47 protein-coding genes and 1 pseudogene (1 of these 48 running past the window's edge) are annotated in these 57,671 nt (G+C 48.0%); 17 read left to right on the plus strand and 31 right to left on the minus strand.

What is annotated here, in order from left to right:
• Window positions 1-304: 304 nt before the first annotated feature.
• The gene (locus tag IC229_RS28030) at window positions 305-625 is read right to left on the minus strand and encodes a hypothetical protein (protein ID WP_190891166.1); all 321 of its coding nucleotides are present in this window, start codon (window positions 623-625) and stop codon (window positions 305-307) included.
• A 345-nt stretch (window positions 626-970) separates the two neighbouring features.
• Here IC229_RS28030 and IC229_RS28035 point away from each other — a divergent pair, with 345 nt between their 5' ends.
• From IC229_RS28035 to IC229_RS36185, 7 genes and pseudogenes are all read left to right on the plus strand, one after another.
• Window positions 971-1,510: a hypothetical protein gene (locus tag IC229_RS28035; RefSeq protein ID WP_190891168.1), complete on the plus strand. Its 540-nt coding sequence runs from the start codon at window positions 971-973 to the stop codon at window positions 1,508-1,510.
• Between the two features lie 341 nt (window positions 1,511-1,851).
• Entirely contained in the window at window positions 1,852-2,427 is a 576-nt protein-coding gene (locus IC229_RS28040) for a carboxymuconolactone decarboxylase family protein (RefSeq protein ID WP_190891170.1), read from the plus strand.
• Between the two features lie 155 nt (window positions 2,428-2,582).
• On the plus strand, window positions 2,583-5,300 hold the full coding sequence (locus IC229_RS28045) for a TonB-dependent receptor (RefSeq protein WP_223834230.1): 2,718 nt from the start codon (window positions 2,583-2,585) through the stop codon (window positions 5,298-5,300).
• Between the two features lie 15 nt (window positions 5,301-5,315).
• A complete protein-coding gene (locus IC229_RS28050; protein ID WP_223834231.1) occupies window positions 5,316-6,620 on the plus strand; it encodes an MFS transporter in 1,305 nt (434 codons plus the stop codon).
• Window positions 6,621-6,697: 77 nt separating this feature from the next.
• Window positions 6,698-7,252, plus strand: coding sequence for a carboxymuconolactone decarboxylase family protein (locus tag IC229_RS28055; RefSeq protein ID WP_190891174.1), 555 nt, complete (start codon window positions 6,698-6,700; stop codon window positions 7,250-7,252).
• Window positions 7,253-7,266: 14 nt separating this feature from the next.
• The gene (locus IC229_RS28060; protein ID WP_190891176.1) at window positions 7,267-7,842 is read left to right on the plus strand and encodes a carboxymuconolactone decarboxylase family protein; all 576 of its coding nucleotides are present in this window, start codon (window positions 7,267-7,269) and stop codon (window positions 7,840-7,842) included.
• 131 nt (window positions 7,843-7,973) lie between these two features.
• A pseudogene (locus IC229_RS36185) lies at window positions 7,974-8,168 on the plus strand (hypothetical protein); the annotation flags it as partial.
• A gap of 96 nt (window positions 8,169-8,264) precedes the next feature.
• Here the strand turns inward: IC229_RS36185 and IC229_RS28065 are convergent.
• From IC229_RS28065 to IC229_RS28085, 5 genes are all read right to left on the minus strand, one after another.
• Window positions 8,265-8,573 (minus strand): hypothetical protein, encoded by a 309-nt coding sequence (locus tag IC229_RS28065; protein ID WP_190891178.1) that lies wholly within the window; start codon window positions 8,571-8,573, stop codon window positions 8,265-8,267.
• 248 nt (window positions 8,574-8,821) lie between these two features.
• Window positions 8,822-10,030 (minus strand): MraY family glycosyltransferase, encoded by a 1,209-nt coding sequence (locus IC229_RS28070; protein WP_190891179.1) that lies wholly within the window; start codon window positions 10,028-10,030, stop codon window positions 8,822-8,824.
• Between the two features lie 165 nt (window positions 10,031-10,195).
• On the minus strand, window positions 10,196-10,966 hold the full coding sequence (locus IC229_RS28075; RefSeq protein WP_190891181.1) for a glycosyltransferase family 2 protein: 771 nt from the start codon (window positions 10,964-10,966) through the stop codon (window positions 10,196-10,198).
• Window positions 10,963-11,619 (minus strand): WcaF family extracellular polysaccharide biosynthesis acetyltransferase, encoded by a 657-nt coding sequence (locus tag IC229_RS28080; protein WP_190891183.1) that lies wholly within the window; start codon window positions 11,617-11,619, stop codon window positions 10,963-10,965. The genes IC229_RS28075 and IC229_RS28080 overlap by 4 nt, the downstream gene beginning before the upstream one ends.
• Complete coding sequence (locus IC229_RS28085) at window positions 11,570-12,502, minus strand: glycosyltransferase family 2 protein (protein WP_190891185.1); 933 nt, start codon at window positions 12,500-12,502, stop codon at window positions 11,570-11,572. Before IC229_RS28085 ends, IC229_RS28080 begins: the two co-directional genes overlap by 50 nt.
• A gap of 138 nt (window positions 12,503-12,640) precedes the next feature.
• Here IC229_RS28085 and IC229_RS28090 point away from each other — a divergent pair, with 138 nt between their 5' ends.
• From IC229_RS28090 to IC229_RS28100, 3 genes are all read left to right on the plus strand, one after another.
• On the plus strand, window positions 12,641-14,623 hold the full coding sequence (locus tag IC229_RS28090) for a sialate O-acetylesterase (RefSeq protein ID WP_190891187.1): 1,983 nt from the start codon (window positions 12,641-12,643) through the stop codon (window positions 14,621-14,623).
• A 61-nt stretch (window positions 14,624-14,684) separates the two neighbouring features.
• Window positions 14,685-15,449 carry a methionyl-tRNA formyltransferase gene (locus IC229_RS28095; RefSeq protein WP_190891189.1) on the plus strand — a complete coding sequence of 255 codons (765 nt, stop codon included), beginning with the start codon at window positions 14,685-14,687 and terminating at the stop codon, window positions 15,447-15,449.
• Window positions 15,450-15,554: 105 nt separating this feature from the next.
• A complete protein-coding gene (locus IC229_RS28100) occupies window positions 15,555-16,409 on the plus strand; it encodes a polysaccharide deacetylase family protein (RefSeq protein WP_190891190.1) in 855 nt (284 codons plus the stop codon).
• 106 nt (window positions 16,410-16,515) lie between these two features.
• Here IC229_RS28100 and IC229_RS28105 read toward each other — a convergent pair whose 3' ends face one another.
• Together IC229_RS28105 and IC229_RS28110 are read right to left on the minus strand one after the other, a co-directional pair.
• Window positions 16,516-17,664 carry a glycosyltransferase gene (locus tag IC229_RS28105; protein ID WP_190891192.1) on the minus strand — a complete coding sequence of 383 codons (1,149 nt, stop codon included), beginning with the start codon at window positions 17,662-17,664 and terminating at the stop codon, window positions 16,516-16,518.
• 20 nt (window positions 17,665-17,684) lie between these two features.
• Entirely contained in the window at window positions 17,685-18,854 is a 1,170-nt protein-coding gene (locus tag IC229_RS28110) for a glycosyltransferase family 4 protein (protein ID WP_190891194.1), read from the minus strand.
• Window positions 18,855-18,983: 129 nt separating this feature from the next.
• Between IC229_RS28110 and IC229_RS28115 the strand changes: the two genes are divergently transcribed.
• A complete protein-coding gene (locus IC229_RS28115; RefSeq protein ID WP_190891196.1) occupies window positions 18,984-20,087 on the plus strand; it encodes an acyltransferase family protein in 1,104 nt (367 codons plus the stop codon).
• Between the two features lie 9 nt (window positions 20,088-20,096).
• Here IC229_RS28115 and IC229_RS28120 read toward each other — a convergent pair whose 3' ends face one another.
• From IC229_RS28120 to IC229_RS28195, 16 genes are all read right to left on the minus strand, one after another.
• Window positions 20,097-21,482, minus strand: a complete 1,386-nt coding sequence (locus IC229_RS28120) for a hypothetical protein (RefSeq protein ID WP_190891197.1) — start codon at window positions 21,480-21,482, stop codon at window positions 20,097-20,099.
• A gap of 6 nt (window positions 21,483-21,488) precedes the next feature.
• On the minus strand, window positions 21,489-22,598 hold the full coding sequence (locus IC229_RS28125) for a glycosyltransferase family 4 protein (protein WP_190891199.1): 1,110 nt from the start codon (window positions 22,596-22,598) through the stop codon (window positions 21,489-21,491).
• Window positions 22,599-22,710: 112 nt separating this feature from the next.
• Complete coding sequence (locus IC229_RS28130) at window positions 22,711-23,733, minus strand: hypothetical protein (protein ID WP_190891201.1); 1,023 nt, start codon at window positions 23,731-23,733, stop codon at window positions 22,711-22,713.
• A gap of 242 nt (window positions 23,734-23,975) precedes the next feature.
• On the minus strand, window positions 23,976-24,998 hold the full coding sequence (locus IC229_RS28135) for a glycosyltransferase (protein WP_190891202.1): 1,023 nt from the start codon (window positions 24,996-24,998) through the stop codon (window positions 23,976-23,978).
• Between the two features lie 9 nt (window positions 24,999-25,007).
• A complete protein-coding gene (locus IC229_RS28140) occupies window positions 25,008-25,835 on the minus strand; it encodes a DUF5672 family protein (RefSeq protein WP_190891204.1) in 828 nt (275 codons plus the stop codon).
• Window positions 25,836-25,947: 112 nt separating this feature from the next.
• Entirely contained in the window at window positions 25,948-26,949 is a 1,002-nt protein-coding gene (locus IC229_RS28145; RefSeq protein ID WP_190891205.1) for a glycosyltransferase family protein, read from the minus strand.
• Window positions 26,950-28,194 (minus strand): glycosyltransferase family 4 protein, encoded by a 1,245-nt coding sequence (locus IC229_RS28150; protein ID WP_190891207.1) that lies wholly within the window; start codon window positions 28,192-28,194, stop codon window positions 26,950-26,952.
• A 141-nt stretch (window positions 28,195-28,335) separates the two neighbouring features.
• The gene (locus IC229_RS28155) at window positions 28,336-29,529 is read right to left on the minus strand and encodes a glycosyltransferase family 4 protein (protein WP_190891208.1); all 1,194 of its coding nucleotides are present in this window, start codon (window positions 29,527-29,529) and stop codon (window positions 28,336-28,338) included.
• Entirely contained in the window at window positions 29,529-30,182 is a 654-nt protein-coding gene (locus IC229_RS28160) for an acetyltransferase (RefSeq protein WP_190891210.1), read from the minus strand. Before IC229_RS28160 ends, IC229_RS28155 begins: the two co-directional genes overlap by 1 nt.
• A gap of 113 nt (window positions 30,183-30,295) precedes the next feature.
• Complete coding sequence (locus tag IC229_RS28165; protein ID WP_190891212.1) at window positions 30,296-31,000, minus strand: WbqC family protein; 705 nt, start codon at window positions 30,998-31,000, stop codon at window positions 30,296-30,298.
• 16 nt (window positions 31,001-31,016) lie between these two features.
• Complete coding sequence (locus tag IC229_RS28170; RefSeq protein ID WP_190891214.1) at window positions 31,017-33,083, minus strand: ArnT family glycosyltransferase; 2,067 nt, start codon at window positions 33,081-33,083, stop codon at window positions 31,017-31,019.
• Window positions 33,084-33,159: 76 nt separating this feature from the next.
• Complete coding sequence (locus IC229_RS28175; RefSeq protein ID WP_190891216.1) at window positions 33,160-34,263, minus strand: DegT/DnrJ/EryC1/StrS family aminotransferase; 1,104 nt, start codon at window positions 34,261-34,263, stop codon at window positions 33,160-33,162.
• A 59-nt stretch (window positions 34,264-34,322) separates the two neighbouring features.
• A complete protein-coding gene (locus IC229_RS28180) occupies window positions 34,323-35,603 on the minus strand; it encodes an ABC transporter ATP-binding protein (protein WP_190891218.1) in 1,281 nt (426 codons plus the stop codon).
• Window positions 35,604-35,685: 82 nt separating this feature from the next.
• Window positions 35,686-36,525, minus strand: coding sequence for an ABC transporter permease (locus IC229_RS28185; RefSeq protein ID WP_190891220.1), 840 nt, complete (start codon window positions 36,523-36,525; stop codon window positions 35,686-35,688).
• A 94-nt stretch (window positions 36,526-36,619) separates the two neighbouring features.
• Window positions 36,620-37,738 (minus strand): GumC domain-containing protein, encoded by a 1,119-nt coding sequence (locus IC229_RS28190; protein WP_190891222.1) that lies wholly within the window; start codon window positions 37,736-37,738, stop codon window positions 36,620-36,622.
• A gap of 17 nt (window positions 37,739-37,755) precedes the next feature.
• Entirely contained in the window at window positions 37,756-40,284 is a 2,529-nt protein-coding gene (locus tag IC229_RS28195; RefSeq protein WP_190891224.1) for a polysaccharide biosynthesis/export family protein, read from the minus strand.
• A gap of 251 nt (window positions 40,285-40,535) precedes the next feature.
• Between IC229_RS28195 and IC229_RS28200 the strand changes: the two genes are divergently transcribed.
• The 4 genes from IC229_RS28200 (at window position 40,536) to pheA (ending at window position 48,710) form a co-directional block, all read left to right on the plus strand.
• Window positions 40,536-42,431, plus strand: a complete 1,896-nt coding sequence (locus IC229_RS28200; protein ID WP_190891226.1) for a DNA topoisomerase IV subunit B — start codon at window positions 40,536-40,538, stop codon at window positions 42,429-42,431.
• Window positions 42,432-42,761: 330 nt separating this feature from the next.
• The gene (locus tag IC229_RS28205) at window positions 42,762-45,947 is read left to right on the plus strand and encodes a SusC/RagA family TonB-linked outer membrane protein (RefSeq protein WP_190891227.1); all 3,186 of its coding nucleotides are present in this window, start codon (window positions 42,762-42,764) and stop codon (window positions 45,945-45,947) included.
• 17 nt (window positions 45,948-45,964) lie between these two features.
• A complete protein-coding gene (locus IC229_RS28210) occupies window positions 45,965-47,443 on the plus strand; it encodes a RagB/SusD family nutrient uptake outer membrane protein (RefSeq protein WP_190891229.1) in 1,479 nt (492 codons plus the stop codon).
• A 193-nt stretch (window positions 47,444-47,636) separates the two neighbouring features.
• Window positions 47,637-48,710, plus strand: coding sequence for a prephenate dehydratase (gene pheA, locus IC229_RS28215; RefSeq protein ID WP_190891231.1), 1,074 nt, complete (start codon window positions 47,637-47,639; stop codon window positions 48,708-48,710).
• An 11-nt stretch (window positions 48,711-48,721) separates the two neighbouring features.
• On the opposite strand, the gene IC229_RS28220 is transcribed toward pheA, so the two are convergent.
• Window positions 48,722-49,300 carry a Uma2 family endonuclease gene (locus IC229_RS28220; RefSeq protein ID WP_190891233.1) on the minus strand — a complete coding sequence of 193 codons (579 nt, stop codon included), beginning with the start codon at window positions 49,298-49,300 and terminating at the stop codon, window positions 48,722-48,724.
• A 77-nt stretch (window positions 49,301-49,377) separates the two neighbouring features.
• On the opposite strand from IC229_RS28220, the gene IC229_RS28225 reads away from it, so the two are divergent.
• On the plus strand, window positions 49,378-50,070 hold the full coding sequence (locus IC229_RS28225; protein ID WP_190891235.1) for a sulfite oxidase-like oxidoreductase: 693 nt from the start codon (window positions 49,378-49,380) through the stop codon (window positions 50,068-50,070).
• A gap of 120 nt (window positions 50,071-50,190) precedes the next feature.
• Here IC229_RS28225 and IC229_RS28230 read toward each other — a convergent pair whose 3' ends face one another.
• The 6 genes from IC229_RS28230 to IC229_RS28255 all read right to left on the minus strand — a co-directional run bounded on the left by IC229_RS28230 (window position 50,191) and on the right by IC229_RS28255 (window position 57,336).
• The gene (locus IC229_RS28230; protein WP_223834232.1) at window positions 50,191-51,216 is read right to left on the minus strand and encodes a glycerophosphodiester phosphodiesterase family protein; all 1,026 of its coding nucleotides are present in this window, start codon (window positions 51,214-51,216) and stop codon (window positions 50,191-50,193) included.
• Window positions 51,217-51,240: 24 nt separating this feature from the next.
• A complete protein-coding gene (locus IC229_RS28235) occupies window positions 51,241-51,813 on the minus strand; it encodes a D-sedoheptulose-7-phosphate isomerase (protein ID WP_190891237.1) in 573 nt (190 codons plus the stop codon).
• 66 nt (window positions 51,814-51,879) lie between these two features.
• Window positions 51,880-52,812 (minus strand): ROK family protein, encoded by a 933-nt coding sequence (locus IC229_RS28240; RefSeq protein WP_190891239.1) that lies wholly within the window; start codon window positions 52,810-52,812, stop codon window positions 51,880-51,882.
• Window positions 52,813-52,900: 88 nt separating this feature from the next.
• Entirely contained in the window at window positions 52,901-54,511 is a 1,611-nt protein-coding gene (locus tag IC229_RS28245) for a hypothetical protein (protein WP_190891240.1), read from the minus strand.
• 197 nt (window positions 54,512-54,708) lie between these two features.
• Complete coding sequence (locus tag IC229_RS28250; RefSeq protein ID WP_190891242.1) at window positions 54,709-55,581, minus strand: carbon-nitrogen hydrolase; 873 nt, start codon at window positions 55,579-55,581, stop codon at window positions 54,709-54,711.
• Window positions 55,582-55,671: 90 nt separating this feature from the next.
• Window positions 55,672-57,336: an SBBP repeat-containing protein gene (locus tag IC229_RS28255; protein WP_190891244.1), complete on the minus strand. Its 1,665-nt coding sequence runs from the start codon at window positions 57,334-57,336 to the stop codon at window positions 55,672-55,674.
• A gap of 202 nt (window positions 57,337-57,538) precedes the next feature.
• On the opposite strand from IC229_RS28255, the gene IC229_RS28260 reads away from it, so the two are divergent.
• Window positions 57,539-57,671, plus strand: partial view of a Gfo/Idh/MocA family protein gene (locus IC229_RS28260; RefSeq protein WP_190891245.1) — the 5' end (the start) only. It continues 962 nt past the right edge of the window; the window shows 133 of its 1,095 coding nt (coding positions 1-133); the start codon lies at window positions 57,539-57,541; the stop codon falls past the right edge of the window.

Genomic DNA, 57,671 nt, shown 5'->3' on the forward strand with positions numbered 1-57,671 from the left:
TTTGGCTGAGGCTTTGCCTTTATGTACTTTGGCCAGCAATTCAGCCCGTTCGTGGGGCATCAGATTGAGTCGGAATGCAGTCATAGCAATGAGGGCATGAAAACTCAAAAGCCAAAATACCTGCCAGGCTAACCTTTAAGCACCACTAGTGATATTTTCGTATTTCCTAGACTGCTACGAAAGCTAGGCTATGTCACATTAAATGCCCGAATTATAAAGCACCCTCCGTCTCAGATAGGAGCGCTTGATGTTAACCGACCGATTAAATTCCTACACGTTGGCAATACTCGTCATAATTCCACTCCTAATTTAAAGAGCGTACAAAAGCCTCTCTAATAAGGTTATCTAAGTCGGGCTCAAAGCGGAGTAAGTTTTCACGCCATTCTGCTGTATAGGCGGCATACGGATCTAATCCACTTTCTGCTTGCCAGCGCATTTGTCTACCCAATTCTGTCCGATAATTTGTTTTCTCCTCATGGGTCTTTTCTGCGTATCCCCGAGCGATTTCGGTACGCTTAGAACGAAAGTAAGCTTGCGCCCTTTGTTCATAATCCATGAACTCTTGCTTTGAGAGTTTCATCTCCTCCTCATAAGTCAAGATTTTATAATTGTCGCTATTACCCATTATTGATTGTTGTATAATCTGCTGTATGCTAGCCAAAGTACGAAACTTCAGGCTAATACCGTTTCAGGAAACTGTTAGATTTGATTCTGAGACAAAACCAGGATTTACCAATAACCTTTGTTACTAAAAAACGAGATATTTCAAAGAGTGGCGGGGCGAGCTAAGCATGAATCGCTCCTAACTGAGACGAAGTATTCGCTTCTGAAATGAGGGATTACGGGATGGTAAATTAGACCAATATATCATGAGTTTACTAGAGAGAAATATAGAGTAGTGACCCACAAAAGCCTAGCTTTGTTTAGAATTTAGCACTATTATTGGAAAAATTTTCCCTGTAGCATTAGTGTGAAGAAGGCGATATCGATTGGTTTATTTGGCTTACTCCTGCATCACATTCTGGCGTATGTGCTGGTAGGTGTAGGTGTGTGGTGGCAGGCTGAACACGATCTTTCGCAACGACTACAGGTATACCGCTCTGTCGATAGTATTGTTGAGTTCCAGATTCCGCTTAAAGACAAACCTGATGCCAATTCGATCACTCGCACTACGTCGGATGGATTTACGTATCGAGGGCAGTATTATTCGGTAGTGAGTATGAATATTCAGGGTGATACGTTGTATATCGCCGGACTTCAAACGGACAGTAATTCGTTCTGGCAGAGCGATTTGTTATCGTTTATGCAAAAGCACGTAACTGGCACGAGCGACTCCCCTAAGAAAGCCAATACGTTGCTGAAATTTTTACTGAAAGAGTATTCTCCTACTCCACGCGTTGCCTTCTGTTTCCATTCGCCCAGTTGGCATAACGACATTCGGATTCCCGAAAAACCGTTCCTGCTTCATCAACTAGCCTTGCGGATTTCATCGCCACCACCCGAAGTCTGACGCGGATTTCCTGTTCGTTTTGTGCTACCCGAATCAGTCGCTAAATGGCGTCAGAACGTATTGTCGTAACTGTATTTGTAACGACAGATTCACTATGACACACAAACTGCTGCCGTAGTTAGTTGTTTCGCCGTACTTGCCTGATAACGAACAGTACTCCCATTTGCCAAATTCCAATTTTCTGTTCGAGACGAACGATTTCAGAAATCGCTCTGGCTGTTTGCTGTGCGCTATACTGGTGCCTGGAAAGAACGTACCATCCATTATTGACAACGAACTTATTAGTCATTAATCGCTACCAGACGTAGCAGCCTGTGACTAACTCAACAACGCATTACATCATGCCACATATTCCTTTACCGGAACATTTGCCGGGTATTACGGGCTTGCTCGAATACCGGCTCGATACGGCTATGCCGATTCGGGAACTGACCCAATTATTACTACGTGGTGAATCGACACTGACGCAGGGCGAACGCGAATTAATTGCCGCTCTGGTGTCGTCGCGCAACAAGACCAACTTTTGCAATGCCGCCCATACGAAAGCTGCCGATTTGCTGCTGGGTGAAGACCAAACAGCTGCTGCGGTAAAGGCCGACATCGAAACGGCTCCGGTGAGCGAGAAGATGAAAGCACTGCTGCAAATTGCCGCTCAGACCCAGAAATCCGGTCGTGCTGTTACCTCAGAAGCCGTTGCCCGTGCTCATGCCGCTGGTGCCACCGACCGCGAAATTCATGATACGGTATTGATTGCGGCTCTGTTTTGTCTGTACAACAAATACGTAGATGGCATGGCTACCGTAACGCCTACAGATCCGGCCTACTACGACACGCTGGGCGACCGTATTGTGAACCGGGGTTATAACCGTCCACCGGGAGGCCATCCAGTACCGAAAACCGTAACAACTAACTCATAATCAAATTTCTACGTAGCACCCTGGTCTTTTCTGACACGTTCATTACGTTCTGGGAAGGCCTTAAGTTGCGTATACATCACTAAGCATTTCAACTCATGAATATAAAGAAGCACACCTTGCTTTACGCATGGTTTTGGCTCATTAGTACCCTAACAATGGCTCAGTCGGTAAACGTTACCGGGTCGGTCATGGACCCCGTTACGCACAAACCACTCGTTGGAGCGGCCATTACTGTAAAAGGTCAAACGTCGGGCACTGTTACGGACAACAATGGTAAATTCAGCCTTCCGACAAATCGAAAAGGGCCGCTTACGCTACGTATCTCGATGGTTGGCTTTGAGCCGCAAACGGTTTCCATAACCGATTCCTCCCAACCGCTAATGATTCACCTTAACCCGTCTACCAGCGAATTGGATGAAGTAGTTGTAGGTGCGTCCCGCGTCGAGGAACGCTTAGTCAGAGCGCCGGTGACGATTGAGAAAATGGACGCCCGAACCATTCGCGAAACTCCATCTGCTACGTTCTACGAGGGAATTAATAACCTTAAGGGCGTCGATATGGTGACGAGCGGCCTGACGTATCGGCAAATTAACACAAGGGGTTTTGCCAGTACGGGAAACAGCCGCTTTCTGCAACTCATCGACGGTGTAGATAACCAGCCTGCCGGATTCGGATTTTCGGTAGGGAATATGTTCGGCCTGAGCGATTTAGATGCTGAAAGTGTGGAACTCGTACCCGGTGCGGCTTCGGCGCTGTATGGGCCAGCGGCTTTCAATGGCGCGTTGCTGATGACCAGTAAAGACCCGTTTACGTATCAGGGCTTGAGTGTCCAGGCTAAAGTGGGTGTGAATCACCTCGGCGATCCGAATACAGGAGCAGCCATCTATAACGATCATGCTATTCGTTACGCCAAAGCGTTCAATAACAAATTTGCTTTTAAGTTGAATGCTTCCTATATGTGGGGGCTCGACTGGTTTGCCACTGATTATACCGATGTAAACCAATCTACCCCGTCTGAGCAGCGTGGTGCACAAAACCCAGCCAGAAACGCACTTAACATTTATGGAGATGAAGTAGTCAGAACACTAACAGGACCAGGTCAAGTGTCGCGAACGGGGTACATAGAGAAAGATTTGACGGATTACAACGTGTATAGCCTGAAACTAAACGGTGCGCTTCATTACCGAATTACGCCAAAACTGGAAGCTATTTACTCGTATAACTTTGCCAAAGGAACCGCCAATTACACGGGTTCTAACCGATTCTCTGTCAATGGCTTTTCGCTCATTCAACACCGAGTGGAGTTACGGGGGAAACAGTTTTTCGTGCGCTGGTATAGCAACGCTGAAGACTCGCACGATTCCTTTAATACACGGTCGTTGGGGCAACAGATCAACCGGACGTGGGTACGTGACCTGAATGGCAACGTAGTAACACCCGATAAAGCCGATGATACGTGGTTCGCCCGGTACACGGCTGCCTATGGTGGCACTATTCCGAATGTGAGCGGTAATGATCAAACAGCCGCCCGCAACTTCGCCGATCAGGGACGATTGCTTCCCGGTACGGCCGAATACGAAGCCCAAAAACAACGGTTAATAACTGTTCAGGGGCTGGCCGGTGCGGGTATTCTGAGCCAGACCAGCATGTGGCACGCCGACGGGCAATACAACCTGACGTCGGCGCTCAACAACGTAGCAGAAGTGCTGGTTGGCGGAAATTACCGGCAGTATAGCCTGTTTACCAACGGTACGTTATTCGACGATAAGGGCGGGCGGATTCTTTATTACGAATACGGTGCGTTTGCCCAAATCAGTAAATCGCTGCTGGCTGACAAACTAAAATTAACGGTTTCGGGGCGGTACGATAAAAACCAGAACTTCGCCGGTTATTTTACGCCACGTGCTTCTGCCGTGTTTTCAGCCACCGATCGGCATCATTTCCGGGCGAGCTACCAGACGGGTTTCCGAAATCCAACTCCTTCCGATCAGTTCATCAAACTCAATGTGGGGCCCATCACAATTTTGGGTGGAGCGCCCAGCAACAGCGCGGGTATGAACGTGTATGAAAATTCGTATACAGCGGCCAGTGTGAATCAGTTTGGAGCCGGTTTTGGAGCCGATGTGAACAAGGTGGGACCACAACAGGCGGTGATGAACAATAAAGACAAATTGCAGAAATCGAACGTACCCTACATTGCGCCCGAACGGGTCAATAGCTTTGAAATCGGTTATCGGGGTATTCTCAGCAGCAACCTGTCGGTCGATGCAAACTACTATTATGGCGTTTACAATAACTTCATTCTCAATACAGTTGTGCTACGTCCGCAAAGTCCGGTACTTGGGTCAGATGGTAAGCCTAATCCGGCAGCCGCGCAGGATATTCTGAGTGGTCGGGTACAGGCGTTCCAGCTTTATAGTAACGCCCCCGACAAAGTATCGGCACAGGGCGCAACGCTCGGTCTAATGTATCGTACATCAGGCGGTTACCAGATCGGTGCCAACGGTACGTGGTCGTCATTCGATATACGTAACGCCGATCCTAATAACATAGCGGCTTTCAATACACCCCGTCTCAAGTCGAACGTAACGATCGGTCACCGCAACATCGCGCCGAATATTGGTTTCAACGTAGCGTGGCACTGGCAGGAAAGCTTCGACTGGGTAGGGTCGTTCAACGCGCTTATTCCCGGACGTGTACCGGCCTATCACTTGCTCGATGCGCAGGTTAACTACCGGATACCGTCAATTAAAACAGTACTGAAACTCGGCGCTAACAACGTAACGAATCAGTACGTAGTGCAGTCATACGGCTCTCCAGCAGTGGGTGGACTTTACTACGTATCGCTGGTGTTTGATCAGGGACTTAAATAATGAGCGAAAAAGTGAATGAACGAAAGACCGGGCTGGCGCATCAGCGAAACTATCCGACAGTCGCTCATCCACTCTTTCACGCTCTCACTCTTTCGCTATATGGAAACAACTATAACCAAACCAGAAACGCTACGTGCCGACTGGATCGCCTTTAGTTTGTGCTCACTCTCGTATTTGCTGGGCGGCACGGCTTCTACGCTCATGGCTACGTTCCTGCCGGTCGCCATACCGGAGTTACTCGGTAAATCGGTTTCCGAAACGCAATTGGGCGATGTAGGAGCCTATATCAGTGCTGCTTTCTTGTACGGCTGGATGGCTGGTGGGCTCCTGTTCGGGATGGTTGGCGATCGGATAGGCCGGACGCGGGCGGTCGCGTTCGTTACGTTCCTATACGGTGTGGCTATGCTGTTCACGGTTTTTGCGCCCAACTGGCCGATGCTGCTCCTCTATCGGTTCCTGACGGGGGCAGGAGTTGGCGGAGTGTTACTGCTCACGACGGTGTATCTGTCGGAAATATGGCCCGAAAAAAGCCGTCCAGTGGTGCTGGGTATCCTGGCCGTTATGTTTCCGGTGGGCATTGTGGCTACCGGTGGCCTTAACGCGGGATTGGTTCCCTGGCGGCAGGCGTTCTGGCTGGGCCTGATTCCCGTTGTGGTAGCGATTCTGATGATTTTTCGTCTGCCCGAATCGGCCAATTGGGCGCGTTTACGACAGCAACCGCAGTCCGGAAAAGCTTGGTCTCCTACCGACCAGGCCAATCTTCTAACGGGCGTATTAATCTTCGGTACGGTACTGATTGGGTTGTGGGGTACGTTTTCCTGGATTCCGACCTGGGTGCAATCGCTGCTGCCAGCCGGTCAGGCGGGCGGAAAAGAGCGAGGGTTGACCATGATGCTGCTTGGTATGGGTGGCATTATTGGCGGCATGTTATCGGGTGTGCTGATTGGGAAGCTCGGTTCGCGTAAAACGCTTTTGTTAACCTTTGCGGGCTGTGCGGGCGGCTGTGCGCTGCTGTTTCTGTCGAACCGGCAGTTTTCGCCGATTATATATGCCGAAACCGCGCTCGTAGCTTTGTTTTTTGGAATTAGTCAGGGTGCGTTGTCGAGCATTATTCCCGAGTTATTCCCGGTTCGAATTCGTGCGACGGCAGTTGGCATCAGCTTCAATATTGGCCGTTTTTTTACGGCTACAGCGGTGTTTTTTGTCGGTACGATGGTCGCTGGATTAGGTGGTTTCGGTAATGCGTTACTGGTGTTTTCCGTAGCATTCCTGATCGCCGGGTTCGCTGTTTTTGTCCGATACAGACCCGCTTCTCATTAATTAGAGTCCAACGTAGTATTGGATAATTGACGCTACGTTATCAAATTAATCGTTTGTTCTAAATCAGAGAACCACCAATGCCACATATTCAACTTAATAACGATGCGCCGGGCATTCGTAGCCTGGTTATTTACCGACCCGATACAGGGAAGCCACTTTATGAACTCGCGCAGGCGTTGCTTCGCGCTGGTTCACCCGATAGTACGCTTTCTGATGCTGAGCGCGAATTGATTGCCGCGTTTGTGTCGAACCAGAACTGCACGGATTTTTGTCGAAATAGCCACGCAGCCGCATCACGCTATCTTTTTGGCGAACAGGCATCTATCGTTGATCAGACGCTACAAAACCCAGAAACAGCACCGATTTCGACTAAACTTCGCACCTTGCTCACGATTGCCGAGCGCGTTACTGCCGATGCCCGCACCGTAACAGACGACGTAGTAGCGACTGCGCGAGCGGAAGGCGCTACCGATGGGGATATTCACGACACGGTACTGATTGCGGCTTCCTTTTCGATGTACAACCGCTACGTTGATGGGCTGGCAACGCTTGCTTCCGACGACCCGACCGACTACGTAGCGATGGGCGAGCGCATGGGAACGCTGGGATACGTAGTACCTAAACCGAACTAATCAAAACTGACAGTATGCCACATATTGATTTTGTGCCCGGACTACCGGGTATTCGCGGACCCATGGCGTTCAGCCCAGAAACGGCCCGTCCACTTAATGAACTCGTCAACGTACTGCTACGTTCCAATGCGAACCATCCTGACTCAACGCTCAGCGCAGGCGAACGGGAATTGATTGGTACGTTCGTATCAGCCCGCAACGACTGCTTTTTCTGCCAGACCATTCATGGGGCCGTAGCCAGTCATCACCTGGGCGATACCGACTGGTCGCTGGTGCAATCGGTGAAACAGGATTATGCAAATGCTGCTATTTCGGATAAATTAAAAGCATTATTAGCCGTTGCGGGGAGTGTGCAGCAGGGCGGTAAGCACGTAACAGCCGAGCAGATTGAAAAAGCCCGGTCCGAAGGCGCTACCGACCGCGACATTCACGACACGGTGTTGATTGCGGCAGCGTTCTGCATGTTCAACCGGTACGTAGATGGCTTAGATACGTGGGCACCAGATAGTTCGGACTTATACCGCTACCGGGCGCAGAAAGTTGCCGAGTACGGCTACACGCACGAAGATCATTATATGCCACCCGCGTGATCCTGTAGCCCGCATCACTAGAACATAGATTTTAAGGATATCCGTAACGATCATAAAAATCTATGTTCTAGTGGTAAAAACTTTCCTAGTGTGATGAAACGTCCTTTTGTAAAACGGTCTTAGCCCGCTAACGGCTACGTATCGACAACGCCAACCAGTGGAGTGATAAAGTATTCTCTCCCACGTATCAGCTAAAGTCACTGGCATAAGTGGAGCAGCATATTCAGCAGCATGGTCATTTGCCAGACGTTCCCTCAGCGGATGAGATAGTGAAAGAAGGAGTGGACTTAATGAAGATGCATGCGCTGCTGTTGCAGAAAGTAGAGGTACAGTATTGAACAACAGAAACGAGCGGATCGCCAATAGAAGGAGAAGGTTGACTACCACGTAGTCAACCTTTTTTAGTATTGAGCAATGGCCAATTACCGATTGCGAATTGGAATACCTGATACGTTCGTTTCGAACGAAACCAGCAACAGATTCAGGCAGGCGTAAAAGAGTGCCGGTACTGCCGGAACGGCCGCTAATAAAACAGCCGATACATGAAAAGTATAAGTGAAGAGCCAGTAACTGCCTATAATGACACTATATGGCGTTATAATCAGCCCAAACCATCCTAAAATAAAAAACGGGTCGAAAGAAGGGCTGGTTGCCACTGCTCGAAAGAAAAAATAAACGGCCGCCAGAAACGTAATAATATCAATACCCCAGAAAAACCAAAGAAGTGCCATAGCCAACGGTTACCCGAAATGGGCTGTTAAGTGATTAGGTGAAACAAAATTAACTTCACCGAACCACGCTGCCCATGACTACTTTATAACTGGAGAATCTGGCTTGATAAGTAGTCGATTTCCCAAACTAATTGGTGCTACGTTACCCAAGGAATAAAGAGCGAAAGCGTGAATGAGCGAATAGCCTGGTGGAAGTGTTCTGCCGAATGCTATTCGCTCATTCACGCTTTCGCTCTTTATTTTTGCACCTAGAGGTATTCAACGATACGTTTCCCGGAGATGCCTTTCTGAAACTCCCGACGTAGTACAACCCGACGATGACGGGGGTGAGTACCTACGTATTTGATACGTAACTTAAGAGTGAAACTGACCAACATGTAGCAACCGAACAATCCCCCCAGAATAACTACAGACATCGTATTGGAGATATTGCGGTGCAATAGCAGGAACAGTACCGTGTTAAACAGCGATACGCCACACAATATAGTAGTAGCTGCAGCGTGCGATAAACCACTGTCAAGCAGGATGTGGTGCATATGATTCCGGTCGGCGTAGAAAGGCGATTTACCTGACAGAATGCGCACCAGAAAGACTCGCAACGTATCGAAAATAGGTACAATCAGAATCACGATGGCAATGATAGGGGCATTAAAGAACGCCGTTGGCTCATACCGGTAAGATGCATTCAGGCTTACGAAACGGACCGCAAAAAAAGCCAGCATGAAGCCAATAATCAGGGAGCCAGTGTTACCCATGAAGATTTTACTCGTCTGCGAAAAATTAAATCGCAGGAAACCAATCAGAGCGCCAGCTAACGTAAATGCCAGACAGGCCATCGTGAAATGATTGGTTAACAGAAACCACCCACCAAACGTAGCACTGGCAATCGTAGCAATACCCCCCGCCAGGCCGTCGATGCCGTCGATGAGATTAATGGCATTGGTTAAAGCAATGAAAATGAAACAGGTAAGAGCAGTACCTACCAACGGATTGATGTGATGAAAACCCAGAATACCGTATAAATAGTCGACCCGAAGATCACCGAAAAAGATCAGGATAATAGCCGCCAGAACCTGAAAGAGTATCTTCTTCGTGGGGTCGATACCTACTAAATCATCTTTGATACCGATGAAAAACAGGATAGTCATTCCCACAACCGATAAGTTTGTGCGGTAAATGTCAGTCTGGTCGATGCTGGGCCAGAGGAAATAGCCAATCAGGATGGCTGCAAAAATAGCGATACCCCCGAACGTTGGTGTAGGAGTGGTGTGAGATCGGCGCTCGCCCGTTTTTTCCATGAGCGACTTTAACGCCGAAATCTTGATAACTACCGGAATCGAGACGACTGATACAAAACAGGCTACCAGAAAAGAAAGTATACACTGATATAGACCAAGTGTAAACAGGTCGTCGGCGAATTTATGCTGCAGGTAAGCGATAAATAAATCAATATTCATGAGTCAGAACAGGTAATTGTGGGTGTTCTCACCAAAGGGCGTCTCAACGTAAGACGAGCGTTTTATTTATTACAATACCATTGTACAGTTTCCAGCACGATGATAAGTAAAATTCTCAGTTTTATTCTAGCAAGCAACTGAAATTTGATTTAACGGCTTAACAAATTATTTGTCAGACCAACCCGGTGGCTTACTAACGTATTGTTTTAGTTTGCGTAATGGCTTCAGCCAAATCGTAAAAAAGTAAGGTTTCAAGTCATTGTGTTTCCAGGCAAGCTGGTCATCCCGATTAGCCCGAAGTCGATTGAATAAACTGCTGTTACTGACCCCACCGTCTCGCATCACAATTGTAACTTCGTCCATGTAAGCAAGTTTGGCCTTATTTTTGTGAATAAATCGCAGGAGCAATTCATAGTCAGCTGCACTTTTCATGTCGGTTCGGAACAGACCATATTGCTCATACATCCATCGTTTCGCAAAAAACGATAAATGGCCGGGCATCCACCCCCACTTAAATGCATTGTCGGTATACCAACCCGAACGCCAGTAGCGTTTTAGTTTGCGGGTATCGTCCCGGTCAACGTAAAGCATATCGCCGTAAACGCCATCACTGCCCGTTCGTTCGAACGTAGCGACCATGTTTTCAATCACCCGGTTGTGCCGATAAAAATCGTCGGCGTTCAGTAACCCAATCACCTCACCCGTAGCCATTCGGATGCCTTTATTCATGGCATCGTACAAACCTTTATCGGGTTCCGATACAAATCGCGCAACTTTCGTGCCGTACGACTGCACAATTTCCACTGTGCCATCGGTCGATTTTCCGTCAACGATAATGTACTCGATATCTGGATGTGTCTGGTTCACAATCGATTCGATACAATCCCGAATGTGATCCGCTCCGTTGTAAACAACTGTAATAATAGAAACTTTCACGTAGTAATGGTTCGTTGCCGGACCCAAACCGCCGGATTTCCCTGATAAACTCCATAAGCGTTCAGTGAGCGCGTAGCCACCGAATTCACCGCCAATACGGCGTGCGATTCGCAGGATACGCCCGCGCATACAACCGATTTGGCTCCGATCCAGACGCCATCCGCTAACGTAATGGGTCGAGTTGTCAAATCAAATGTCGAACGGCGGTAGTCATGATTGCCCGTCAGTAGCATACTGCCCTGCGACAGACACGTATTATCGCCAATGCTAACTTCGCTGAGGTTATCGATCCAAACCTGCTCGCCAATCCAGACGTAGTTACCGATACGTAGTAACCACGGGTATTTAATATTGACCGCCGGTTTAATCATAACCCCGTTGCCAACCTTTGCGCCAAACAAACGTAGCACGGCCACTTTCAGCTTCACCGGAATGGGCAGATACGTATTCAGAAAGAAAGCATTGACCAGAAACCAAAGCACAATTTTCGGGCGTGAGCCCGGATTGTACCAGCTGTTGTCAAATCGCGATAAATCGGTTTTGCCCGGTACTTCCTGAACGGTTGGTTCGACGAACTGGGGCTGACCCGAGGCATCACGCTCGTTAGTCCTGATCGACTCGTTCGAGTTGGGCCGGTCGGAGGTCTTTTCCATATTCCGTTCGGAAATAGTTGATAATGGCTTCTTTATCATCGCCAACTCTAAGCTTTACTTCCATGAGCTTGGCATCGACCAGAAAACGGTACCAGAGCGCCTGTAAAAAACACCAGACTAAACCCGCGCGCCCATCCAGAAAACCTAGCCGAATAAAGTAACGATAGAAAAAATAGATAAACGGCCGGGTAAACAGCGGTGCCGATGCGTACTTTTCTTTTAAAAATCGAATTCGTTGCTCCTGCGTTCCAAATAAGCGGGGTTGTACTTTATCGGCCCGGTCGAAATGGTGGCGGTAGTTGAGCAGATTAACCATTTCCAGAATGGTGTAATGGTTATGCTTCTGGGTCCACCAGGTCAAATTATTCAGATTATGGTCAACGATGTCGTTCGAAAACTGAATAGGTTCGCCTTTGGTCAGTTTGATGTGTTCATCGTGCCAGACCTGCTCGCAGAAACCATCTCCCCGGCGCCAGAGACGTAGCAGCCAGATAGGATAAAAACCACCGTGGCGCATCCACCGATTCAGAAAAAACACCCGACGTTTCACGTATACGCCACCTATATTCGCCGGTAAGCACGCCAGCCGACTATTTATTTCAGCGGCCAATTCGGGCATTACGTATTCGTCAGCATCCATCCGCATTAACCAATCGGTCTCGAAAGGCGTGTTGGTAATGCCATAATTAAACTGCGTTGAGTAGTTCACCCAGGCATTCTGCACCACAACCGCTCCCAGTGACCGGGCAATCTCGACGGTACGATCGGTAGAGAACGAGTCGACAATGAAAATTTTATCAGTAAACGGAAGTAAACTCTGAATACAGCGCGTAATGTGTTTTTCCTCGTTATGAGTCAATATGATTACAGATACATCAGACATACTTCATAGTAACTACTAGTTCACAAATCGCTGGAAGGCGTATCGGCAAATATGAAAAAAGGTACTACTTTTACTATTACCTTTGTTGAACATTTTGTCGACGCAATATTATAACTTTTTTTATAGGCGGCAAAGCTAATGAAGCAACTTTACGCAAGTCTTATATTGTTTTTGTACTATTTCTCAGCTAATGCACAACTTACTTTCGAGCAGGCACCCCGTAACCTCCAACTCTATCCACGTAATGAAATAAATCAGGCTGAAGTCGTAATAAGCGGTAAAATAACGGAGTTGGGCTATACCAAAATCGCGGTGCAGGTGCTACGTGAAGGTGTTCTTACCAGCATGGTTAGCCAGACCCTTGCGGCTGCCGCCAATGATGCTACGTTTCGTCTGGCTTCGATCATAAAAGCTGAACCCGCCGAATATACATTTCGAGTTTTCCTATACAAAAATGCTGATTCAACGCTTTTTACAACCCGTGAGCGGATTGTCTGTGGCGATATTTACGTGATTCATGGTCAATCGAATGCGCTGGCAGCTGCTGGGCTGGAGACGTTATACTCGACTAATTTCGATGATAAATACCTGCGTAACTGCACCTATCCATTCGGGGTTTCGGTAGGTGATATCCCGGCTTTTATGAGCTGGTATCCTGCAAAAACTCCTTTTGGTAGTGTAGGGGGCTTCGGCCTGACTATCCAGCGGCTGATTCTGCAAACGCATGGCATCCCAACCTGTATGATCAACGGGGCTCAGGGAGGAACCGGCATCGCAGACCTGGCGTTTCGTGAAGCCCATAATCATGCTAGCTTAAACACTTTTTATGGTCGATTACTTTACCGAACTCAATGGGCAGCTAACCCTAAAGCTGTAAAAGCCATTATCTGGAAACAGGGCGAAGAAGATGCCGGTATGGGTGTACCAGGCTATGATGCGAAATTCGCGACGCTTTACAATCAGTTTCGGGATGATTACGGCGATTGTCGCATTTATGTCGGCCAGATTAATATAATGTCGATTGATACGGGCGCTTCGTTACTACGTGACTTTCAGCGTCGAACCAAATATCTGTTCAAAAATGTTGAAACCATAGCCACCATTGGAACACCAGGTTTTGATGGAGTTCACTACGACGGCTATGGGAATCAACAGGTGGCATTTGAACAGTTTCGGCAGATAAGCCGCGATATATATGGTTCGAACGATACGCTCCAAATTAATTCGCCGGACATAAAAAAAGCATTTTATAATACCCGAAAAGATTCCATTTCGCTGGTTTTCGACGATCAGATGCAAATGGTCTGGAAAGCCGATACCACTTTTCATAGCTCTTCAACAGGTGACGTCGTTACGCGCCAGCAGAAAGATTTCTTTTATCTGGACCAGCAACCCGATTGGGTAACGGGGGGCGTAGCACATAGTAATCGAATTGTGCTAGGGCTAAAGCAACCCGCTTCGGCGAAAACGCTACGTTACCTGCCCGATTATTTTGCTGATATGGCCTCGACTTTTTACGATGGACCAACGCTCAAAAACACGCGCGGTATGCGGGCTTTCTCGTTCGATAACGTACCGATTGCCGATGCCATTGAGCCCGTTGCACTGGCTGCCAGACCCCTTGAGGATCTACAGATTCAGTTGAACTGGACGCCATCGGCCAACGCACAAACGCAGGTGCTGGAGCGTGCTGACGGAACGGAGACAGAGTTTAAGCCGATTGCTTCTCTAAATGGCACGGTAAATACGTTTATCGATACGTTGCTGCCCGACCCATTTGGTACGTATTACTATCGGCTACGTGCCTTTAGTACTACGTCGGAATCGCTGTACAGCAACGTAGTGAACGCCCGTCCGTTTGCTGATGATTTAACACCTGGTGTTAGATTATACCCTAATCCGATTGGGGCAAATCGCGTCGTGAATCTGGTGGCCTATGAAATGACGTTTACGAAATTTATCCTCTACGATATTACGGGAAGGATAGTAAAAAGCTGGCAGGGAACGGCCCGTACTACGTTGTCTCTCTCCTTAGACGGTCTTCAAAGCGGTACGTATATAGCCAGAGTGCAAACGGCTTCTGGTCAGATAATCAGTCAGAAAGTGTCTGTTCTGGATTGAGTCAGGCACTGGCTTTCGGCAGGAATGCGTAGTTTTGCGCCTTTAACAGTCTTGATCAATTATGCGCCTTGTGATTCTTACGCAGGATGACCCGTTCTACCTCGCCCGGAATATTGATTATTTACTAAAAAAACTACCCCCCTATGCAGAAGTCGTAGCAACGGTTGTTTTCGACGTATCGCCGTTTGGAAAGCGGGAAGGTTTTTTTGAAAAGATGAAGAAAACCTACGACATTTTTGGGATGGGTTTTTTTATGCGCTATGGATTCAAATTTGTCGCGTCCAAATTAGATAGCCGCAACAACGTTCGGAAGGTACTTACCGACCGAAACATTCCACTCATTCAGTTAGAAGGGGGAATTAACAAAGAAGAAAATCTGGCAAAAATCAGGGAGTATAAACCCGATTTGCTTGTTTCGATAGCTGGTAATCAGATATTTAAGCAGAAGCTATTAGATGTCGCTACGTATGGGTGCATCAACCTGCATACGGCTTTGCTCCCCAAATATCGCGGTCTGATGCCATCATTCTGGGTGCTACGTCATAACGAAACGCATACGGGTGTGTCGGTATTTTTTGTGGACGAAGGCATCGACAGTGGCCCCATTCTGGTACAGAACAAATTGGCCATCGGTAATATGAGTCAGGCCGAATTGATTGACGTAACGAAGAAAATGGGCATGGATGCCATTCTGGAATCCATCGAAAAAATTCATTCGGGAAAATACGAACTTATTGAGAATGACGCGTCCCAGATGACGTATTACACCTTCCCGACCCGCGAGGACGTAAAAGCATTCCGGGCTGCCGGTAAACGATTTTATTGATGAATAATGCGCAATGAATAATGAATAATGGCTTAGGAGCCGTTTTAACTACCTCCATTGACTATTATTCATTATCCATTGTTCATTATCCATTATTCATTTATAATGAACATCCTGACATTTGATATTGAAGAATGGTTTCACATTCTGGATAATACGTCTACCCGTACCGAGGCTGAATGGAGTCGGTACGAAACCCGGATTTATCAGAATATGGACCAGATTTTCCAGCTTCTGGACGAAACCAACAGCCGCGCTACGTTCTTCTGCCTGGGCTGGGTGGCCGATAAGCACCCCGACGTAATTCGGCGAATCGATGCGGCTGGTTACGAAATCGCTACACACTCATATGCACACCAGTTAGCCTATGAGCAAACGCCCGCTGAATTTCAGGCTGATTTGGAGCGTTCAATCAAGCATTTGCAGGATTTGACGGGTAAAAAAGTTCGGGCGTATCGGGCACCCGGTTTTTCGATCAAAGCTTACAATCGCTGGGTATTCCCGATCCTGATTGAGAATGGTATCGAGATTGATTGCTCTGTATTTTCGGCTCGTCGGTCGCACGGGGGCGATGCGTCGCTGGGTATGTTTGAGCCGGGCTATCTGGACGTAAATGGTACGTTGCTGAAAGAATTTCCCATCAATACAGCCGCTGTTTTCGGGCAGGACCTCATTTTCTCAGGCGGAGGCTATTTTCGATTGTTCCCTTATCCGCTTATCAAGCGACTCACCAATCGCTCGAAGTACGTCATGACGTACTTTCACCCGCGCGATTTCGACGCCGATCAACCTATGATTCCCGGCCTGAGTCGGGTACGTCAGTTTAAATCGTATTACGGTTTGCGTGGTTGCTGGCCCAAGCTTAAGCATTTATTACAGGAATTTCCGTTCATCGACCTGGCCGAAGCCGACCAGCAAGTTGACTGGCAGAACGTAGCAAGGAAAGTTGTTGAGTTGTAAAGCCAAGATTTATAGTTACATAGTTCTATAACTTGAACCTGTTTAAGCTTTTGAAAGGAGGCCTAAGTAAGCGCTTCGTCAGAATGACAAAAACTCGAATATAATTTCACGCCTTCACAACCTTTGCATACTCGTCGAGCAGCCGTTTGGCAACAATGTCGATGTCGTATTGGGCTTTTAGCAACGTAGTGGCGTTCTGGCTAGTTTGCCGACGTAGCGCATCGTTCCCCAGCATGTTTTCCAGACCGGCCCGGACTCCTGCGGGCGTTAATTCCACGAGTTCTGCGGCTTTATGCTCACGTATCGTTTCACCGAAACCGACCCGGTCTGAGACTAGTGCAGGCGTACCGGCCGCCATCGCTTCCAACACCGCCATCGAAAAACCTTCGGAGTAGGAGGGAAGCGTAAACAAATCAGCATCGGCGAGCGCTGCCTTTTTATCGTCGCCCGTCAGCATACCGACCAGCTTCACCGAATCGCCGAGTTGATTCTGGGCAATAAACTGACGTACCGTTTCTTCATAACCATCGTCGGAGCCAGCCAACGCTAGCATAGCGTTCGGATGGTCGCGTACGTAGTCCCGAAAGCCGGGTAAAAGCAAGTCCAACCCTTTTTTTACGTTCAGCCGACTCATAAACAGCACCAGCTTTTTGTCGGAGGGAAAATTGAATTTCGCCCGGAACGTACCATGAGGGGGTAGTTTAGCAAAATCGCTCATTTTCACCCCGTTCGGAATAATTACTACGTTGGGATGCTGAAAACCCAGGTAACGTAGTACATCTTCCCGTTCGTCGGTGTTGTTGATCTGGACAAGATCGGCCCGGCGCAGGTAGGTTTTCTGGGCCAATGTATCCATCAGCCGTTTTTTCCAGTTGTTGTGCGCATATACCCAGCGGTCCAGCACCCCGTGAATGGTAATGACTTTCGCTACGTTACGGTCAATCATGAACGGGGCCAACGTACCAAAATGCCATAACCCGTGGCAATGCACAATGTCGTATTCGTGGATATGTTTTTTCAGGAATTGGTATAATTCCAGGGAAAACTCCCGGAAATAGTTACTGATGGGCGTGGTACGTTTGCAGAGAATCAGCCGGGCACCCTCGGGAACTGTATACGGTTTTTCGTTGCGCGAAATCGGACTCAGAATATCAACCTGATGCCCCAGACGTAGCGCGACCTGAGCGTGATCGAAGATAATTTTTGGGGGGCCGCCGGTTTCCCAACTGTAGGCGCAGATGTTTAAAATTCGCATAGATAAGGCGAAATAACCGCTTAGGTTGCAATTTTCATAAAGCCGTTGAGCATTTCCTGGGCAACTGCTTCGGGCGAGTAGGGCGCTATACGTTCACGAGCCGCTTCGCTCATTGACGCTACGTCGACAGTTTCATCCATAAACCGACGTAGCAACTGTGTTAATAAATCGGGCTGGTCGGGGTCAAAAATAAAACCGGTTTGCCCGTCTCGAACCAGGTCAGGAACGCAGCCGCACCGGTCAGAAACTATAACAGGTAAACCACACACCATCGCTTCGTTGACCACCAGTCCCCAGGGTTCGGACAAACTCGGTAGAACGAGTATATCACTGAGCGCCAGTACGTCTGGTACCTGAAACCAGGGACGACCGGGCAGAAAATGTACGCTATCAATCAGCACCAGCTTTTGAGTTTGTTGTTGAAGCGACTCTTTTTCGGGACCATCGCCTAGAAAAATCAGACCCCAATTTTTCCCCATAGTTGATTGCTTTTGGGCATTGGCAAATGAAGTAACCAGAGTCGGTAAGTTTTTAGCTGAAATCAACCGACCTACGAAAATGAAATTATGGGGCTGTAAGCCAAGACTTTCCTGTGTTTGCGTGCGAGTACGTAGCGCCCGCTCATAAGCCGCCCGAAGGCTGTCGTTATCGACGGCACTTTTACGTAGCAGAATTTTATGAGCCGGAACGCCCAGGCGAATAAGGTAGTCGGCAGATTGACTGCCGAAACAGAAAAATCCATCGCATCGACCGAAAATCCATTCTTTCAAGACCTCTTTCCAACCACCCCGCTGATGGTCGGTTTCGGTGCTTTCATTTTGCAGGATGACTTTCACCCTGTTCAATTTTGCCCAAATGAGAAGCAAAATCTGGGCAGGATCGTAGTAACCTGTCAGACTTATTACGTCGGGACGGTACGCTCTGGCACGACGTAACAAGGCCAGAGCGCGTTCTTTTAAGGGAATATCGTCGAGAAATCGGTCGAAAAGTAGTTCGTAGTCGTATTGATACGTTGGTGCGTAGGGATCATTGGCTGTAGCTTCCAGTCCCGCACGTGAACGCTCGTTTCGAGCAATCTGCAATACGTGTACGGAGCAGCCAGTTCGCTGGTCGACCAAACGTTGAAGTGCCTGAAAAACAGCCGATTTGTAATGAGCCCACAACAGATTATGGACGATGAGAATACGCATTTACCGCAGAAAGAAACACAAATTTGTGACGAAAAAAGCATCATTCCTGCGCTCCCGTCGATAAATTTGTAAATGTGTTTGTTTCGATAGCGTGTCTGTCTTGATCAGGCTATTAGTTATAACCAATTCATGCAGATACCTCAGCTTACGTTTACGCGGTTCCTTGCGGCTGCCGTTGTTCTGGTTTTTCATGGTGCTCGCGGAACCTATCCCTTTACAGTTTATCCGGGGCGATACCTGATTGAATATGGCAGTGTGGCCGTCGTTTATTTTTTCGTTTTATCCGGATTCATTCTGACCATAACGTATCAATCAAAGCGGGAACGTAGTGGCACTATTAATCGGCGACAGTTCTGGATGGCTCGTTTCGCCCGGATTTTTCCGCTTTATTTTTTCGCCCTATTAGTGACCCTCTTCGTGCTGACGGTTCTATATGCCCAAACCGTAACGCCAGCATCCATACTGGCAAGCCTAACGCTGATGCAAGCCTGGATTCCATCACTGGCCGATACGTTGAATGGGCCGGGCTGGTCTTTATCGGTCGAAATGTTTTTCTACGTTATTTTCCCCTGGCTGTTACCTTGGTTAGATCAGTTTTCGAACCGTGTGTTGCTGGCACTTACCGTGGGAGGATGGTTATTTGGCGTCGGCTTATTTTACGTGGTAGCCAATCATCTGATACCGATCAATTTATCCGCCGAAGCGTATAACAATCTGCTGAATTATTCGCCCTGGATTCATGTAGCGTCCTTTATAAATGGGTGCATCAGTGGGCTGCTTTTCTGGCGCTACGTTCGTCAGCATCCCGCTTCTGCCAACCGCAACCGACTTTCCTGGGGAATGCTGATACTCGGCGCTGTCGGCCTCATAGGGATTGGCTCTGATATTTTCATCATGCAATATGCGCAGGGGGGAGTGTTGACACCCGTTTTTATTCTGTTTATAACCGGGCTGAGCCTGCAAACTAATACGCCGATAACCAAGCTATTTTCATGGCGTCCCTTAGTCTATCTGGGCGAGATCAGCTACGGGATTTATATTCTGCAACTGCCAGTAATTAAGCTGTTTAAGAAGATTGATCCCCTTGGGCTGGGCGATACGTTCCTGCGTGATATATTTACCTTTGTGGCCTTATTTGTGGTGACGATGGTTTGCTACCACCTGATCGAGAAGCCAGCCCAGGCGTTCATCCAAACGCGCTGGAACACCAGACTGGTACGCGGGAAGTTATAACTTTTGACGTCAGCCAGTACTAGCCACCATTTCTTCCTGGACGACCAGATACGCATCGCTGTTTTCTTCGGGGTGATCCACCAGATAAGCCGGGAATAGGTGCTCCTGGCCCATAAATCGGGTCATCATAGCCAGCGGAAATAAGAACGTAATTTCATAAGGACGGCCACCCGTAAAGACCAGTACAAAAATGAGCGTATAAAAATAAGCCAAAAACACGCTCAGTGGATTAGGGTTAGTCCGCATAATGTGATAGGAGTAATACATCGCCATCGCGTTCATCCCACCGAATAGCAGAAAGCCAAAAAAGCCCTGGTCAATCAGCGATTCGACCATCGGTATGTCGAGGTAAAAATATTTATAGCCGTACCCCAGGATAAGCATGTGCAGGTGACCGGTGATCACGATATAAAAGAATCCAGCACTGGTCGAGCGGTTTGCCGCTGATTCATCCAGAACGGCACTATAATCAGCCCCCTGGGCTTTCATACCTAACAGGGCGTAGATATTGTCCATGTTACGTTCCATAAACCCGATCACATAGCCGTAGAGGACCGCATACGTATCATAGTTTCGCTGGAAAAAAACGATGATACTGACAACTCCAACCAGCATGATAGTAATAGGAATGGGCTTGAGCAAACTTCGAACGGTCGAACGTATCTGGGCGGGCCGGGCATTGAAATAAAGAAAGCAAATAACGGCCAGAATGAGTCCCACGATAGACGAACGGGTTTGTGTCAGGATGAGAATCGCTAAACTGAAGGAGCCCGAAAAAAACGAAAGCAGCCTGAACAGAATGTGTGTATTGGGCCGCATGATCCAGATACCGCAGGCAACAATACCCATAAATGCATTTCGGGCAAATACGTGCGGATTACCAGATCCGTCGTCATTATCACCCAGCGAAATAGTTGCCCGTTGCCCAACGGTCCAGGTCGGGTCGGTGATCAGCGAATACAGCAGCGCCATATTCGATACGAGGGTGAAAAAGACGACGACCGGAATAAATACCCGAATGATATCATTCGGAATATTGATGAGCAAAAACATGAAAATCAGCACGTAGGCGTAATAAATCAGGTCTTTGTTGTAATCCTCAAAGTGGGGGTTTCCATTGAAGAAAAACATGTAAAAGATGCTCATGGCCAGGAAACCGATCAGGAGCGTCAGCATCATTACATTCGGTCGATAGAGACGTTGCAGGAACGTAAAGGGCACCATCAGCACAAGTCCCCCCGCAAAACCGGCCGCTGTAAACGCCGTGCTGTTGGGAGCCAGGTGCAACGTATCGCGAAAGAAAAAGATAATCGGATAGCCATCGAGCAACATGCAGATTCCCACTACTAAGCGAATGAGGTCTATTGTTTGCAGAAAGCGAAAAAATTTAGTCATGATTACTTAAACTAACGACTGATACACGTCCAGCGTCTGCCGGGCTGTTTTATCACATGAAAAATCACGCAGGCGTTCGGTGCCTTTCTGACGCAAATCGGCGCAGAGTGCATCGTCCGTAACGATACGTTCAATTGCATGAGCCATCGAAGCGTCGTTTTCCGGGTCGAAGTACAAAGCAGCATCAGCGCCCACTTCGGGTAAAGAACTACAGTTACTAGCCACCACCGGGCACTCATTGCCAAACGCTTCCAGTATCGGAAGGCCAAAGCCCTCGTTCATCGACGGAAACACAAACGCCCGAGCGTGCTGATAGAGGGCCAGAAGATTTTCGTCGGTTGCCGGTCGGTAGAGAACCCGGTCGGCGAGTCGGGCTGCGTAAAACGAATTATATTCCTGTTGCGAAAAAGAACCTCCTCCTGCGCAAACCAGGTGCAAATCGGGATAGCGCTGTAATACAGGCTGAATAGCCCGAAAAAAACTGTCGAAGTTTTTATACAGTTCACGCTTACCCACGTAAAGAAGGTAGGGCATCGGAATTGGTCGGCTCATGGGCACTTTCCCAACTGATTGCTTATGGAGCCGAGTGCCCAGATGAATCACTTTGATTTTTTCAGGATTTACCGGAAAGTACCGAAGAATTTCCTGCTTCGAATACTCGGAAACAGAGATAATACAATCGGCCCTACGTAACAACTCCTTTTTCACATCGTACAACCCTTTTCCCAGCTCAGGATATAGATCGCCGTAACGCTCACTGGCGGCATCGTGGAACGTAATGACGAGGGGCTTTGTGTCAATCGCATCCAGGAAATAACGATGGTAATAGGTTGGATGAAAAACGTCGAATTTTCCGGCCTGAATCCGTTGTTGGCTGTACATACGGTTCAGTAAAGACGCCAGACGGTTAATATTTCGGGAGCCCGACAGGCGACGGTAGCGAAGGTGATTGCTGAACGATTCCTGCTCCAGATACTCATTATTCGACAGACGGAGCGATAAATCGAATTCAATCTCAGGCCATTTGGCAAACGAACGCATCAGCTCGAAAAAATAGCGGGAAACGCCCCCGTAGGGCAAACCCGTAAAGGCTTGATGGTCGAACAAGACTTTCATAAAGGGAGTGATACGTACCTACTCAGTTGTATTTTTCTGAGATAGCACACCCGCAAAAATAGTGCTATTTGTTGATAAAACCTTGCCGAAACCGTTGCCACCGGATGGTGCTTTATTTAATGACCGGAAGTGGCACCCGATTCACGAACCCGGTTATAGAACGTAACGCATTGACCGTTACGTATCGCCAGCCATGTAGCACAACCGGTTCGGGCTTTAATCCATAAGCCGGTTTAATAGTAGAGAGAGCGGGTAATTTTTGCAGTGAAAGTCCCTGGCGATACGTAGTAAGCAGTGCCATAACATCGGTCCTCTTACCTGGTTTGAGTCGGGTCTGATGCGGGAAAAAGCCTTCGTCGGGGTTGTGTAATCCTTTGAAATTGGCAAAAAGCAACGGCTCATTACGTCCGGCAGGGCCATCGACCAGCCAACTGGTACCTTCTTGTCGTAGCGACCGTTCGGGTAAATTCCAGAGCGCTACGTTCCAGCCCGGATTTCGAATAACCGTTACGTCCCGAAAATAAACCGGCATATGCATGAGCCATATCTGGTCGGTGCAGAGCCCTTCGCAGAAATTGACGTAAGCGCGTGTGCGAACGCGGTCGTCCCACCAGGCGAGCAATCGGTCTGTTTCTTTCGAACGGCGAAAAGCCATAAAATCAGCACTGTAAAGCCCTACGTTCTGAAACGCTTTTTCGTCGGGCCAATACGTATCCGACTCACTCAGACTGCGGGTAAGCAGGGGTGTCAGCACAAGATTTGCCGTAGTAAGCAACGCCTGAATAGGCGTTAGTGGGGCAAAAAAACGAAGATTGACATCGGCATACAGCAACGTAGCGGCATTCGGATAGCGCCGGAACGCTTCTTTGATGAACAAAGGCTTGCAGGCAGCGGCAAATTCGATAGGCGTATACGTAGCAGACAGAGCACTTAATTCATCGGCTGCGAGTAACTCGCTAACGGGAAGTAGTGGGTAAGGCGATACAAAATTGGCTGGCAACTGGTGCGGGTCGTCGGCCAACCCGATAAGCACGGGGCCGGCCTGCCCGGCCGATGTAGCGGCAGATTGACGGAAATTATCGGCCAGAGCATAAGCCTGGGGCAGTTGATGAATTGTACAGACGGTAAGTAACACGGCAGCAAAACTAATACTATTTAGGATAAGGTTATGGAGTTAAAGGTTTCCGTCAAGAGTCGTTTTTGTCATTCTGAGGAACGAAGAATCTTAAAGCCTCCTAATTGTGAGTTACGACCTTTTAAGATTCTTCGTTCCTCAGAATGACAAAAACGCTCATTTTTCGCTTCTTTTCGAAACCCTAAACAGGCTTTTAGTAAAGTTAGGTTCGACAGTCAAACAGCCGCCTACAACTTTATATTTTACTCCAGTAAGTCTCCCAAAATGGCTAGATAAGGTGCCATCCAATTTGCTGAAGCGTCGGCGTATCGATGGTAATTCCCTTTAAAAATACTTTTGAAAACCGGGCCAATTCGTTTCAATCGATTTTTTGGCAAATGACTACGCATTCTGAAATGGGCAAGACGCCGATGTAGCATTGTTGTACCCGATGTTTCTGTTTTGATGCGTTTGCTCAAAAGCTGATCGATTCTGGTAAAAAGCGCTTCCTTTTCACGTAGTGGTGCTAATTTCCCAGCCCGGCGTCGGGCAAAGCGATCTTGTAGACGCACGACTGGTTGCGCTTCCTGTTCACGGACGCCGACCTGTTGCTGCACATGTGTCCGATAAAGTTGCAGCGGCTTATCAATAAATTGAAGCTGGTTGGATAGGGCGGCTACCAGGGCCAGCCAACCGTCGTAAATATAACCGGGTATATCAGCAGGAACTGGTAAAGCCGTTGACAGAAACAAACGACGTACTACTGTAGCGCAACCCATCATGCGATTACCATCGAGGATAATCTCCATCATTTCGCCATTTTTAGCCCGTTCCTGAGCGCGCTTATCAAACCGGACAACTTCCCAGAATCGTTGCTGACGGCCCTGGAGATGTTCATTAGTTACCCAGGCATCACAAAAAGCAACCTGAACATCAGGATGTTGATCCATGTACTGGGTCATGGTACTAATTTTCTCCGGAAGCCAGCTATCATCCTGATCGCAGAGAAAAATCAAATCACCCGTACAGGCCGATAAAGCCCGCTCAAAGTTCTTGTTCGATCCTAATCGGGTCGTATTGTTCAGAATACGTACTGAGAAAGGAGCTTCGGCGGCTAATTTCCTGAGCAAATCTGGTGTGTCATCCGTCGATAAATCGTCGGAGATTACGATTTCATCTGGACGTAGCTGCTGGTCGAGCAGGCTTTGCCATTGTGTTGGCAGATAGGCACTTCCGTTGTACGTACACAAGGCGATGGAAGTGCGGGGGCGGTCCGGTCCGGTCATTGATTCAGGCTAAATTTGGTAACCATAACGGGCAAAAATCGGGCGCCAATACTCGGTGCCGTGAATGTCCCAGGCGTGGCAACCAAACGGTAATAGACCACTATTGTAATGTTCAACGGCCCATTTCGGAAAAAACTCAACTGAAAAATGCAGGGCTTTTCGATACGTTGGAATGCGCAGATTCGGCCAGTACCGGTTTACTTCGATACCCCAGAACACATCTTCGTGATACTGATGCATATGAATACGTTCGTATTCGGCAATCTTTTTCGAAAATCGTTTCAGGCAACGTAGCATGGCCGATACGCGCCGAAGGGTGAAACCGCCATTCCCAACGCCATTCAGGTTAATAATTTCGCGGGGGGTAATGCCGTCTTCTTTTTTCAGATTGAGCCACGTAGCGATCTGCTGCCGGATTTGGAACGTAACGCGGTCGTACAGACCCGTAAAATCACGGTCGCGTAGCCAGGGCGCTCCAACGTAATCGTAGCCCTGCTGACACCAGAAGGCTAGGTCGTCCTGAAAAACAAAAGCGTCTAACTGGTGAATCAATACGTATTCCTGATCGGCAAATGCCTCATAAAACGCTTCCGAAAGCATCAGCCGATTGTAGCCTTGCAGGTCCGTAAAATAGTGATCATCGAAGGTTCGCGCCTGTAAATTCGGACTCAGCGCCTGATACGTCGAAATGTCGAGCGAGTGCGGAGCCGCCAGCCAGATCGGGTAATCGGCCAGCACACGCAGACATTGTGTTAGCGAAATGCGTTCGTATTCAGTGAGTTGCGGCTTATAAACCGGAATTACTACGTTAACGGAAACAGGAGCAGACGACTTCATTCAGCTAAAGATTCCCCAGCGAGCCAGGTAAATTATCCCGCAAATTTCGCAAATGTGGGAACATGGTCGCTATAGCAACTAAAATCTAGTTGAAATGGGTAGGCCAAACAGGTTAAATTGACTCCAAAAGTGAAATCAACTGATTGAACGGCAGGTTAATCGCTTTACGAACACGCCTGTAACGTAGCATTTTTGGTGGTTTAATATAAACACAGGGGTATTTCCGGTATTGCTCGTTGTTGTTTGCCAGAAGCCGCTCTTTGTAAAGTTCAAAGACTGGCTTTATATCCGGCCGTTCATCGAATGTATAGCGGTCCTGATATTTTGATACGTTGTCAGGCTTGTAGGGATCGTAGCCGCTATAGTGAAAAAATTGCAAAAGCGGACCAGATTTATCAGCCGTATCCGAAACCTGCCATTGTTCGTCTTCATTGAGCGACAGGTATCGTTCGTGAATATTCCAGTATGCTACGTTATAGCCTGGATGGTTGTCAATCAATACGTTATCGTGGAAAACAGGCGCAAAATTCACCCATTGCTGATCGACAAACATGCCGCTGCAAAGGTCGATACGGCACTCATAAACCAGTCGCTGTTTCCACCAGTTCACAAATTGCCGGGCGGTATCGTCGTTACGTAGTCCAATAAAACCGAGGTTAAAAATGCCCGTGTTCAGATGATGCTGATCGTTCGGCCGTTTCCAGTCCGGGGTGGGGGAGCAGGTGTGCGGAGTCAGCAAGATGCTGTGCTGGTCCAAAGCCTGATTTAATTGAGTAAGCGGCTGATAAACAATGATATCTGGGTCGAAATAGATAATTTGCGTAACGTTCGGATACGTAGTATAGAAATAATCAATAAAGAAGGGCTTGACGGCCGTATTCAACTCGGTAATGTCGTAGCGATCGCACATGGCCTGAAAATCAGGAATGTGAATTTTATCGACCTCCACCATCGGATAATCCGGCATGAGGTCATCCGGTAGATTTGCTACGTCGAGTCTGTCGACCAAACCAATGATGTATTTATACTCGGGGTTAGTCTGACGTAGCGAATCGCCCAAAGTACGGGCCTGCGCCAGATAATTAACCGAGCAAATTGTAAAAGCAAGTACCATTTAGGGCTGTGTTTCTTTAGAACGCACGGCTGTTGTGTGAAGTGCGTCTTCAATCCGGTCAATACAGTGCTTCATCGACCATTTATTTTCTATCTGGTCCAGTGCGTCTGCTGATAATTTTTGCCAAAGTTCCTGGTCGCTGAGCACCCGCTCAATCGCACGGCCCATCTGGCGGGCATTTCGATGAACGAGTAATCCATTTTGACCATGCTGAATCGATTCCCGAACACCGCTTTCGGCTACGGCGACAACTGGTAATCCACAGGCATTGGCTTCCAGCGGAGCCAGTCCGAAAGGCTCAAGTCGGGGGGCATACACGAAAGCGCTGGCTCGATTCAGCAACGTGACCAATTCCTCATCCGACACCATCTTTTTTAGGGTCAACTTAACACCAGCATCCAGCGCATACTGTTGCATCTGGGCTTCATAATCTGGATTGGTGTAATTAGCCACCCAAACCAAGGGCGGGCGATTGACAGCAGGTATATGACTCAGCGCATCGATGATGAAGCCGGGGTCTTTCCGAACCTGGAAACTGGATGTGCAGATAACAAACGGCTCGCGATCTAAATTGAGCGGCCGGAAAATCTCCGTATCGACGCCCAGATAGCCTACTTCGGCATCTTTGCCATACACACGCGTACATGTTTCGGCCGAATAAATAGAATTAACCAGAACCTTATCAAATGTCCAGAAATTCTGTCGTTCTTCACGAAGGAGCACCCGGAATCGACGCTCCCGCCAGAGATCATTGATCAGCATACGCCAGTAGGCTAAACTGGTCCATTGAGGCTTCTCTTCGGGGGCATTCCAGGGCAAAGTGGGCTGAGCCTCATGCAGATAGCGCAACGGTTCGCCCAGATACAACAATGTTGGAATGGTCACGAAACGGGCAATGTAAGGAGCAGCGTAGGTCATGCAGCTATTCGCAAATAACACATCGAATCCACCTGCCAGAATCTGCTCCGCACAGGTTCGACTATGAGCTTCCATCGCCTGCATAGCAGAGTCCTGCTGAAACGTCATATACCCAATACGATCACTTGCTGGTACCGAGCCAAGAGGTGGGGCCAATGGCACAACGTGTATTGTGCCAATCGATTCAAAATCAAGGTATTGGCTATCGGCCAAAGGCGTGGTCCAAATTTCAATATGGTGACCGCGCTCTTTCAGCCCTTTTAGATGATAGAACATTGCGCGCTTACCTCCGCCACTAGGAAGGTTATGCCATACTGCAATTCTCATACTGAACTAGTTATGAAATAGCCATTTACATGATTATCTCAGAGAGTGAATTAGCATAAAAGCTGATTCTAAAATTAATAATTATGAATTTAACAATCATACTGTTCATAAAATCCTACACCCTAATTCGATAGTAATGGATTAATTTTCAGTCAAATGGTTAAACAAATTCACTATTGACTCAACACTTTGATGGGCTGGATGACGTATCAGAATTTTTTCTTTCAGTCGTTCACCCATTTTTTTGCGAAGTTCGGGTTGGTTTAACAATTCCTGAATTCGTTGACTCATGGTGTCCAGATCCAGATATGAAACAACAAAACCGCCATCATTTTCGATCAGTTCAGGAGAGCCGCCGGCCCCCTGAAAGCACACGACCGGCACATTGCAAAGCCCAGCTTCGAACACAACGAGCGGATAAGGATCTTCGCGCGAGCACAGCACAAATACATCGAAGCGGGTCATATAACGTAGCACGTCGGGCGTAGGCGGAATCAAATGTACGCAGTTCGACAGACCAGCCTTTTGAATATCCAGCAGCAAATCGTCACGTAACGACCCTGGTGGTACGCCTACCCAAACAAAATGAATGGGTTGTTTCGTGTTCTCAAACCGACCAATCACCTGCCGAGCCAACGTAACGAATAAGTCGTTGCCTTTGCGCCACTCCGCATTCCCGCAACCACCAACAATCAGTGCATCAGAAGGTACTCCCAATGAATCATAGATAGTCTCCTGCTGGCTTGCCAGCGTTACGTTATGTGCCAACGCGGGCGTATCAATGAGCGTATAGAGCGTGATACGTTCGGCGGGAAAACCATGTTCCTGAACGTAGTATTGAGCCGTAGCTTCCGATACCGCCAGCAAACGATTCGTACGACGTAGCAGATAAGCCAGCTCATCGGGCTTGGTATAGATACGTACTGAAATGGCCAGTTCATGCGCGAACGTAACGACTGGCGTAGTGTCGGGAATCGTTAACTGGCTGAACCAGTGACCGCTGGTAACGGTATTGACCAGAACAATATCAAAAGACGCCAAGTCCAGCTTCGCCTGGATGGACTGCTGTTGCGCCTTCCGCTGTCTGTCCTGAAATTGATGCCACAGACCTAGTTGCCATAACACTTTATCCGCTATAGCTCCCATAACGTATCGTTCAGAAGGAGGCCAGATGGTTACGGGGCAAATGGCCTGATATTCTGACAGAAGTGGACCACCGTCGCCAAGCAGAAGGTGCATCTGAATGCCTTTCTCTTTAAGAAGACGCAACAGATTCAATAAAACCAATTGAGCGCCGGCCCGATTGGCATCGTGGCCGATGAAGAGAACGTTCATCAATAGGCTTCGTAGCTGGGCTTTGGAAGTTTTTTAGCGGGGTTACCAAGGTAAAGTCCCCACTCTTCGGTGTCTTTGTAGATAGCAGACGCCATGCCCACCAACGTACCCGTAGCGATATGCAAGTAGTCCCGGATGGTACTATTGACCCCAAAAAAGCAGTAAGGCTCAATGACGCAGTGTCCGGACATCACAACATGTGACGTAAAAAATACGTGGTCTTTAATCTGGCCGTGGTGACCAATATGATTGCCGCTCCAAAGCACTACGTTGTTGCCAATCGTGGTGAAGGGCTGGATGGTATTATCTTCCAGAATAAAACAGTTTTCGCCAATCTGATTACCAAAAACCGTAGCTTTTGAACTGATGTACGAAACGAATTCGTAACCTTTGGCTTTGGCTTCCAGGTAGATACGTTCCCGATTTCGATTCATATTTCGACCAGTCATGGGGGCAAAAAACTTGTATTCCTGGGGTGGAAACAGCGTTTCTACCTCTTCGAACGCCACCAGTGGCAACCCTTTGTATTCGGTGCCTTCCATGTACTCACGGCTGACGGTAAAAGCCGCTACGTCGTGTTCCGAGTCATGTGTGAGGTAGAAATGCGCCAGTTCGGCGGTATCCATCACCCCAAAAATTACAACTTTAGCCATTTCATAAAGAGCGAAAGAGCGAAAGAGTGAGAGAGCGAAAAAGTGGAGATGAGGGAGACTATTGCCGTATTAGGCAGTCTTTCGTTCTTTCACTCTTTTACTCTTTTGCTCTTTCACCATAGTTCATATTCGTCCAGCATGGTCTGAACCGCTGGTACGTCGTTATTCATCAGAACGTCGATAATAGATAGCCAAGGTACAAACTCAGCCGTTTTGCCCAACTGGTGGTATTCGACTTTCTTTGACTTGATAAAATTCAATTGTATTCCGGCTTCCGCAAAAGTGGGTTTATCGTACAATTCGGTGCCACCAATCGGATTGATGTATTGGGTGGCTCCGGTTTGTCGACAAATGTCCAGAATGCGTTCCTGTGCCTTCAATGCTACGTTGTCGTAAATCGACGAGGATTTGACCAATTCGGTGGTCAGTCCTAAGTATTGATTTAATTCAATAAGGCCGAAATGCACGAGGTCGGCAATGGAATCAGTGGTAAAATTGACAATTTTTTCGGTCAATGGCATCACCGTTTGGTAAAAGGGAGCTTTCCGATAGCCCTGTTCAATAGTTTTCAGTAATTTACTCCGCCACTTTGGGTCGTCGGCAAGATGCACCTCGCTGATACGTTTATTCTGGCTGGCATCTTTCAACGGAACCGTAAACATAAATTCCTGCCCGTTGATTAACAGCCGGTTACGGTTAATCCAGCCCCGGTTGATAAACGCTACGTCGTCGTAGAGAACAAACGTATCGACAGCCTTCATGAGCTGCATATAGCCAATGTAAGGCAGGAAATAGGGCTGCATGATGGCGAGTGTCATAGGCAGAAGCTTACGGCTATTTCAGTTTTCGTAGGTAATAATCTTCTCCTGGTACAGTCATGGTAGCCCGCATTGTCGTGTCGGTTCCCAGACGTACATCGCCGGGTCGGGGTTTCATCACGGATTTGTCAAAGAAAAGATAGTCAGCGTTTTTCGGAATCGGTTGCAGCCCTTTTTCAAACGGATTGATGGCGATCAACCGACGCGATAAATTGGGGCCGTACAGTGGATATTCATAATCATCATTTATCGTTGCCAGTGCCACAGTAGCGCTATCGGGCACCAGTTCATCGAATCGCTTGTACGGAACGTACGTATCAGGACGGCCAATAGTAATTTGCCGAATACGATCGGATTCGAATACTGACTCAACATGTTTTCCGTCGGGTGATGTCCAGGCAAAAGGTAAGGCACGAATATTTAAAAAGACACACATTAAGGCTGATAAACAACCTAATACAGTAACCAGACCTACGTAACTTTTCCAGACGATACGTCCAGACTGCTCTACGTTCAGGCGTGGAGAAAGGAATACCAGCGCCAGAAACGTAACACCAAATAATCCCGTCTCGATAAAATACCGGCCTTTAAAGGGGTCGTAAGGAGCGGAGTAGGAGAGAGCCGCAAAATGTACCAGCAGGGCAATTCCCAGAAAAAAATGGGATGTTGAACGTAAAAAGCCAACCAAGACCAGTATCAGCAATGGAAAAATCAACCCGAAACCGAAGATACCCCAGTAGGGATTGGCATTGTAATACACAAAACGACGGTCGAAGACAAATGGCTGGATGGAGAAATCGGTTTCTTCGTCCAAACGCATGTGCAGCTTATCTTCCAGCCAGACCAGCGGCTGGCGCATAGCATGATTCAGTGCTGCTCCCGCCTGGGTGTTCCGAATGCCATCCAGATTAATGTGGTCGTAGCCATACCGTACTACGTTTCGGCTACCCTGTTCCAGCAAGTTGCTAAGCGGACCGGCCCGCTCAACTGACTGGTGTTTCAGAGCCGTTGGCGGACCAATTGGGTGCCCGAATACCTCCATATTTTTCAGGTAACCTGTCGGTAATGTCCACAGGCAAACGCCCAGTACGATTGCTGCCCCTAATCGCCATACCCGACTGAACGTAACAACCCAGGATGGTGACAGAAAGACGGTGTAAATCATAATGACGAACACCGACGGCAACAGTAACGCAAAGGTGATTTTGTGGCCGAATGCCATGCCAAACGCCATACCAGTCAGATACAGATAGCGATTATCCTGCGTCTGGCGATATGTAAACAGCATGTAGAGCAGTACGCTGAGATAAGCCGTCAGGACAATATCGGTTTCGGTGGTGATGGCCTGCATCAGAAAATCGGGCAGGAGCGCGTATCCCAGGGCGCAAAAAAAACTAGCCGATAATCGATTCTGACCAATACGTTGGACGATACCAAAAACAGCTATTATAGCCGTCCAGTAACTTAGGTGGTGAATGAATTTAAAACCGTTTTCGAACCGGCCTGTCATCAGAAATGAATAAATCTGTAGCGTACAGACACTTTTCGGGTAGGTGTCCATGTTCCAGTTAGTTCCACCAAAATGGCGCATCGTTCCTCGTTGAATGTATTGCATCACCCGGTTCAGGTGCCCGGTCATGCTGTCCCATTCGTTCGGAACTGTGAAGAAAACCAGCAATAAATTCGTAAAAGCGATAACTGTTAACGTAGCGAACAACGTAACAAACAGAAACCGCGAATAGCCCGAAAGTCCTCTGAACCAGACAGTAAATGTTTGCCTGCGCTCACTAACAAGCTGACGTACTGAAAATCGTCTGTTTAAAGACGCTTGTTTTGAAGAAGTCAGCCACTTTAGCAACGTACCAAGAACAGTGGCCGTAATAAATACCGAACCGGCCCAAACGATCGCGTTGGCTGTCTGGTAAAGTGCTGATAAAATGAAACCAGTTAAGATAACGCTGCCTGCTCCCAGCAAAAAAGTGGTTACCCACCACTCCGATAACGAAGGCCGACTAATATACGTGGCGATACGTCCCAGGTAAAAAAGAAACAGGAAAAGCGAAAGAAGATATAAAATGACCATACGGAATGCACGGGTGGAGCTGATGAATCGCTGATTTCAGATAAACCAGCCATCAGAAACCGGCCCGGTCGATACATTATACATTTTCGTCCACAAGGGCAACCGTTTCGTTGACGATGGTAGCTATTCGTTCGATGACCTCCTCGGACAAATCTGGGTACATGGGCAGGGAAAGCACACAAATGGCGGCTTCTTCCGAAATGGGGCATGGTTGGACCCCGGTTTTTTCGGTTGCAAACGGCAGGATATTGAGTGATGGGTAAAAGTACCGACGTGGTAGAATGTCCTGTGCTATGAGTGCATCCATGACACGTAGCAAAACTTCCTCCGACTCGAATACAACAGGATAATATGCATAATTGTATTCCATGCCGGGCATGAGTGTTGGCCGTTTAATCCGGCTGAAATCAAGCTGATTGTCGTAGATGTCAAAGCGTTTTTTTCGGTCAGCAATCAATTCGGGCACTTTTGGTAAAACACACAGGCCCATAGCCGCGTGAAACTCTGAATTTTTGGCGTTGATCCCGATGCTTCTGTAATCATCGTTTTTATGGCCGAATGAGCGGTAAAAATGCAATTTCTCTGCCATTGCGTCGTCATTCGTGACGATGCATCCTCCTTCAACCGTATGAAATACTTTGGTAGCGTGAAAACTACACGTACTGAGGTCGCCGTAACTCAGGATAGATTTGCCATTGTATTTAGCTCCGAACGTGTGTGCAGCGTCGTAGATGACCTTTAAGTTAAACTCGTCGGCAATCGCCTGAATTTCGTCAATCCGACAGGCATTTCCATACACGTGTGTAGCCATGATGGCCTGCGTGTTTTCGGTTATGAGTGGCCTGATTTTCTCCGGGTCGATGTTGAAATCGTCGGGGCGAATGTCGGCAAAAATAGGGGTGCAACCTTCCCAAAGCAGCGCGTTGGTCGTAGCTACGTATGAAAAAGGGGTTGTAATAACCTCTTTAGTGATATTCAGGGCTTTAATCGCCATCTGAAGAACAACTGTCCCATTGGAACAGAATTTCAGGTGCTTTACACCCAGATATTGCTTCAATTCAGTTTCCAGTCTGCGCAGCAAAGGCCCATCGTTAGTCAGATGTACCGTTTTCCAGATTTCCTCCAGATATTTGGTATATTCTTCAATATCAGGAAGATAAGACTTCGTTACGTTAATCATTAATCAATGGCTGTTTGCTGAACGTACCCAACGTATCAATACGTAACACGTTAACTAAATTACGGTTTGCTGCTTACGGCGGCTGGTTCTGTGACGGCTGGTTCCAGCATTTTTGTTTGGAAAGGAAACTGTGGCCGCACATATCCTGGCCATTTGCCGTACCAGGCAATTCCTTCCCGATAATCTTCTACATCAAAGGTAATGCCTTCTTCCATATTATACAGCACAGTAACGGTATCCTTCACAATCATCATGGAAATTGTATACGTACCGTCGTTCAGAAAGTAGCCTGGAATGGTGCATTCGCCCATAATAAGACCTTTCTCGTAAGCCGTCGATTGGGTTCCTATGTTAAAGATGCATTCGCCCGTCAGTGAGTTCAGGTGTAAGCTCAAATTCAGGTTGGCCCGATCCATCATGTTCCAGAACTCAAACTGTAATTTCATTGGCGTCCGAACATCGATACTGTTCGAATCTTCCTCATAATTAGGTATAAGCTCGATTCGGCGGATACGTACCAGATCATTACCGGGTGCCTCTTCAGGCGTATCCCATTGACGTAGCAGCCGAACTTTCGACACTTTGCTGAGGTAAGAAGCGATCACCTGGTTGGTTTCACCCTGTTCAATGAGCCGCCCTTTTTCAAAATAAAGCGTTTTGTTACATAGTGCCTGAACCGCCGTCAGGTTATGGCTTACGAAAATAATGGTACGTCCACTGGCCGAATTGTCCCGCATTTTACCGAGACTTTTCTTTTGAAACTCGGCATCACCAACAGCCAGCACTTCATCAACAATCATGATTTCAGGGTCGAGGTGGGCCGAAATAGCAAAACCCAACCGGACGTACATCCCTGATGAATAACGCTTTACAGGGGTATCCAGGAATTTCTCTACACCCGCAAAAGCAACGATTTCATCGAACTGTTTCCGGATTTCGCTACGTGTCATACCGAGCAGCGAGCCGTTCAGATAGATATTTTCACGACCTGTTAATTCGGGGTGAAAACCAGTTCCTACTTCCAGCAAACTCGCCACACGACCCCGTATCCGTACACTACCCGTGGTAGGTTCAATAATTTTGCTCAGAATTTTGAGCATGGTCGATTTTCCGGCGCCATTATGGCCTACAATGCCTACACGGTCGCCTTGTTCAATCGTAAAATTTACATCACGTAGTGCCCAAAACTCTTCGTGTGTAATGGTATTGTCATTTTTGTTACGTCCGAATATTGACCGAAGGTTTTCGGTAATAACATCCCGTAACGTATTAGCACCCTTGCCCTTTTGGTGGTCAATGATGTATTGTTTACTAATATTTTCGACAGTAATTACAGGCATAGTGTCAAGAATCATCAGTCATTCGTCGCTAGTCAATTGTTTATGTTTTCTATTGACTAGCGACGAATGACTGATGACTTAGTTAAATATCATCCACGAACGAATTTTCGCGACTTCGGTAAAAATAAAGCGATAAAATTAAACAAACGACGACAATAGCGACGGAAATGAACAAACTCTGTGGGTTAAAATAGGCTTTCTCACCGAGAAGCGACCATCGGAATCCATCAATAATACCCACCATCGGATTGTACCAGTAAAGCGGAGCCCACCACTCATTCGATTTCTCCGCAACCAACCGACTGCTGTACGCAATGGGGCAAATATAAAAACCCACTTGCACGATGAACGGGATGAGCTGGCCAATGTCGCGGAAGCGAACATTGATGGCAGCAAAGAATAACCCAAAAGCAAGTGAAGCCATCAACGCCAGCAGAATAAAAGCGGGGAGCATCAATAAATGCCAGTCAGGTATGAACCGATACCAGATCGCGATGACAATAAACAACCCTAGTGACACCAGAAAATCGACAAAACTAATGGCAATTGAACTGATGGGCATGATGAGTCGGGGAAAATATACCTTCGTCACCAGATTGGCGTTCATGGTCACGCTGTTGCTGATTTGGGTAAAAGCCGTTGAGAAAAATGTCCAGACGGTGATTCCGCCCAGTACCATCAGTGGATAAGGAACGCCGGGATCGGAGGGAAGTTTGGCAATCTTGCTGAAAACGAACACCATAATTAGCATGGTGGTGAGCGGGCGAATAAGACCCCAGGCTGTGCCAAGCGCGGTTTGTTTGTAACGTACTGATACGTCGCGCATGGCCAGAATATACATTAGTTCCCGGTTACGCCACAGGTCTCGCCAATAGTGCCGTTCGGAGCGGCCGGGTTGTATAAGTACTTCGTAGTTCTTCAAGTTGAAAAGCTGTAAAGTTATAAAGTTATAAAGTTGTAAGGTTGTAGAGTTGGTGGGCTTTGCGCCGAACTTTACAACCGTATAACTTTACAACTCATCCTTCCTTCATGATTGAGCGATACGTTTCGCGCAGGAAGATGATAATAATGGATAAAAATAAACCGACGGCGATACCTGCCTGTAGTCCCAGTGAGGCTTTTATTTCTTTATACAATGGGAAAGCCACCGGTTCGATGATCGTAAACAGCGGGGTTTCCCGAATGAGTGACAGACGCATATTGTCGGCCTGTTGAAGAGCTGTGTAGTACAGCGTAGTCAGGAAGCTCGAGTTGCGGGTTAATTTGGTTTCCGTAATACGGGCTTGTGCCACAACGACCTGCTGATTCTGGTCGAGGTACTGAGCCAGTCGGTTTTCGGTGCCAGATAAAATCCTCGCGATGGAGTCGGCCCGTGTGTTTAGCAGGTCGTACATCTCGCGGGTTTTCTTGGTTTGTTTCCGTTGATAATCCTCCTCAATCGTTTGGAGGTGTGTCGTCAGAAAGGATGCTGTTAGATGCTCGTCTTCCATCCCGCAACTAAGCGTCATAAACGACGATTTGCGTTCGGGTTGTTTTACGGTGATTTCCTTAATAATGCGCGAATAAATCGTCGACATGGCGATTTGCTCTGTGCGGGAGTACTCGCTGGGTAGTTTCGCTCGATCGAAATAAAAGGCACGTAACGTATCATTATCTTCCCACTCTTTGTCGCGAATGCCGCTGTGGCGAATGTAGTAGTTTACCAGTAGCGTGTCTTTCCCGTTGATGGTATCGTGCTTCATGAGTGTCTTTTCCACCACCGGGCGCGACCGGGCATAAATGAGAAAGTTATCGCCAGAGAAAATGTTTGCATCTGGCGCTCCACCACCCAGGCCAAAAGCGCCTGCCAACTGACTCAGTTCGCCCAAGCCACCACTTGATGAACCACTGCCCAGGTTGAACATAATGGACGAGTTGTAAATAGGGGCTTGTTTGTGGGTTATGTCGAAAATAAAGCCAATTACGGCCCCAATACCAGTCAGTATCAGCAACAGTCTCCAGTTGCGTTTGGCTACGTCTTTCAACTTGAAGAGACGTAACACCACCGATTTCGGCGAGATCTGATCCGGTGGCAACGCACGCGATACGGTTGGTGGGTTGGCGGTGGTGGTTGTCGTTGAATTAGTTGGATTCATAGGAAAGAAAAGCCGTTTTAACGAACTCGGGTGATAACTAAAATGGTTGTGACCAGGGTTAACAGCGAACCGGCTATACCAACTGTCGAATTCAGAATCTGCTGGGCCGTTAACGGAACGGATGTCTTCTTCGGAATAACGATTTCGGCACCGGGCTCAACACGTGGATACACGTTAAAGAACATGAATTTACGTGTCCGGTCAACCGAACCATTTGCATAAATCACAAACGAGCGACGACGCTGCGACTTGGCCGTAAAACCACCAGCGTTCGAAATGTAGTCCTGAAAATTCTGCCCAGAACGATATTTTACGGTGTTTGGCATTAATACTTCCCCCTGGATACGTACTGTTTCGAGCAGTTTAGGAATACGTAATATGTCGCCCTCCTGCACCATAATGTCTTCCGATGAGCCAGGTTTCGCCAGAATTTTCTTCAGGTTTATACCAATCGATTCCTGGCTATTGGCAGCAATGGTATCTGTTTCAACTGTAGACTGGGGGGTTGAAAGTCCATCTGCCAAGTCTTCACGCGCCTGTTTCCGACGAGTAATTTCATCTGGGCTCAACTTAACTAATCGTATCAACGTAGCACCTTCTATGTACGCCTGGGGTGTTAATCCACCAGCCTGACTGATCATATCTGAAACTTTCTGGTCTTTACTACGTATCGGATAGGAACCGGGAATGATCACCTCGCCCTCTACGTTGGCATACGTTTGCACGAAATAGTTAGGTGATCTACGAACGACAACCTGATCGAAGGGTTCCAGAACGATCTTATTATCATCCGCGCTGAGCGATAAATCGCGATTGACATTGAATCGGAATACCTCAGCTGTCTGTGCAGAAACCGAACGGGGGTCTGCATCTTTTTTCCGGCGAATCACCTCAACCTGCGAGGCCGCTGCCGATTCTTTCAGACCGCCTGAACGTAGCAACGCATCATTCAACGTCATATTGACGATGTAAGGAATCTCTGTATTCACCAGGTTAACTTCGCCCTGCACGGAAACAGTGGCTCGTTCGGTCAGATCGAAGCGGGAAGCCACGATAATCTGATCTTCGCGTTGCAGAGGTAGATCAGCTTCTGTACCAGCCAGAATATTGGCGAGGTTGACGGTAATGTTTTCCAGCGCCAGATCATCACGGGTCCGAACAATATTAACCCGACCTGTAAACGCATCTCCTTTCAGTCCTTCGGCTGCCGTAATCAGTTGTTTCAGTGTTGGGCTATTGTCAAGCGAATACTGCCCTGGGCGGTACACAGCTCCTTCTATAGTCACCTGATTCTCAAAGCGGTCCAGCAGACGTTCAACCGTAACGAGGTCGCCATCCTGCATAGCGAACGTACCAAATTCAGAACGCGTTACGTCGACAACCTTAATTTCACGGTCGGTCAGCCGCGATACTTTTACCCGGTTTTTGTAAGCCTGAGCCGCGAAATCACCCGCGTAGAAAAGCAGCCGTTCCATGGTTTCGCCCGGTAACATTTCAAAAATATTGGGTCGTTTAACCGTCCCCGTTATTTCTACGTGCTGGATGAACGTAGTAAAGCGAATGTTATCGTTGTCCTGCAAACGAATATCGTTACGTTGTGTACCGTTCAGCAAGTAGTCATAAAGATCGAGCGTAGCTGCAACCCGGTTGTTACGTATCAGCTGGACTTTGCGGAATGACCCCAGTTCGCTAGGACCTCCAGCCAGGTAAACGGCATTCAAAACCGTTGCCAGCGACGACATGGTATACGTACCAGGTCGAACAGCATCGCCCGTAACCGTTACGCGAATACTACGAATTTGGCCACCCAGTGATACTTCCAGGAACGTGTTCTGTGGGCCATACGATGATTTACGCAGACCAACAAAACGTTTCGACAGACGCTCGGTCAAACGAACTTTCGCCTGCTCAATTGATAGCCCGGACACGAAAACCGGCCCAATACCAGTTCCCTGCGCAAAATATACATTGCCATCGGGCGACACTTTCTGACTGAAATCGGTTTCTGTGTAGCCATACAGCTGAATATTCAACTGATCGCCAGGCCCAATAATGTAGTTACGGGGGGTGGCGATGTTCATATTCTGCGTAAACGTTTGTTTTAGATTTGGATCGTTGAAGATTGAAAACCCAAACAATCGCCGACGGGTTGCTTCCTTTTCAAGACGTTGCGACCGTTCGGCTTCGGTTTCATTACCAAGCTGAACACTATCCGGTTTCGCCTGGATGGTTGTATCGGCAGGGTCAGCGAGCGCACGTCCATCAGGAGCTGTTTGTATGTTCTGGCCAGCACTACCGTTTCGCTGATTAAGTTGCTGGCGAACGTTGGCTGGTAAATTGTTCGGATTCACGCCTGCTGGCAATGACCGACCACCAGCACCCGATGGCAATCCCTGGGTAGAAGGAATAATCTGTGCCTGGGTTATCAGGCAAGCTGCCGAAAGTAATATTGTGACTATGCCCGCGCGAAACCACCGACTGGAAAATGCGGGAGGAGAAAGAAAATATTTTGTTGGAAAGTCGCGATAAATTGACGGATTTTGCATAATTTTAAGAAGTCGAACAATCCTAGAAAGGGTTGGGACAAAGCTTTGTTAGTAACGTTATCCAGAGCCTTATAAGTACACACTACAGTTCAGTCGGCAAAGTAAGCGAACTTTTGTTGGATTATGAATACTTTTCTATTGTCCGGAGAGTTTTCGGACGTAGTGGTAGCATGGTATAACTATTCCGATGTTTGTGAAAACTAATAAAGCTCGTTAATGGCTCATACCTGTTTATTTGTTATCCATTTTGTATGGCAGATTTGCTAAATCAACCCGTTCAGTACAACGAAGATAGTATCCGCTCACTCGATTGGCGCGAGCATATTCGCCTGCGTCCGGGCATGTATATTGGTAAACTCGGCGATGGGTCGGCCGCCGATGATGGTATTTATGTGTTGCTCAAAGAAACCATCGACAACTGTATCGATGAACACGTAATGGGTCACGGTAAAGTCATTGATGTTCGCGTAACTGATCACCGTGTCGAAGTTCGTGATTTTGGCCGAGGCATTCCGTTGGGTAAAGTAGTTGAGGTCGTTTCTAAAATAAATACGGGCGGTAAATATGATTCGGGAGCCTTCCAGAAATCGGTTGGCCTGAATGGCGTAGGTACCAAAGCCGTCAATGCGCTGTCCAGTTATTTTCGGGTGCAGTCGTTCCGGGATGGACGTACCGTCTGGGCCGAATTTGAGCGGGGTGAACTCAAACATCAGGGTGAAGAAATAACCAACGAACGTAACGGTACATTGATTTGCTTCGAGCCGGATGATTCGGTGTTCAAGAACTTCCATTACATTCCGCAGTATCTGGAAAACATGATCTGGAACTACTGCTATCTGAATGCTGGACTGACTATTTCGTTTAACAAACAGAAATACCTCTCACAAAACGGTCTGCTCGATCTGCTACGTAACAAAACAGACGAAGATTCGCTACGTTACCCGATTATCCACCTGAAAGGGCAGGACCTCGAAATTGCCCTGACGCACGGAAATCAATACGGGGAAGAATATTATTCGTTCGTGAACGGCCAATATACAACCCAGGGCGGAACGCACCTGGCCGCGCTACGTGAAGCGTTTGTTAAAACGGTACGTGAACATTTCGGCAAAGATTATGACCCCGCTGATATTCGTGGATCAATTATTGCGGCTATCAGTATACGTGTTCAGGAGCCGGTTTTTGAGTCGCAGACGAAAACAAAACTGGGCTCGATCAACATGGCTCCGAGCTCCGATAGTCAGTCGGTACGTTCGTTTGTGCTCGATTTTGTGAAAGAACGCCTGGACGATTACCTCCACATCAATCCGTCGATACGTGATGCGCTCAAAAAGCGTATCGAGCAGTCGGAACGGGAACGTAAGGAACTCGCCGGTATCAAAAAATTGGCCAATGATCGTGCCAAAAAAGCGAGTTTACACAACAAAAAATTACGCGATTGTCGCAACCACCTGCCCGATTCGAAAGCGGAAGATCGCTACCTCTCTACGTTATTTATTACGGAAGGCGATTCGGCCAGTGGCTCCATAACCAAGTCACGTAACGTGCAACATCAGGCGGTGTTCAGCCTGCGCGGAAAACCGCTCAACTGTTTCGGACTGACCAAAAAAGTGGTTTACGAAAACGAAGAATTTAACCTGCTCCAGCACGCACTCGATATTGAAGACGGCCTTGAAGGACTTCGCTACAATCGAATTGTTATTGCAACCGACGCCGATGTAGACGGGATGCACATCCGGCTGCTTATGCTCACTTTTTTTCTTCAGTTTTTCCCGGATCTGGTACGTAATGGTCACTTGTACATTCTGGAAACGCCACTTTTCCGGGTGCGAAATCCGAAAAACCACAAAGAAACCAGCTACTGTTATTCAGACGACGAGAAACAAAAAGCCATCAATAAACTAATGAAGGGCGGCAAAAAGGTGGAGATCACACGATTTAAAGGACTGGGTGAGATTTCGCCTGAAGAGTTTGGCCTGTTCATTGGCGAAAATATGCGTCTGGAACCCGTAATTATGGAAAAGGAAACGTCGGTCCCGAAACTGCTCAGTTACTACATGGGCAAAAACACCCCTGACCGTCAACGCTTTATTATCGATAACCTACGTATCGAAAAAGATATAGACGAAGCTGCGCTAGTTGCTTGAGAGGTATAGATATTTTCTGATTAATACAAAAACGGCTACTGATTACCAGTGGCCGTTTTTTGTGAGCGAACATTCACTACGTACTAAGGATAGAAAAATAGTATAGAAAAGGGTTTTTAAGTAATAAATATAAACTGAGTAGAAATACATGAATAATACCGTAGAAACAGAAAATTATAATTTTTCGTAAAATCATACAAATCAGTGATTGTTCAATATTTTATATACATACAAATGAGATATTTCGAAATAATATATTGTTGAATATTATTTATTGGCTTACTTTTGCTGTATTAAAAGATTATTAAATCATTTCTTTCTTAACACTTCATGAGAAAACTTCTATTGAGCACCTGGCTCTTGACGGTGCTTTTCTGTCTGCCTGTACTGGCGCAGGACGTTGCTATAAGTGGCCGTGTTACGTCCACTGAGGACGGCACCCCACTTCCCGGAGTAAGCGTACAACTCAAAGGGACAACGCGCGGAACTACCACCGATTCCGAAGGAAATTACCGAATAAACGCTCCAGTCAATGGCCGATTAGTATTTAGCTACATCGGATTCGCGTTACTGGAGTCAGCTATCGGAAATCAATCTACGATTAACGTTACGTTGGCACCGGATGCCGCCAATCTGGACGAGGTCATTGTTACTACGTTCGGTACAGCCAAACGGGCATCGTTTACGGGATCTGCTGGTACGATCAACACGAATCAGCTTCAGAATCGTGTAACGACAAACATTGCTCAGGCACTTTCGGGAGCTATCGCCGGTGTGCAGACAACCGCCGGAAGCGGCCAGCCAGGAACTGCCCCAGATATCCGAATTCGTGGTTTTGGCTCGATTTCGTCGGGTAATGATCCGCTCTACGTTGTAGATGGGATTCCATATTCCGGCTCGATTGCTAACCTGAGTCCGAACGACATTGAAAGCATTTCGGTCCTGAAAGACGCGGCTTCTACTGCGCTCTATGGTGCGCGGGCGGCCAATGGCGTTGTGGTAGTTACCACCAAAAAGGGCCAGAAAGACCGCAACTTGATCAATGTTCGCTACACGAAAGGTTTCAGCACACGCGGGTTGGCCGAATATGATCGGGTAGGCGTATCGGAATATTATCCGCTGATGTGGGAAACGTATCGGAATAGCGTTGCCTATCGGGCTACCAATCCGGTATCTCTTTCAACCGCCAATGCGGATGCGACGAGGGGACTGATTGGCTTGGTTGGGTATAACGTATATAACGTACCGGACAATCAGGTAGTAGATGTGAACGGACAAATGAACCCGAACGCTCAACTCAGGTTTTCGCAGGATGATTTGAACTGGGAGAAGCCAATTATGCGGCAGGGAAATCGTGATGAAGTGAGCCTGAGTTTTGCGGGTGGACAAAATAAATCGGATTACTTCCTGTCGATGACGTACCTGAGCGATAAAGGCTATCTGATACGTTCTGACTATGACCGGTTTACAGGTCGACTCAATATTAATTCGCAACTGAAACCCTGGATACGGGCTGGAGCAAATATTTCGGCAACGCTTACGAAGTCGAATCAGGCCGACGTAGCGAGTAGTACTACGTTCGTGAACCCGTTCTTCTTCTCGCGGAATATTGGCCCGATTTATCCGGTTTATGCCTATGACCCCAACAACGCAGGTCAGTTCCTGACGCTGCCCAATGGCAATCGGCGCTGGGATTATGGTAATCTGACGGCGCTGGGACTGCCTGCCCGACCTCAGTTTGGCGGACGGCATTCGGTAGCTGAAACGACGCTGAACCAGAACTATTTCCGCCGTAACGTACTGGGCGCCCGGGGATATGCTGAGATTACGTTCCTGAAAGATTTCAAATTCACGGCCAACATCGGTACCGACATTACCAATCACAATGAATATACGTTCGGGAATCCTGAAGTTGGTGATGGTGCGCCGGCTGGCCGTGCCACGCACCAGTTCCAGAATATTTCCAGCTATAACTTCAACCAGTTGTTGAACTACAACAAATCGTTTGGCAAAAATAGCTTTGACGTATTGCTGGGTCACGAAAACTTTCAGATTAACGACAACAACCTGGAAGGTTCTCGTTCTCAGTTGATTCTGGAAGGAAACTACGAGTTGGTCAACTTTACGACAACGACCAACCTGGCTTCGGTATACAACACACGTCGGGTGGAGGGTTACTTCTCGCGGATTAATTACGATTACGATCAGAAGTATTTCCTTTCGGCTTCGATTCGACGCGACGGTTCGAGTAAATTCTACAAGGATGTGCGCTGGGGTAATTTCTATTCGGTCAGCGGGGCCTGGCGTTTAGATCAGGAAGAGTTTGTTCGGTCAATTCCTTCCATCAGTTTGCTGAAATTGAGAGGCTCATACGGGCAGACAGGTAACGATGGTGGCGGTAATACGGCGCAATTCGCGCTGGATAACACAATTAGCTACTACGCCTGGCAGCCGCTCTATAATCTGGGCTGGAACAACGCTTCGGAAGCCGGTATTTTACAATCGAGTCTGGGTAATACCAACCTGGCCTGGGAATCGAGCAATGCGTTCGACGTAGCACTGGAGTTCAGTCTGTTCAAAGGGCGCGTATCAGGTACGGTCGAGTACTTTGACCGCCAGTCGTCGAACCTGATTTTCGCGGTTCCTCTTCCATTATCGGCGGGTATTTCAACCGTTACCCGAAATATCGGAACCATGTATAACCGGGGTATCGAAATCGAATTAGGTCTCGAACCTGTACGCTACAAAGATTTCGTATGGCGTCTTGATTTGAATGCGACGAAGTTGAAAAACCAAATCACGAAAATGCCTGCCGAAAATCCCGAAATCATCGACGGCACCAAGAAACTCGCCGTGGGTAGGTCAATCTACGATTACTGGCTACGCGAATACAGAGGTGTTAATCCAGCTACTGGAGAGGCTCAGTACCAGGCGGCTTCCTTCGTAACGGGGAGCACGCGCGTAACGGAAGGCGGTGATACGTTGACGACTAATTTTAACAACGCTCGCTATCATTACAACGGCTCAGCCATTCCGGCTCTATCGGGTGGTTTCACTAATACGTTCAAGTACAAAGGCTTATCGCTGTCAGCGCTATTCGTGTATCAGTTAGGCGGAAAAACCTACGACGGTGCCTATGCTGCCCTGATGAGTTCGGGGGGGTATGGCAGTGCCAAGTCTGTGGATATCCTGAGACGCTGGCAGAAGCCGGGCGACGTAACGGACATTCCCCGGATGGACGCTGCCCGGACCTCTGATTTCGATGCACAGTCGGATCGTTGGCTCATCGACGCTAGCTACCTCAATCTTCGTGCGGTAACACTTTCATATGGTCTACCTACTACGTTGGCTAAGAAATTATTCCTCGAAAACGCTCAGGTTTACGTTAGTGCTGAGAATTTCCTTATCCTTTCCAAGCGCAAGGGAATGAACGTTCAGCAGACCTTTACGGGGGTAACCAGCAACGTATTTAGCCCGGCTAAAAGCGTCGTATTAGGTATTTCATTCACACTTTAAGCTGCAACAACAAACTCATGAAAAAGCAATTTCTGACCATACTAGTTGCTCTTGGCTTAGTCACATCAGCCTGTGAGCAGGAATATTTAGAAACATCGCCCACGGGTAGCATCGATGCTGGTGCCGCTTATGCGACCACAAAAAATGCGGCTGCAGCTATCAACGGAATCTACCGGGCTATGGTGGTACGTTACCTGGATTCGCAGGGGCACTTTGGCCACCCAGCCATGATGGTTATTCTGGACGTACTGGGTGAGGACGTAGTGATCAGTAATACTTCCAATACGTGGCATTTGGTCGAAACGCGCTGGCAGGCGCACCGCTCCGAAACAGCAGTAGGTGATGAAATGCCTTATCGACTTTATTACCGGCTAATTGGCAACGCTAATATTGCCGTCGCCAGCATCGACAATGCTGCTGGAGCACAGGCCGAGAAGAATCAGATAAAAGGCGAGGCTCTGGCGTTACGTGCTTTCTCATATTTCAATCTGGTGCAACTTTACGGAAAACGCTACGATGCCGCTAACAAACCCAATAGCCAACTGGGCGTTCCGCTGGTATTGACGCCGACGACCGAAGGTTTGCCGAGAGCAACAGTTGAGGAGATTTATACGCAGATTAACAAGGATTTAGTTGATGCTGCTGCTTTACTGACGTCGACACGTGCCTACAAGTCGCATATTAATCTTGAAGTTGTAAAAGGGCTCCAGGCTCGGGTAGCGCTAACCCAGCAGAACTGGGCCGATGCCGCCAAGTTTGCGGCTGAGGCACGTAAAGGGTTTACCCTTATGACGGTAGCGCAGTATCAGGAAGGTTTTTCCGACATCGCCAATCCGGAGTGGATGTGGGGTTTCGATCACCTCGAAGATCAGTCGGAGTTCTTTGGCGCGTATCACTCCTATATATCTAGTAATTTCAACTCGACCAACATCCGCGTAACACCTAAGGTTATAAACAGCACGCTTTATGATCAGATTCCAACGACGGACGTTCGCTCGAAAATGTGGGTGAAGACCCCAACGGCGACCAACTCGGTGGTACCTACGGGTGGTGTACGGGCTCCTTACCTGAATCAGAAGTTCCGGCTGCCAGGTACGCCGTCGACCAGTACGATGGGCGATATTCCGTACATGCGGGCTGCCGAAATGTACCTGATCGAAGCCGAAGCGCAGGCTCGCCTGAACAATAATACGGCAGCGGCCAGCGTACTGTTTGATCTGGTAAGCAAACGCGATCCATCGTACAAACTGTCGACCAAAACAGGCACGACGTTGATCGATGAAATCATCTTCAACCGACGTATCGAACTGTGGGGCGAAGGCTTCCGCTTCCTCGATCTGAAACGCATGAACCAGCCGCTGAACCGCAATGGGGCCAACCTCAGCAGTGCCGTTGTGGTACTTTTCGACGTACCAGCCGGCGATAAGCAATGGGAATTCCTGATTCCACGGCGCGAGATTAATGCCAATGCGAAAATTGTGCAGAATCCGCTTTAAGCGAATTGAGAGTCTAACAACGTAACGGGCCAGACTGAAAATCCAGTCTGGCCCGTTACGTTATTTACCCCGTCCTAAATCCCTCCCTTCTGGGGAGGGATTTAGGACGGGTTTACATTCAATCAAAGATAAAGTTTGCAGTGGGCGGTCAGTGATGTACTTTTGCAGACTACGTAGCGCACTGGTTTTTATAATGAGTCTTGAATCCCTTCGTAACCAAATCGACACCCTCGACGACCAACTGTTGAATTTGCTGAATCAGCGCATGGAACTGGTACGTCGTGTTGGCGAACTCAAACGCTCAACGAACGCCGTTATTTACCGTCCCGAACGCGAAAAACAGATTCTGGACCGGCTTCACGAACAAAATAATGGCCTGCTGAACCGAGAGGCCATTGAGGCTATTTTCCTGGAAATTTTTGCCGTTTCGCGCAATCTTGAGTTACCCGAACGAGTGGCCTACCTGGGCCCCGAAGGCAGTTTTACGCATCAGGCCGCCGAGAGCCGTTTTGGCGCAATGAGCACGTATGTAGCGCTTCCTACGATTCGATCCGTATTCGAAAGCGTCGAAACAGGACGGGTTCGTTTTGGCGTGGTTCCCATCGAAAATAATCAGGAAGGTGTTGTGAGTGAGGCTGTTGACTTGTTGCTGGAAAAAGACCTGACAATAGCTGCCGAAGCGCAGATTCCCGTTCATTTCACATTTGCCACCAAGGCCGAAAACCTCACTGATATTACGCACATCTATTCGAAGGATATCGCATTTCGGCAGTGCAGTAAATTTCTGAACGATTCATTTGATGGATTAAAGGTCGAGCAAGTACCAGTTGAGTCGACCTCAAAAGCGGCAAAGATGGCAGCCCAGAACCCTAATTCGGCTGCGTTATGCTCAACCATTGCCGCTAAACTGTTTGGTGTACCCATACTTTTCGGCAATATCGAGGATAGCAATCTGAACCGTACCCGATTTCTGATTCTGGCAAAAGATTTCGTGAATCAACCGAGTGGACGCGATAAAACGACCATGATTGCCCGTCTGCCCAATACAGATCGGCCGGGCGTGCTGGCAGAATTTTTACAGGAATTTAATTTGCGACGTATCAATATCACCAAAATTGAAAGTCGACCGCTGCGTGAGGGCGCTACGTTCCGGTACTGGTTTTTGCTGGAATGCGAAGGCCACGCCACCGACCCGGATTTGCAGGAAATTCTGAATCATCATGCCGCCGAAGTGAAACTGTTGGGGAGCTACGTGCGCGTGTCGTAATTTAGTACGTATCACCGTAGAACGCCTTCGGTTTCCGCGTATATAGTCTCCAGTGGCAATGATAAATTAATGATGGCTAATTCGACGGTTTCGCCTGTTTTATTGGCTTCAGAAGCCAGAAACCAATAACCCCGTTCGTGTTTTCGGAAAACTTCAACGCGCATCTTTTCGGAGTCGATGAATAGGTATTCCTGAAACGTGAGCGATTGGCGGTAGAGAGCGAATTTATCGCCCCGGTCGAAGGCGGCAGTGCCGGGCGAAAGCACTTCTACAATCAGCATTGGGTTTGTTAACGTATCATGCAACGAATCGTGATACTGATTTGGGCCACAAACAACCACAATATCAGGGTAAGCGTATAGAGAATCGGTTGGTACATTCACGCGCTGGTCGCTGGAATAACTACGGCAACCTTTCCCGCGGATATTTAAACCAATTTCAATGGCTGTATTTTCTTTAATTCGATTGTGATTAGTGGATGCTCCGGCTATAGGAATAATGTCTCCGTTAACGTACTCGCTCTTAGAAGGAGCATCGCGTTCTTGACGGAGATACACGTCGGGGGCGATATATACTTTTTCAGCTATCATAACGCCAGTTTTTCGTTTGTGTAAAACTACAAAATCAAAATCATAGTTTACATAAATAGCACCTGTTTAAAACAACGATGGAAGCCAACGAAAAGACTGATAAAATTGTAGAGGCCCGGATGAAACTCAAACGCCGTTTTGAGGACAAAATGGCCCAGACGCCGTCTGTAATGGACGAGAAACCACGTGGTTCGGGATCAATTAATCGACATGGGATGCCCGAAGTGCCCGTAGGCCAAACCGTTACGGCTAAATGGCCAGTTTTGGATTTAGGCTATCAGCCGAATATTCCACTCGATAAATGGCAGCTTAATATTGATGGCGAAGTCAATAATCCGCTACGTTTAAAATGGGACGATTTGCTGGCTTTACCGCAGATTGAAGATACCAGCGATTTTCACTGCGTAACGACCTGGTCGCGGCTGAACGTACCGTGGGTGGGCGTTCGGCTTATGGACGTAGCGGCCCTGGCCGATCCCAAGGGTACAGCTACGCATATTATGTGTTACGGCTATGATGGCTACTCCACCAACGTAGCACTCGAAGAAGCGCTCAAACCTGACGTACTGCTGGTTCATACCGCCGATGGACAACCCCTAACGCGGGAACATGGCGGACCGTTACGTATGATAACCCCACAACTATATGCCTGGAAAGGCTCCAAATGGATAAAACGTATTGAATTCCTATCGAGAAACCGGCTTGGTTTCTGGGAAGAACGTGGTTATTCAAATACCGCCTATCCCTGGCGGAATGATCGATATTCGTAATTTTCTGAACCGGGATTTAACAGATTTAAGGATTTACACGATTTTGTTTTTTGCTTCTTTGAAGCGCTTATCGACAAGATCGTGTAAATCCTTAAATCTGTTAAATCCCGGTTCAGAAAATTACTTTGTCAACTCCAGCAGCAATTCGGGTTCGTTAGTTGTAATGTAGTCAACCTTTTGATCCAGAAACCATTGCAGATCTGAACGGGAATTTACGGTCCAGGCGTTGGTTGTCAACTTGCGCTCTTTGGCTTCCTGAATCCAGTTTTCGTTTTTCTTGAGTACGCTGAGATGATAATCGAAACCGTTCAGTTGGTCGGCGGCTAATTCGGCAGGCGTTTTGTCGCCATTCAGGTAAGAAACTTTAGCAACCGGGTCCAATTCCCGAACTCGCTTACAAACGTCGTAGCTGAACGCGATATACTCGACCCAGGCTTGCGCCTTCAGTTGGTGAACCATCGCTACTACGCGATCGGTAAGGGCTACTGAGCGACCCAGTTTCGAGGTTTTTATTTCCAGAATCAACTTGGTTTTATACTGCTTCATCCCCTCTCTCAGATAAGCTTCGAGGGTAGGCAGGGTTTCACCGTTACTCAGTTTGACTTTGGCCAGTTCCTGAGCTGGTGTTTTCTCTATGTTGATTCCGTTAATAGCTGGGTCATGATTTACAAAAATGACCGAATCGGACGACATGTGAACGTCAAACTCACTTCCCATACAACCTAACTTAACGGCATTATTCAGTGACGTCAGCGAGTTTTCGGTCGTATTACTTTGCTTCCACGCTCCCCGGTGAGCAATGACCTGATTACGAATGAACTGGTCTTTCAGCACCCGAAACGCATTCTTTTGAGAACCCGACGGATTTTGCGCTTCAATGGTAATATCATAAAAAGGCTCCGAAGACTTGGCGGATTCTGGCTTGATAGACAGCTGATTAGCTTTGTCAATGGTAAACAAATCTGCGTTAGGGCCACTCACAACGTATCGGGCAACGGGCTGCTTTGAATGAAGCGTTCCTACAACAGGTTGGTTTGGCGAATACGTATAATTTGTGAGGTAAAGCATAGGCTGAGCAATCACAGATGAAAGCCCCGGAATGGTCATATAAAGGAGCCATACGAGGCCAATATTTAATTTTTTCATGAGCGAAATGAGTAGTGAATAAGCTTATTGATTTACAATTTCTTGTTCCATAAAACCATAGCAAAGCATGTGGCAAATTGTCATCTGCGCATCTTCGACCCGCCCGTAATGCGTATCTTCAATGACGATGACCTCCTGGGCCAAATCCGCCAACTGCCCCCGCTTGGCACCGACCAACGCGATGGTTAACAGGCCGTTTTCGTTTGCCCATTTTGCCGCTTTTACCAGATTGGGCGAGTTTCCGCTGACACTCATCATCAGCACCAAATCGCCGGGACGGGCGTAATTTTCCATTTGCCGTACGAATATGTCTTCGTAGGCATAGTCGTTACCGAGGGCCGTAATCCATGCTACGTTGTCATTGAGCGACATACACCGGAAACGCTTGCCTAATACGTCAGAAGCCCCTTTGCCGAGGTCGGTAATGAAATGAGAAGCATTGGCCGCACTGCCGCCGTTGCCAAAGGTGAACAACTGCCGGTCGTCTTCCCAGCATTGTTTCATAAGTTGAATGATACGTTCCACCCGATCTACCGGAATGGCATCGTAGGTAGCTTTCTGGCTGGCAAGGTATGTCTGGAAATAAGCTTGATTCATGCTTTAGCTAATCAGTTTATAAGTACGTAGCACAAACGCTACGTTAGTTTTTAGACTTGTTTCGTATCAATCGTAAACTAGTTCCAAGGCACCAACTGGTACGGCATCTTCGCCCAGTTTTGCCAGCAGAACGAGCGGAGGAGGAAACGCTTTCATGACAAATTTAGGAAGTGCCTGTCGAACGGCGGCACGTAACGGCTCGCCAATCATCGATAACCCACCGCCCAGCACAATCGCGTCCGGGTGAAACAGATGTACTACGTGCGACAGACCGAGGGCCAGTACCGAACCGATCTGTTCAATTAACATCCGGGCGGCTGGGTCGCTGGCTTCGTAGGCCGGGTGAAGAAATCGGGCCTCTTTACCAATTGATCCCTCTGTATGACTTTGCAGGACGGCTTTTTTCAACGCCGAATCTTCTGGCAGTTGAGGTAATAACTCTCTAATCTGTTTATCAATAGCCCAACCGGAAATAGTTTGCTCAATCGTTTGCCCATCTGAATTGGCACTTGGCGGCACTAGCCACAAATGGCCTATTTCGGATTCGCCCGGTAGTGCGCCATGATAAAGATGTCGGTCAACGACCATGCCTCCGCCGACACCGCTCCCCAACGTAACATAAAAGACGTGCCGGAATCCAACCGCTACGCCCCGACGGGCTTCGCCGAGCGCTGCTACGTTCGCATCGTTCTCTACGCGCACATGGGCACCCGGTGCCTGTTGCTGAAGCCAGTTCACCATCTCAAAACCCGACCATCCACCAATCTGGTGCGACGTAGCAATACGTCCAGTTTGCCAGTCGACAGGTCCACCGAAGCCAACGCCGATGGCTTGTGGCGGCTCAGGCAATTGCTCTATGGTAGATGCGATTTGGGTTAGAATGCCATCCGCACCTTGTTCTGGGTCAACAGCATAGCGAAATCGCTGTGTAATCTGCCCCGTCATGTCGCCGGTTATGAGTTGTAATTTTGTGCCACCGATTTCAATACCAAGCTTCATGGGGTAAAGTAACTATAGATCGTTACCAGAAAAAAGGGGAATGTCGAAAGTTAATATACTGGCAAAATAGGAAACCGGGCTAGTTGGTTTATTTCACCCGACTCATCGTGGCCCGACCCAGATAAATTTCGTCGCCTTTCAGGTTTATTGTGGTATAAAATGAATAACCGTTCTGAATATACCGGAACATGACCTGGTTGTATTGCTGGGGCTGCGCGTAGGCTTTTGTGGCTGCTATCAGAACCTGATTTCCGTTGACAATAGCTCGAACAAACGGGAAATCGCGCGTTTTTATCTGATTCGCGTTGTATTTGTACCAGGTTTTTCCACCATCGTAGGAACATTCGGTAGCTTCGTTGAGGTAGTTTTCCTTCCCGTTGAATAGATCGCCGTGATGCTTAAATAGCCGCCACAAACCGTGGATGTAATGTTCATAACAGGCGTAGACTCGGTCGTTGCCAAGTCCCTGTAAAGCTGGGTCGGTAGGAGAGGGCTGATCGGGGGTTAATTCGTTGTGGTCGTCCCAGAATAAAGCACCGTAAGCGCCTGTAAACCAATAGAAAATGGCGGTTCCTTCGGCTACGGCGGGTGGGGCGGGGTGTTCGGCTTTGGCGCTTTTCGGGAAGTCGCCCTGCGTGTTGAAAACCCACTGCCAGGCAAGCCGTTTTTTGGGCGACAGTCTCCGGTTTACTTCCTGCTCGCCTAGTACAGCAGCCAACCAGTGGCGGTCGCCATTGCCGGTATGTGGAAATGAGTAATCGAATTCTGGGTAGAGAAAATACGTACCAGGCATCTGGAAATCAGCCAAATCGACAAACGATTTTCCCAGAATATCGTCGGTCATACCCCGCTGACGGCTGGTGGCTGTGTGTTTGGCGGGCATATTGTACAGCCAACGTATCGTGTCCGTATAATCTTCAGCGCGTGAATAACCGAAACTATTATGCGCTACGGGGTCAATGGAGCCAACTTCGGTTTGTGGAATAGAGTTGTCTTTTATGGTTTTCACCATGAACGTATACAGATTCGCCTGTTCCTGACGGTCTTTTACTGTATACGTTTCGTTTTCAATATCCAGAAAAATGAAACCATAGGTACTTTTCATACCACCCGGCGGGCAATCCCCAAAAGCAATACACCCACCACTCAATTCGGAAGAAGCCTGATACAACGTATTGCGATTGATCCGGGCTCCAGGCTTGGGCGCAGGGGCTTTATACACCGTTTCGTTGCCCATATCGCTGTTGATGGCCCAGTTCAATCCGAACGAATCTGTAAAATAATTGCGGTACACAATCCAGGAGCGCTGCCGAATATCTAGCGGACTTTTCCATCCTTTAGCCGGAAATCCATCTTTCCAAATTTCTACGTTGGGTACCATTCGACTCTGGTCAACTGCCGAAAAACCGCGCCGGAACAGCTTTGTACGGTCTTGCGCTACGTGTAGGTTTCGACCAGCTCCGCAGAACGTAATAGTTTTGGTGGCAGGCAACGTAAAGTCGTCTACTACGTCGATGTTATAATAACCTTTACGTGTGGTAGGCGTAAAGCGCGAACGAGGGGTTGGCGTCAGTGCCGTTTGCGGGGGTAACGAACCGATCAGATATACCGGGTCTGGATCGGGGAGGCCACGGGGAAGCAGGTACCAGATACCCAGACTGCCTACTACCGTTATGGCTAAAACGATGGGAATTTTCATTACTGCTCGCAAAGAAAATAAGGGCTCAAATACAAATAGTTTATTGAATTCTACTTCGAATTTTTGTCATGCTGACGCAGGAAGCATCTTAAAGTATCCTTACTAATTCGTTTAGAAACTTTAAGATGCTTCCTGCGTCAGCATGACAATGAAAGGAACGTATCATAACTAACGTAACGGTCACTCATAACCGTATTCTATTCGTCGATGTAACGCCGGGTGATGGGTTGGTAAGAATCGATACGTCGGTCGCGGAAGTAGGGCCACGTAGTACGGTATTTCTCGGATAGCGCCAGATCGACGGTTTGTACGTGTATCAGTTCCTGATCGTGGGGAGCCAGATACAGCAGCGACCCGAACGGATTGGCTACGAACGAACCACCCCAGAATTGCTGATCGGCCTCACGCCCAACGCGGTTCACGGCCACTACGTGTACACCGTTGGCGATAGCATGACTCCGCTGAATGGTTTGCCAGGCGTTGTATTGTTCCTCATTCTGCTTCGGGTCGGGCTCGTTAGTATCCCAACCGATGGCTGTTGGGTAGAACAGAATTTCAGCGCCCATCAACGACGTAATACGTGCCGCTTCCGGATACCACTGGTCCCAGCAAATGAGCACGCCGATACGTGCAAACTTTGTGTCGAAAACCTTGTAACCGAGGTCGCCAGGTGTAAAATAAAACTTCTCGTAATAGCCCGGATCGTCGGGGATGTGCATCTTGCGATACTTGCCAAGATACGTACCGTCGGCGTCCAACACGGCGGTGGTGTTGTGATACAAACCCTGCGCTCGTTTCTCGAAAAGCGACGCCACAATCACTACGTTCAGTTCGCCGGCGAGTTTCCCTAGCCGCTCGGTGGTGGGGCCGGGAATGGCTTCGGCCAGGCTGAAATTATGATGATCCTCTACATCGCAGAAGTAGAGCGAGGTGAATAATTCCTGCAAACAAACGATTTGAGCGCCTTTTTGGGCCGCTTCACGAATGCCATCGATGGCTTTCTGAATATTGGCCTCGACATCCGCCGAGCAACTCATTTGTACTAAACCGATATTGACGTTTTTAGACATGGGGCAAAAATAGGGCCTTCTGCATGAACAGACCTTATCTGTAACAAAAAAGCGCACCGGCTGGGTTCGAGAAAATTTGCAATCGACTGCTTAATTCGATGCCTGTAAGGTGGAGCCAGCTCCGAAAATCAGTCGGCCCGTATTGGAATAAATAAGTCGACGAACCGGCTGCGAGCTGCCATCCGGCAAGTTGACCGTATTCCTGAGAAAAACAACATCAGTAACCGTTGGAATACACGTGCATGACCAGGTCGCCGGGTTTGTCCAGGAGCCACTCTGTACCGAAACCGGATTTCCGCTAAGCTTAAGAACAAAAACGTCGTAGATACCGGCTGACGTAAGATTTGCTACGTTGGAGCTGGGATCAAAATCGGACGTAGCGGCAAATTGTCCAGTCAGGAAAGCAGTGCCTAATGCATCGACCACCATCGAAAAACACTCGTCATGGCTAGTGCCGCCCATCCGACGTGCCCAGATGAAATTGCCCGGCGCATCCAGTTTAACCACGAATATGTCCCGTAAACCTGCCGACGTAAGATTCGTTACGCCTGCACCTGGGTCAAAATCGACGGTATTTTCGAAATAACCAGCCAGATAAACTTCCCCTAGTCCGTCGATGGCTACCGAGCTACCATAATCGAAACCCGTTCCGCCAAAGCGTTTTGCCCAGATCAGATTACCAGACTCATCCAGTTTACTGAGAACTATATCGTCTTCACCCAGTGAGGTGAGATTGAATAAACCTAAAATATAGGGATCGGCATCCATAGTACCTTCGAACTGACCTACGGTAAAGATATAGCCACTTCGGTAAACTAGTGAGATACCAAAATCAAAGTCTGAGCCTCCCGTGCGTTTCGCCCAAACAAGATTTCCGGATGCATCCAGTTTGCTGATGAATATATCGCTATTTCCGGCAGAGTTCAGGTTAAATGTGCCGGGGCCGGGATCAAAATCGGCGGTTTCGTTGAAATGGCCAGTTAGTAAAATCTCTCCATTGCTACCGAGTGCTAGTGATCGCCCAACGTCGCCCGATGGACCACCCATCCGTTTGGCCCAAACGTACTGACCCGAAGCGTCTAACTTGCTAACAAAAATATCGCTAACCCCCGCCGAGGTTAGGTTGGCCACACTTAAAGCCGGATTGAAATCAACGGTAGATGCAAAACGACCTGTTGTATAAACATTACCTGCTACGTCTACATCGATGGATAAGCCATTGTCTTCCAATGAGCCGCCGATTTGCCTGGCCCAGATCAGATTACCCGAACCGTCGAGCTTACTGATAAAGATATCGTCATAACCCGCCGAATTAAAATTGGTTGTGCCCGTTCCCGGATCGAAATCTACGGTACCGACAAAATGGCCAGTGATATGAACATTCCCGAACCGATCTGCGGCTATCGCTTTCCCTTGGTCCTCGCCCGTTCCACCGATTCGTTTGGCCCACAGAAAATTACCGGATGCATCTAACTTGCTGATAAATATATCAGTAAAGCCTGCCGACGTAAGATTTGCTACGTTCGGACCCGGGTCGAAGTCGGCAGTTCCCTCAAAATAACCGGTTGTGTACACATTGCCCGAGCCATCAATAGTAACGGCGTTTCCGTAATCGCGGGTTGTGCCGCCCATTTTCTTTGCCCAGATCAGATTTTGACCTTGTACAGATGCAGAAAAACTCAAAGAAGCGAGTACGAGAAACAGCAGATAGCTGAAATTTTGTAGTTTTTCGAACCAGTTGAGTTTGATGGACATAAGGGTAATTTGTTCATAACCAGAACAATACTATAGAATCCCTGTCAGCTTCCCAAACCGTTTACTCAAAAGTCCAATTCAACTCGTTTAGACTAAAGCAACGTAGTAAACTGTGCAGACGCTACGTTCTAACGTAGTAGGACCTAAGTCGGTCAGACTTTAACTAGTAAATTCGACGTAGTATTCAACTAAACGAATGAAAATGACGACGCGACGAACATTCCTGCATACAACCGCCCTTACCGGGATAGTAGCTTCGATACAACCTAACACATTATGGGCAGCTACGAATCCAGCCAAAGACCGCCTTGGCGTAGCGTTGGTCGGATTGGGCT

This window comes from Spirosoma profusum, assembly GCF_014699005.1.
GTDB classification, from domain to species: domain Bacteria; phylum Bacteroidota; class Bacteroidia; order Cytophagales; family Spirosomataceae; genus Spirosoma; species Spirosoma profusum.

Coding starts and splice junctions, on each gene's coding strand:
- IC229_RS28095 (WP_190891189.1), top strand. CDS start 14,685: ATGCGCCTTGTGATTCTTACGCAGGATGACCCGTTCTACCTCGCCCGG.
- IC229_RS28135 (WP_190891202.1), bottom strand. CDS start 24,998: ATGACCGGACCGGACCGCCCCCGCACTTCCATCGCCTTGTGTACGTAC.
- IC229_RS28160 (WP_190891210.1), bottom strand. CDS start 30,182: ATGGCTAAAGTTGTAATTTTTGGGGTGATGGATACCGCCGAACTGGCG.
- IC229_RS28165 (WP_190891212.1), bottom strand. CDS start 31,000: ATGACACTCGCCATCATGCAGCCCTATTTCCTGCCTTACATTGGCTAT.
- IC229_RS28145 (WP_190891205.1), bottom strand. CDS start 26,949: ATGGTACTTGCTTTTACAATTTGCTCGGTTAATTATCTGGCGCAGGCC.
- IC229_RS28065 (WP_190891178.1), bottom strand. CDS start 8,573: ATGGCACTTCTTTGGTTTTTCTGGGGTATTGATATTATTACGTTTCTG.
- IC229_RS28030 (WP_190891166.1), bottom strand. CDS start 625: ATGGGTAATAGCGACAATTATAAAATCTTGACTTATGAGGAGGAGATG.
- IC229_RS28150 (WP_190891207.1), bottom strand. CDS start 28,194: ATGAGAATTGCAGTATGGCATAACCTTCCTAGTGGCGGAGGTAAGCGC.
- IC229_RS28085 (WP_190891185.1), bottom strand. CDS start 12,502: ATGTCTGATGTATCTGTAATCATATTGACTCATAACGAGGAAAAACAC.
- IC229_RS28205 (WP_190891227.1), top strand. CDS start 42,762: ATGAGAAAACTTCTATTGAGCACCTGGCTCTTGACGGTGCTTTTCTGT.
- IC229_RS28195 (WP_190891224.1), bottom strand. CDS start 40,284: ATGCAAAATCCGTCAATTTATCGCGACTTTCCAACAAAATATTTTCTT.
- IC229_RS28070 (WP_190891179.1), bottom strand. CDS start 10,030: ATGAATATTGATTTATTTATCGCTTACCTGCAGCATAAATTCGCCGAC.
- IC229_RS28175 (WP_190891216.1), bottom strand. CDS start 34,263: ATGATTAACGTAACGAAGTCTTATCTTCCTGATATTGAAGAATATACC.
- IC229_RS28055 (WP_190891174.1), top strand. CDS start 6,698: ATGCCACATATTCAACTTAATAACGATGCGCCGGGCATTCGTAGCCTG.
- IC229_RS28080 (WP_190891183.1), bottom strand. CDS start 11,619: ATGGAAAAGACCTCCGACCGGCCCAACTCGAACGAGTCGATCAGGACT.
- IC229_RS28180 (WP_190891218.1), bottom strand. CDS start 35,603: ATGCCTGTAATTACTGTCGAAAATATTAGTAAACAATACATCATTGAC.
- IC229_RS28140 (WP_190891204.1), bottom strand. CDS start 25,835: ATGAAGTCGTCTGCTCCTGTTTCCGTTAACGTAGTAATTCCGGTTTAT.
- IC229_RS28225 (WP_190891235.1), top strand. CDS start 49,378: ATGGAAGCCAACGAAAAGACTGATAAAATTGTAGAGGCCCGGATGAAA.
- IC229_RS28105 (WP_190891192.1), bottom strand. CDS start 17,664: ATGCGAATTTTAAACATCTGCGCCTACAGTTGGGAAACCGGCGGCCCC.
- IC229_RS28200 (WP_190891226.1), top strand. CDS start 40,536: ATGGCAGATTTGCTAAATCAACCCGTTCAGTACAACGAAGATAGTATC.
- IC229_RS28110 (WP_190891194.1), bottom strand. CDS start 18,854: ATGCGTATTCTCATCGTCCATAATCTGTTGTGGGCTCATTACAAATCG.
- IC229_RS28120 (WP_190891197.1), bottom strand. CDS start 21,482: ATGACTAAATTTTTTCGCTTTCTGCAAACAATAGACCTCATTCGCTTA.
- IC229_RS28100 (WP_190891190.1), top strand. CDS start 15,555: ATGAACATCCTGACATTTGATATTGAAGAATGGTTTCACATTCTGGAT.
- IC229_RS28040 (WP_190891170.1), top strand. CDS start 1,852: ATGCCACATATTCCTTTACCGGAACATTTGCCGGGTATTACGGGCTTG.
- IC229_RS28245 (WP_190891240.1), bottom strand. CDS start 54,511: ATGAAAATTCCCATCGTTTTAGCCATAACGGTAGTAGGCAGTCTGGGT.
- IC229_RS28190 (WP_190891222.1), bottom strand. CDS start 37,738: ATGAATCCAACTAATTCAACGACAACCACCACCGCCAACCCACCAACC.
- IC229_RS28045 (WP_223834230.1), top strand. CDS start 2,583: ATGGCTCAGTCGGTAAACGTTACCGGGTCGGTCATGGACCCCGTTACG.
- IC229_RS28115 (WP_190891196.1), top strand. CDS start 18,984: ATGCAGATACCTCAGCTTACGTTTACGCGGTTCCTTGCGGCTGCCGTT.
- IC229_RS28170 (WP_190891214.1), bottom strand. CDS start 33,083: ATGGTCATTTTATATCTTCTTTCGCTTTTCCTGTTTCTTTTTTACCTG.
- IC229_RS28235 (WP_190891237.1), bottom strand. CDS start 51,813: ATGAATCAAGCTTATTTCCAGACATACCTTGCCAGCCAGAAAGCTACC.
- IC229_RS28060 (WP_190891176.1), top strand. CDS start 7,267: ATGCCACATATTGATTTTGTGCCCGGACTACCGGGTATTCGCGGACCC.
- IC229_RS28230 (WP_223834232.1), bottom strand. CDS start 51,216: ATGAAAAAATTAAATATTGGCCTCGTATGGCTCCTTTATATGACCATT.
- IC229_RS28240 (WP_190891239.1), bottom strand. CDS start 52,812: ATGAAGCTTGGTATTGAAATCGGTGGCACAAAATTACAACTCATAACC.
- IC229_RS28050 (WP_223834231.1), top strand. CDS start 5,316: ATGAACGAAAGACCGGGCTGGCGCATCAGCGAAACTATCCGACAGTCG.
- IC229_RS28155 (WP_190891208.1), bottom strand. CDS start 29,529: ATGAACGTTCTCTTCATCGGCCACGATGCCAATCGGGCCGGCGCTCAA.
- IC229_RS28255 (WP_190891244.1), bottom strand. CDS start 57,336: ATGTCCATCAAACTCAACTGGTTCGAAAAACTACAAAATTTCAGCTAT.
- IC229_RS28250 (WP_190891242.1), bottom strand. CDS start 55,581: ATGTCTAAAAACGTCAATATCGGTTTAGTACAAATGAGTTGCTCGGCG.
- IC229_RS28210 (WP_190891229.1), top strand. CDS start 45,965: ATGAAAAAGCAATTTCTGACCATACTAGTTGCTCTTGGCTTAGTCACA.
- pheA (WP_190891231.1), top strand. CDS start 47,637: ATGAGTCTTGAATCCCTTCGTAACCAAATCGACACCCTCGACGACCAA.
- IC229_RS28090 (WP_190891187.1), top strand. CDS start 12,641: ATGAAGCAACTTTACGCAAGTCTTATATTGTTTTTGTACTATTTCTCA.
- IC229_RS28125 (WP_190891199.1), bottom strand. CDS start 22,598: ATGAAAGTCTTGTTCGACCATCAAGCCTTTACGGGTTTGCCCTACGGG.
- IC229_RS28220 (WP_190891233.1), bottom strand. CDS start 49,300: ATGATAGCTGAAAAAGTATATATCGCCCCCGACGTGTATCTCCGTCAA.